53 protein-coding genes, 2 tRNA genes and 1 pseudogene (1 of these 56 running past the window's edge) are annotated in these 57,671 nt (G+C 49.5%); 48 read left to right on the forward strand and 8 right to left on the reverse strand.

Annotated features, from left to right (window positions below):
- Positions 1-334 precede the first annotated feature (334 nt).
- From NTX59_01170 to NTX59_01260, 19 genes are all read left to right on the forward strand, one after another.
- On the forward strand, positions 335-1,900 hold the full coding sequence (locus NTX59_01170) for a polysaccharide biosynthesis protein (protein ID MCX5784280.1): 1,566 nt from the start codon (positions 335-337) through the stop codon (positions 1,898-1,900).
- Positions 1,900-4,176: a hypothetical protein gene (locus tag NTX59_01175; GenBank protein ID MCX5784281.1), complete on the forward strand. Its 2,277-nt coding sequence runs from the start codon at positions 1,900-1,902 to the stop codon at positions 4,174-4,176. Before NTX59_01170 ends, NTX59_01175 begins: the two co-directional genes overlap by 1 nt.
- 88 nt (positions 4,177-4,264) lie before the next feature.
- On the forward strand, positions 4,265-5,302 hold the full coding sequence (locus NTX59_01180; protein ID MCX5784282.1) for a class I SAM-dependent methyltransferase: 1,038 nt from the start codon (positions 4,265-4,267) through the stop codon (positions 5,300-5,302).
- Between the two features lie 347 nt (positions 5,303-5,649).
- Positions 5,650-6,720 (forward strand): glycoside hydrolase family 99-like domain-containing protein, encoded by a 1,071-nt coding sequence (locus tag NTX59_01185; GenBank protein MCX5784283.1) that lies wholly within the window; start codon positions 5,650-5,652, stop codon positions 6,718-6,720.
- Between the two features lie 17 nt (positions 6,721-6,737).
- On the forward strand, positions 6,738-7,472 hold the full coding sequence (locus NTX59_01190; GenBank protein MCX5784284.1) for a class I SAM-dependent methyltransferase: 735 nt from the start codon (positions 6,738-6,740) through the stop codon (positions 7,470-7,472).
- Between the two features lie 9 nt (positions 7,473-7,481).
- The gene (locus tag NTX59_01195) at positions 7,482-8,516 is read left to right on the forward strand and encodes a glycosyltransferase (GenBank protein ID MCX5784285.1); all 1,035 of its coding nucleotides are present in this window, start codon (positions 7,482-7,484) and stop codon (positions 8,514-8,516) included.
- 99 nt (positions 8,517-8,615) lie between these two features.
- Complete coding sequence (locus NTX59_01200; GenBank protein MCX5784286.1) at positions 8,616-10,094, forward strand: hypothetical protein; 1,479 nt, start codon at positions 8,616-8,618, stop codon at positions 10,092-10,094.
- Positions 10,095-10,229: 135 nt separating this feature from the next.
- On the forward strand, positions 10,230-11,318 hold the full coding sequence (locus tag NTX59_01205; protein MCX5784287.1) for a glycosyltransferase family 4 protein: 1,089 nt from the start codon (positions 10,230-10,232) through the stop codon (positions 11,316-11,318).
- A complete protein-coding gene (locus NTX59_01210) occupies positions 11,315-12,070 on the forward strand; it encodes a ChbG/HpnK family deacetylase (protein MCX5784288.1) in 756 nt (251 codons plus the stop codon). Before NTX59_01205 ends, NTX59_01210 begins: the two co-directional genes overlap by 4 nt.
- Positions 12,067-13,785: a glycosyltransferase family 2 protein gene (locus NTX59_01215; protein MCX5784289.1), complete on the forward strand. Its 1,719-nt coding sequence runs from the start codon at positions 12,067-12,069 to the stop codon at positions 13,783-13,785. The genes NTX59_01210 and NTX59_01215 overlap by 4 nt, the downstream gene beginning before the upstream one ends.
- 173 nt (positions 13,786-13,958) lie before the next feature.
- Positions 13,959-15,095, forward strand: a complete 1,137-nt coding sequence (locus tag NTX59_01220; GenBank protein ID MCX5784290.1) for a glycosyltransferase — start codon at positions 13,959-13,961, stop codon at positions 15,093-15,095.
- The gene (locus NTX59_01225; GenBank protein MCX5784291.1) at positions 15,092-15,856 is read left to right on the forward strand and encodes a glycosyltransferase family 2 protein; all 765 of its coding nucleotides are present in this window, start codon (positions 15,092-15,094) and stop codon (positions 15,854-15,856) included. Before NTX59_01220 ends, NTX59_01225 begins: the two co-directional genes overlap by 4 nt.
- Positions 15,847-16,815, forward strand: coding sequence for an NAD-dependent epimerase/dehydratase family protein (locus NTX59_01230; protein MCX5784292.1), 969 nt, complete (start codon positions 15,847-15,849; stop codon positions 16,813-16,815). Before NTX59_01225 ends, NTX59_01230 begins: the two co-directional genes overlap by 10 nt.
- A gap of 50 nt (positions 16,816-16,865) precedes the next feature.
- Positions 16,866-17,426: a sugar transferase gene (locus NTX59_01235; GenBank protein ID MCX5784293.1), complete on the forward strand. Its 561-nt coding sequence runs from the start codon at positions 16,866-16,868 to the stop codon at positions 17,424-17,426.
- 240 nt (positions 17,427-17,666) lie between these two features.
- Entirely contained in the window at positions 17,667-18,629 is a 963-nt protein-coding gene (locus NTX59_01240; protein MCX5784294.1) for a GDP-mannose 4,6-dehydratase, read from the forward strand.
- A 366-nt stretch (positions 18,630-18,995) separates the two neighbouring features.
- The gene (locus tag NTX59_01245) at positions 18,996-20,894 is read left to right on the forward strand and encodes a nucleoside-diphosphate sugar epimerase/dehydratase (GenBank protein ID MCX5784295.1); all 1,899 of its coding nucleotides are present in this window, start codon (positions 18,996-18,998) and stop codon (positions 20,892-20,894) included.
- Between the two features lie 97 nt (positions 20,895-20,991).
- Positions 20,992-22,299 carry a hypothetical protein gene (locus NTX59_01250; protein MCX5784296.1) on the forward strand — a complete coding sequence of 436 codons (1,308 nt, stop codon included), beginning with the start codon at positions 20,992-20,994 and terminating at the stop codon, positions 22,297-22,299.
- A 56-nt stretch (positions 22,300-22,355) separates the two neighbouring features.
- A complete protein-coding gene (locus NTX59_01255; protein ID MCX5784297.1) occupies positions 22,356-23,045 on the forward strand; it encodes a response regulator transcription factor in 690 nt (229 codons plus the stop codon).
- A gap of 176 nt (positions 23,046-23,221) precedes the next feature.
- A complete protein-coding gene (locus NTX59_01260; GenBank protein ID MCX5784298.1) occupies positions 23,222-24,136 on the forward strand; it encodes a hypothetical protein in 915 nt (304 codons plus the stop codon).
- Here NTX59_01260 and NTX59_01265 read toward each other — a convergent pair.
- Positions 24,133-24,501: a response regulator gene (locus NTX59_01265; protein ID MCX5784299.1), complete on the reverse strand. Its 369-nt coding sequence runs from the start codon at positions 24,499-24,501 to the stop codon at positions 24,133-24,135. The genes NTX59_01260 and NTX59_01265 overlap by 4 nt on opposite strands.
- 2 nt (positions 24,502-24,503) lie before the next feature.
- A complete protein-coding gene (locus NTX59_01270) occupies positions 24,504-26,057 on the reverse strand; it encodes a response regulator (protein ID MCX5784300.1) in 1,554 nt (517 codons plus the stop codon).
- Between the two features lie 201 nt (positions 26,058-26,258).
- Here NTX59_01270 and NTX59_01275 point away from each other — a divergent pair.
- Positions 26,259-26,332, forward strand: a tRNA-Ile gene (locus NTX59_01275).
- 58 nt (positions 26,333-26,390) lie between these two features.
- On the opposite strand, the gene NTX59_01280 is transcribed toward NTX59_01275, so the two are convergent.
- A complete protein-coding gene (locus tag NTX59_01280) occupies positions 26,391-27,452 on the reverse strand; it encodes a hypothetical protein (GenBank protein ID MCX5784301.1) in 1,062 nt (353 codons plus the stop codon).
- Positions 27,453-27,571: 119 nt separating this feature from the next.
- Between NTX59_01280 and NTX59_01285 the strand changes: the two genes are divergently transcribed.
- From NTX59_01285 to NTX59_01300, 4 genes are all read left to right on the forward strand, one after another.
- Positions 27,572-27,643 (forward strand) — tRNA-Cys (locus tag NTX59_01285).
- A 71-nt stretch (positions 27,644-27,714) separates the two neighbouring features.
- Entirely contained in the window at positions 27,715-28,875 is a 1,161-nt protein-coding gene (locus NTX59_01290; protein ID MCX5784302.1) for a pyridoxal phosphate-dependent aminotransferase, read from the forward strand.
- A 97-nt stretch (positions 28,876-28,972) separates the two neighbouring features.
- On the forward strand, positions 28,973-30,547 hold the full coding sequence (gene pckA, locus NTX59_01295) for a phosphoenolpyruvate carboxykinase (ATP) (GenBank protein MCX5784303.1): 1,575 nt from the start codon (positions 28,973-28,975) through the stop codon (positions 30,545-30,547).
- A gap of 91 nt (positions 30,548-30,638) precedes the next feature.
- Entirely contained in the window at positions 30,639-30,899 is a 261-nt protein-coding gene (locus tag NTX59_01300) for an SWIB/MDM2 domain-containing protein (protein MCX5784304.1), read from the forward strand.
- Between the two features lie 164 nt (positions 30,900-31,063).
- Here NTX59_01300 and NTX59_01305 read toward each other — a convergent pair whose 3' ends face one another.
- Positions 31,064-32,788 (reverse strand): response regulator, encoded by a 1,725-nt coding sequence (locus tag NTX59_01305; GenBank protein MCX5784305.1) that lies wholly within the window; start codon positions 32,786-32,788, stop codon positions 31,064-31,066.
- 435 nt (positions 32,789-33,223) lie between these two features.
- Between NTX59_01305 and NTX59_01310 the strand changes: the two genes are divergently transcribed.
- The 12 genes from NTX59_01310 (at position 33,224) to NTX59_01365 (ending at position 42,512) form a co-directional block, all read left to right on the forward strand.
- Positions 33,224-33,430 carry an AtpZ/AtpI family protein gene (locus tag NTX59_01310; GenBank protein ID MCX5784306.1) on the forward strand — a complete coding sequence of 69 codons (207 nt, stop codon included), beginning with the start codon at positions 33,224-33,226 and terminating at the stop codon, positions 33,428-33,430.
- Positions 33,430-33,717, forward strand: coding sequence for a hypothetical protein (locus NTX59_01315; GenBank protein ID MCX5784307.1), 288 nt, complete (start codon positions 33,430-33,432; stop codon positions 33,715-33,717). Before NTX59_01310 ends, NTX59_01315 begins: the two co-directional genes overlap by 1 nt.
- Positions 33,695-34,456, forward strand: a complete 762-nt coding sequence (atpB, locus tag NTX59_01320; protein MCX5784308.1) for a F0F1 ATP synthase subunit A — start codon at positions 33,695-33,697, stop codon at positions 34,454-34,456. The genes NTX59_01315 and atpB overlap by 23 nt, the downstream gene beginning before the upstream one ends.
- 99 nt (positions 34,457-34,555) lie before the next feature.
- Positions 34,556-34,840 carry an ATP synthase F0 subunit C gene (gene atpE / locus NTX59_01325; protein MCX5784309.1) on the forward strand — a complete coding sequence of 95 codons (285 nt, stop codon included), beginning with the start codon at positions 34,556-34,558 and terminating at the stop codon, positions 34,838-34,840.
- Positions 34,841-34,969: 129 nt separating this feature from the next.
- Entirely contained in the window at positions 34,970-35,491 is a 522-nt protein-coding gene (gene atpF, locus NTX59_01330) for a F0F1 ATP synthase subunit B (GenBank protein ID MCX5784310.1), read from the forward strand.
- 2 nt (positions 35,492-35,493) lie between these two features.
- Positions 35,494-36,051: an ATP synthase F1 subunit delta gene (gene atpH, locus NTX59_01335; GenBank protein MCX5784311.1), complete on the forward strand. Its 558-nt coding sequence runs from the start codon at positions 35,494-35,496 to the stop codon at positions 36,049-36,051.
- A 106-nt stretch (positions 36,052-36,157) separates the two neighbouring features.
- The gene (atpA, locus tag NTX59_01340) at positions 36,158-37,672 is read left to right on the forward strand and encodes a F0F1 ATP synthase subunit alpha (protein ID MCX5784312.1); all 1,515 of its coding nucleotides are present in this window, start codon (positions 36,158-36,160) and stop codon (positions 37,670-37,672) included.
- Between the two features lie 12 nt (positions 37,673-37,684).
- Positions 37,685-38,608: an ADP-glyceromanno-heptose 6-epimerase gene (gene rfaD / locus NTX59_01345; protein MCX5784313.1), complete on the forward strand. Its 924-nt coding sequence runs from the start codon at positions 37,685-37,687 to the stop codon at positions 38,606-38,608.
- Between the two features lie 96 nt (positions 38,609-38,704).
- Positions 38,705-39,601 (forward strand): ATP synthase F1 subunit gamma, encoded by an 897-nt coding sequence (atpG, locus tag NTX59_01350; protein MCX5784314.1) that lies wholly within the window; start codon positions 38,705-38,707, stop codon positions 39,599-39,601.
- A 150-nt stretch (positions 39,602-39,751) separates the two neighbouring features.
- Entirely contained in the window at positions 39,752-41,176 is a 1,425-nt protein-coding gene (atpD, locus tag NTX59_01355; protein ID MCX5784315.1) for a F0F1 ATP synthase subunit beta, read from the forward strand.
- A gap of 41 nt (positions 41,177-41,217) precedes the next feature.
- A complete protein-coding gene (locus tag NTX59_01360) occupies positions 41,218-41,637 on the forward strand; it encodes a F0F1 ATP synthase subunit epsilon (protein MCX5784316.1) in 420 nt (139 codons plus the stop codon).
- A 218-nt stretch (positions 41,638-41,855) separates the two neighbouring features.
- Positions 41,856-42,512 (forward strand): hypothetical protein, encoded by a 657-nt coding sequence (locus NTX59_01365; GenBank protein ID MCX5784317.1) that lies wholly within the window; start codon positions 41,856-41,858, stop codon positions 42,510-42,512.
- Between the two features lie 6 nt (positions 42,513-42,518).
- Here the strand turns inward: NTX59_01365 and NTX59_01370 are convergent, their stop codons facing one another.
- The gene (locus NTX59_01370) at positions 42,519-43,241 is read right to left on the reverse strand and encodes a ubiquinone/menaquinone biosynthesis methyltransferase (GenBank protein ID MCX5784318.1); all 723 of its coding nucleotides are present in this window, start codon (positions 43,239-43,241) and stop codon (positions 42,519-42,521) included.
- A gap of 20 nt (positions 43,242-43,261) precedes the next feature.
- The gene (locus NTX59_01375; GenBank protein MCX5784319.1) at positions 43,262-43,435 is read right to left on the reverse strand and encodes a hypothetical protein; all 174 of its coding nucleotides are present in this window, start codon (positions 43,433-43,435) and stop codon (positions 43,262-43,264) included.
- 360 nt (positions 43,436-43,795) lie between these two features.
- Here NTX59_01375 and NTX59_01380 point away from each other — a divergent pair, with 360 nt between their 5' ends.
- Positions 43,796-44,293, forward strand: a complete 498-nt coding sequence (locus NTX59_01380; GenBank protein ID MCX5784320.1) for a hypothetical protein — start codon at positions 43,796-43,798, stop codon at positions 44,291-44,293.
- Position 44,294: 1 nt separating this feature from the next.
- On the opposite strand, the gene NTX59_01385 is transcribed toward NTX59_01380, so the two are convergent.
- Complete coding sequence (locus NTX59_01385) at positions 44,295-45,368, reverse strand: ATP-binding protein (GenBank protein MCX5784321.1); 1,074 nt, start codon at positions 45,366-45,368, stop codon at positions 44,295-44,297.
- A 215-nt stretch (positions 45,369-45,583) separates the two neighbouring features.
- Here NTX59_01385 and pilM point away from each other — a divergent pair, with 215 nt between their 5' ends.
- From pilM to NTX59_01440, 11 genes are all read left to right on the forward strand, one after another.
- Complete coding sequence (gene pilM / locus NTX59_01390) at positions 45,584-46,693, forward strand: type IV pilus assembly protein PilM (protein MCX5784322.1); 1,110 nt, start codon at positions 45,584-45,586, stop codon at positions 46,691-46,693.
- Entirely contained in the window at positions 46,690-47,241 is a 552-nt protein-coding gene (locus tag NTX59_01395; protein MCX5784323.1) for a hypothetical protein, read from the forward strand. The genes pilM and NTX59_01395 overlap by 4 nt, the downstream gene beginning before the upstream one ends.
- A gap of 4 nt (positions 47,242-47,245) precedes the next feature.
- A complete protein-coding gene (gene pilO, locus NTX59_01400) occupies positions 47,246-47,797 on the forward strand; it encodes a type 4a pilus biogenesis protein PilO (protein ID MCX5784324.1) in 552 nt (183 codons plus the stop codon).
- Between the two features lie 43 nt (positions 47,798-47,840).
- Positions 47,841-48,386 (forward strand): hypothetical protein, encoded by a 546-nt coding sequence (locus tag NTX59_01405; protein MCX5784325.1) that lies wholly within the window; start codon positions 47,841-47,843, stop codon positions 48,384-48,386.
- A 2-nt stretch (positions 48,387-48,388) separates the two neighbouring features.
- A complete protein-coding gene (locus NTX59_01410; GenBank protein MCX5784326.1) occupies positions 48,389-50,155 on the forward strand; it encodes an AMIN domain-containing protein in 1,767 nt (588 codons plus the stop codon).
- A 555-nt stretch (positions 50,156-50,710) separates the two neighbouring features.
- Positions 50,711-51,646 carry an O-antigen ligase family protein gene (locus NTX59_01415; protein ID MCX5784327.1) on the forward strand — a complete coding sequence of 312 codons (936 nt, stop codon included), beginning with the start codon at positions 50,711-50,713 and terminating at the stop codon, positions 51,644-51,646.
- Positions 51,647-51,653: 7 nt separating this feature from the next.
- The gene (locus tag NTX59_01420) at positions 51,654-51,971 is read left to right on the forward strand and encodes a hypothetical protein (protein ID MCX5784328.1); all 318 of its coding nucleotides are present in this window, start codon (positions 51,654-51,656) and stop codon (positions 51,969-51,971) included.
- Positions 51,968-53,866 carry an O-antigen ligase family protein gene (locus NTX59_01425; GenBank protein ID MCX5784329.1) on the forward strand — a complete coding sequence of 633 codons (1,899 nt, stop codon included), beginning with the start codon at positions 51,968-51,970 and terminating at the stop codon, positions 53,864-53,866. Before NTX59_01420 ends, NTX59_01425 begins: the two co-directional genes overlap by 4 nt.
- A complete protein-coding gene (locus NTX59_01430) occupies positions 53,812-55,092 on the forward strand; it encodes a phospholipase D-like domain-containing protein (protein MCX5784330.1) in 1,281 nt (426 codons plus the stop codon). Before NTX59_01425 ends, NTX59_01430 begins: the two co-directional genes overlap by 55 nt.
- Positions 55,093-55,196: 104 nt before the next feature.
- Complete coding sequence (locus NTX59_01435; GenBank protein ID MCX5784331.1) at positions 55,197-56,654, forward strand: hypothetical protein; 1,458 nt, start codon at positions 55,197-55,199, stop codon at positions 56,652-56,654.
- A gap of 25 nt (positions 56,655-56,679) precedes the next feature.
- Positions 56,680-57,420 carry an SAM-dependent methyltransferase gene (locus NTX59_01440; GenBank protein ID MCX5784332.1) on the forward strand — a complete coding sequence of 247 codons (741 nt, stop codon included), beginning with the start codon at positions 56,680-56,682 and terminating at the stop codon, positions 57,418-57,420.
- A gap of 45 nt (positions 57,421-57,465) precedes the next feature.
- On the opposite strand, the pseudogene NTX59_01445 reads toward NTX59_01440, so the two are convergent.
- Positions 57,466-57,671, reverse strand: a pseudogene (locus NTX59_01445) (hypothetical protein); it runs 391 nt beyond the window's last position.

Consider the following 57,671-nt stretch of genomic DNA (forward strand, 5'->3'; position numbering starts at 1 on the left):
GTCTATAACAGAAAGCGGCGCCATTCGTCTTTGGGTTATATCAGCCCGGATAGTTTTGAAGAAAAAGGCGGGTCAAAATGAGACCGGTCAAGCCCTACACAAAAATGGGCTTAAACTGTCTCGCAAACGGGGCGCAGTCCAGATTGTGTTACCCCGTTCTACGCGGGATTCCGCTACTAAGGGGGGAACACAGTATTGTTGCATCAAAGATTATCGATTAAAATGGGTCTGTATAGACATAAAGTTGGCATACCCTGGACGTTCCCCTTGTATAACGGTTACAACAAGAAAATTGAAATAAAACTGGTGTAATATAAAAACATAAATGGGGAATATGTATACGTCAAAATATTTGAAAATATATTTCTGGCAGGGGGCGGCCTTTCTGCTGCGGTTCCTTTCACTGTTCATTGTAACACCATACCTGACGAAAGACCCCTCAACCTACGGTATTTATGCTGTTTGTTTGTCGGTAACATTTTTTTTTAGTTATGCCGATTTGGGCTTTTTAAGGGCGGGGCAAAAGTATGCGGCGGAATGTTATGCGAAAGGAGAACGAGCCGAGGAGATGCGGTATATCGGTTTTGGAATATTCGTGCTGCTCGGGTTCACGTTGCTTTGCTCCTCTGCGATCTGTTACCTGGGCTATCACCCCCAGGTATTGATTAAAGGATTATCTGCTCCCGGAAAGATTTCCACGGCATCAAATCTTTTGCTTATACTTGCTGGGTTCGCTCCCGTTACCGTTCTTCAGCGCATGGCGGCTATGATTTTTGATATACGTTTGGAGAGTTATATAAACCAGCGCATATCTCTTTTCGCGAGTATTATCACTATAAGTTCGGTCTTTTATTTCTTTGGAGGCGGGGATTACCGGATTGTCCCTTATTTTTTCTTTTCTCAATCCCTTAATCTTATTGCGGTCGGTGTATGTTTATGGCTGGCTAAACGAAAATATGGTTATGATTTAAAACAATTGTTCAAATCTATTGCTTTTAACGCAGATATCTATAAGAAAGCCAATGGTCTCGCCTATTCAGGGCTGTATGTGATGGTTGTATGGATTCTTTTTTATGAACTTGATCAAATGGCCATTGGTAAGTTTTTAGGTATTGAGAAAGTTGCCATTTATTCCATTGCCTTTGCTTTTGCTACTTTGTTCCGGTCTGTTTACGGCATCCTTTTCTCCCCATTTGTGGTCAGGGCCAACCACTTTGTGGGGAATGGTGATGAGGAAGGTCTTAAAAGGTTCTCTCTTCAGTTAGTTTCGCTTTCAGCGCCTCTTGTTGTTCTCCCGACGATAGCTCTTGCTCTTGTTGCCAGGCCCTTTATTCTGTCGTGGGTGGGGACAAACTACAGCAACAGTGTCGCCTTAGCAAGATTGTTTTCACTTATCGCGACTTTATCCTTTATCTCGTACACAGCAAGTATGATCCTTACCGCAAAAGTACGGCTTAAAGAGGTGTATATAACTTCCACAATTCAACCCATAATATACTGGCTGGGAATACTGACTACTTATTCATTCTGGGGGTTATTGTCTTTTGCGGCATTTAAGTTGATTGCAACCGTAATTCCAACTATATACTTTTTTTGTATTTTAATAAGGTTTTTTAATATGTCCGCGAAAGAATTGCTTCAAAAAACAGTGTATCCGCTTGTGTGGCCTTTGATGTTTTTGGTTACAGCGCTTCTAATTGCCAATAGATATCTGCCTTGTGAAAAATCAAAAGTTAATTTGCTGATAGTCCTGGGAACAACGGGTATATGTATCGCCACAAGCATGGGAATACAATATTTAACCTCTTCGGATATACGAAAAGCCGCCAAAAACATCATTGGAAATATTTTCCCTGAAAAACCAATAACAAAAGTTTGGCCGGGAGCGGGCATCGCATAATGGAACTTTTATATTTTACAGATATTTCACAATTGCAATATGTTTTGGATAAGAAACCGCTATTGCTTGAACAAATGCAGCCGATTACGGGAGATGTCGTTGTAGCATGCGAACTGGAAAGGCGGAATATCAGCTTTGTCGATGAATGGGACTTTTTGGGGCCAACTGATATTGAAAGGAATTCTGGAATAGCAAATGATCTTTCAGGGACCTGGTGGCATGAAAACCTTGCAAGTACAGAATATGAAGGATTTTCTTTATTGGATGCAGCCAGACAAGATATGGTTTATCCTTTGGAGGCCTGCCTGAATGCAAGGACTGTTTATGAAAAAATATTTCAAAAGAATCATATTAATAGAATATCGGGATACTTTTTGCCAGAAATCGGAGTTATTCGTTGTGGACCTTTCCCAACACATCGGGCCGTAAGATCTGTTTCCCAGGCAATATTATTTTGGTTGGCAGATAAATATGGCATTCAAATTGACAAACTGGAATCAAAATATCCGCTTTCCGAGGGTGTTATAAGAAAGGGTCGCCGTTTTTTTGGTTCAGTAAAAATAATTGCCTCTAACAAAATGGATGTTAAAGCAGCAAAAGTCGCGCTTGTTGTAAGTGGCGGTATGGATGAAGCTGAATATAAGACTCTTAAGAACATTATAAATGATTTGCTGGGATGGCAGTCCCTTGCAATTAGTCAAAGCGATTTTTTGTGTAACCCATTAATCAAAGATGAAAAAAATAAAAACCTTGAACTCCAATCATCCTGGATCGGTTTTTGTGAGTCTGTTGAACAATACCAGGGCCATTATCCTGAAATTTTTGCAAACCCCCACCTCAAGTTTCAGTTTCAACGCATATGGGATGAAATAGGACTTGCGGTTAAGTGTGGGAATGTTTTTTCAACATTTCTTGATGTCCTTCAGCCCTCCTTAATAATATTCGGACATGAGGCGTTTACTATAGAACGCGTTCTTGTGCGATTGGCAAAGAAAAAAGGTATTCATACTGTGGGGCTTGTGCATGAAGGACTAGGGCATAAAATTGGCTTTAGAGGCGGGGTGGGAGATGCCGATTCGCTTTTGGTGTGGTCTGACATCGGTTTTAATGCTCTAAAATCGTACGGCATTAATGAGGCCAGGCTACAAAAAATAGGTTCGATTAGATATGAGCCAAAATTAAATAAATATCTTCAGAAAACGCGTTCCAACGAAAGTGAGTTTAAAAATAGGGCAAAGAAACGCATAGGGATACCGGTAAATAAATCCACAATTTTGATATTAACAACTGCGATAAATACGGGCTTCTACACTCCGATAGCAAACCCCCGGAAACACCGTGAAACAATTAATGAGCTTATTACATTAATTAAATCACGGCAGGATTTACAGTTTATCATCAAACCCCATCGGAGTTATGATTATTATGAGCTTTACAGAAAACTAACTGAACTAAACCTTGCAAATCTCAAGCTTTTGGAATCAGCGACTTTGGACGAAGCTCTTGAAGCAAGCGATATCTGCCTGATGATAAACTATTTCACAACGGCTGGTCTAGAGGCCATGTTAAGCCGGGTGCCTGTAATATATTTGAATACGGCCGTTTACGATCTTCCTGAGTGGAATGATATTTTGCCGGGTTTTGTTTTAAATCGGATACGATCAGTTTCGGAACTTGAAAATCATATTGACAGTTTGCTTAATGATCCGGCTTTTAAAGAGGGCTCTTTTATTGAGGCTGAAAAACTAATCAAACAGGTCCTTGATGTCAAAGAAAAATCAGCAATAGCGCGATTGCTTGATTTTATTCAAAGCATAAGTGCGAATTCTTGGATAAAACAATCAGATGTTAAATCGGTTATTCAGACAATATGCGCGGAGCCACATGCTAAAAATATTAATGAGGAATTGGCCGGTGAATTTATAAAACAACACATAGTGAATCAATCATTTAAAAATGTTTTATATGTCTTTTCGTTTTTGGCCGGCACTTACAACCTTGGCGTTTCAAATATTTATAAAATTTTCAATGTGATTCAAAGTCATTTTGCTCAAGAGAACAAATTATCCTGGAGTGAGTCAAATTGGGCAATGTTTCTGGCATATATCTCTGGGTATAATCTGAAAGTGCCCGGTAGTGATATTCCCTCTGCATTTAAATTGGGCTTGTTTGTTTTGCTACATCCAAAAAAGTTTATTTTTTCAAATGGCACAATCAAAGGGGGTTTGATGCGGTATTTAACTCAGGCAATGACTGGAAAAATTATTGCTCGATAATTATAAAACAATCCTAAGATGGGGCAAGGAGATTTTACACAGCTGCCCCGTACTTATTTTATGACACATCATATCTAAAAAATAAATTATGAACCCATCAGAAAACCATACAAATTGTCATTTATGTTTAGAATCAGCAACATTAAAATATAAAAACTATCCAGGGTATCAAATTCCGTCTTTTTTTGATATTTATTATTGTTCTTCTTGTGACACTTCCTTTTCCATGCCTCGCGTTGAAGGGAATGAGATTTATGATTTAATCTATAAAAATGGTCCAGCGGTCAGATGGTATAATCGTTATTGGGGATATTCTACGGCTGTTAAAACTAAAAAAAAACCGTTAGATTATTTGGCTGAATCAGAAGATGTTTATTGGGGGGTTAAAGAATCTTTAAAGCAAATTACCAAAAACGCTTTAATTCCAGCCAAAATCTTGGAAATTGGTTGTGGTTTGGGGTATTTGACTTACTCTTTAAATAAGTCGGGTTATAATTCACAAGGCTTAGATATTTCTCAAGAAGCTGTAAATAGAGCGATAAAAGATTATGGAAATTATTACATATGTGAAGATTTGTTTAAATATGCTGTCAACCATGAAAATGAATATGATGTGATAATATTTACTGAATTGATAGAGCATCTAAACGATATTTATGGCTTTATGGAAAATTTAAGAAAACTTTTAAAATCTGATGGAAAAATTGTTTTGACAACACCTAACAAATCTTTTTATCCATCAGACGTGCTTTGGGCTACAGATCTGCCGCCAGTTCATTGTTGGTGGTTAAGCGAAAAATCTATTACGCATCTTGCTGAAAAATTGAATATGAATGTGTCTTTTTTAGATTTCAAGAAATATTATTCCAGGCATACAACATGGGTGGATTTAAGAAAAATTGCAATCCCAATTACCCCACCAGTATTTGATAGGGATGGAACAGTGATTGACAAAACCACAACAGTATTTAATAGAGAGTGCGGAATTAAAAAGATATTAAAAAAAGCAGAATTTGTTAAATTAATATTTGCAAAAATGCGGTATTTTTGGGTTAGAAATAATCGGGATTTATTAATCCCCAAAAATAGAGGCCCTGTGCTATGTGCAATTTTACAGAAGAAATAAACATGAGATAAAACACATTAAAGTTCTTTGCTCGAAAAAGCATTAAGCGTATGTTTAACTCTTTCGGGTTTGTTGTGCGTAAACAAAGTGGTTTTTATGGGATACACCGGTTAAAAACCTGTCCCATGGGGTGGTTGCAGGGCTCTGTCGGTTCGCAGAGTCTGCCGGGAGGTCGGTACACATCTGGCCCCCAATCGCCTATAACTGCAAGTCCAAGGCGGTTTACGAGATGGCCTTGTTTAATCATGCGACTTTTCATCTTTTTGCTGATATGAAATATCTTAAGTTCGCGTGCATAGCAAAAAGCAATTAGTCTATAACTGCTAAAATTATAAGAGCACCCGATAATGGAAAACAAAGCGAGAGTTATTGCGGCCTATCTTCCACAGTATTATCCTATTCCGGAAAACGATATTTGGTGGGGGAAGGGTTTTACGGAATGGACTAACGTCGGAAAAGCCAAACCTTTATTTAAAGGTCACTATCAACCGCGTGTCCCGGCTGATTTGGGTTATTATGATTTGCGTGTGCCCGAAACCAGGCAAGCACAGGCTGATATGGCGCGGGAATGCGGGATAGAGGGCTTTTGTTATTGGCATTATTGGTTTGGAAATGGCAAAAGACTTTTAGATAGGCCTTTCAAGGAAGTGCTAAAGAGTGGGGAACCGGATTATCCATTTTGTTTGGCGTGGGCTAATAGCTCCTGGCAAGGAATTGACTATGGGGTAAAAGGGCAAAAACTTTTAATTAAGCAGGAATATCCCGGATTGAAGGACCACGAGCAACATTTTTATGAAATTCTGCCGGCTTTATCGGATCATCGGTATATTAGAGTTGAAAATAAACCATTATTCTTGATTTTTAACCCACGCCATCTTCCTAATCCAAAAGAATTTATTGATTGTTGGCAAAATCTTGCGGTTAAAAATGGATTGGAGGGTGTTTATTTTGTCGCCCAAACATCCGATTTGCCTGCGATTGATCCATTAATAAATGAAGGATATGACTCGGTAAATATTATTAGAATTTCACATCCGCCTAGATATGGGATATCAACAATTCAGAAGATAAAGCGAAAAGTCTTTAGAGAACTGGTAAGGTATAACTATAAGGATGCTATTAAATTCTTTTCCGGACCTGAAGATTATTCTGAAAAAGTTATTCCGTCAATTTTTCCCAATTGGGACCATACCCCCAGAAGTGGAAAGAAAGGGTATGTTTTACATGGTTCTACTCCTGAGCTTTTTAAAAAACACGTTGAGATAGTTCTTAAAGCAGTTGCGAATAAACCGACACAAAAGAAAATCATATATCTTAAATCCTGGAATGAATGGGCAGAAGGCAATTATATGGAGCCGGATTTAATGTTCGGGCATGGCTATTTACAGGCCCTTAAAGAGTGTTTAATCGGATCATAATCATATTTGAGATCGTTATGGAACAATTTGAATATCGAAAAAAAATATATCCTAAATACACCAGTCACATGACAGGGTACGCCAATCTATCCGAGGATGATTATGTCCGCTGGGGGGAGGCCGCCGCTTCGTATTTGAATGGCTGGTTGCCGCAGAATAAGCAAGCACAGTGCCTGGATGTGGCATGCGGGGCGGGACATCTGCTGCATATGCTTAAAACAAAGGGGTATTCTAATTTAACCGGAATTGATATCAGCCCCGAACAAGTGGCGACAGCTAAAAGAATCTGGGGCAATGTCTTTGAGGCAAATGTTCTTGATTTCCTTCAGCAACATCCGGAATCTTTTGACCTTATTACAGGGTTTGATGTTATTGAACATTTCACAAAAAACGAAGTTTTTGAATTCTTAGGGGGGGCCTGTCGCGCACTGCGCCCTGGAGGGATACTTATTCTTCAAACTATAAATGCCGAAAGTCCTTTTGGGCTTAAGGTTCGATATGGTGATTTTACGCATGAGCTGGCTTTTGATGTCAATGGTCTTGAACGTCTTTTATCAATCACAGGATTCGTAAATATTAAGGCGCGAGAATGCGGGCCGTATGTGCATGGATTAAAAAGTTTAATCCGCAAAATTTTATGGAATTTAATCCGCCAGGGAATCAAGGTTTGGAATCTTGCCGAGACTGGGTCGCCGGGAAGCTGTGTGTTCACGAGGGTCTTTGATATAAAGGCGGAAAACCCAAAACATTAGGAAGTGGCGATGAAAATTGTATTCGTTGGGCCTTTATGGGAAGGGAGTACGAGTTTGCAGCGCATGCGCGTCCTTCAGGGGATGGGGCACAAAGCCTTTCCTGTTGACACTTTGCCGGCACGGATTCATAAACGCCAAAATGGTTTGGCGTTGAGGCTTTTGAATAAAATAGTAAAAGGCCTGGATTGGGTCGGAGCAAACACTGCGATAAGAGATCTGTTTCTCTCTGGTCCTGGTGACATCTTATGGCTTGACAAAGCTTTAACCATACTTCCTCAAACACTTCAGTATGTGAAAAATCTGAGGCCTAAAACAATTATTGTCGGCTACTCGCCGGATGATATGGCTGGCCCGCATAATCAGACGGATCGCTTTCTTAAATCATTGAAATATTACGATATTTATTTTACAACAAAGACTTACGGCGTTCCCGAGCTTAAAGCGCTGGGTTGCCCGGATGTAAGATTTGTAACTAATGGATATGATCCGGAAACACACAAACCTTACCGGCTAACAAATCATGAGAAGCAAATATTCGGTGGGCCTGTTGGTTTTATCGGGGACTATGAACAGGAGCGTGCCGATTCAATTCGGTTTTTGGCGGACCATGGTGTCAAGGTTAGAATATGGGGCCCGAACTGGAATAAAATGAAGCCGCATCACAATATCGTTATTGAAGGGAAACCATTGTGGGGAGAGGACTATGCAAAGGCTGTCTGTGCTTTTGACATCAATCTCGGTTTTTTACGGAAGATCAATCGGGACAGGCAGACACAAAGAAGCGTGGAAATCCCGGCAACAAGAAGTTTTATGTTAGCTGAGCGCACGGATGAACATCTGGCTCTATTTGAGGAGGGGAAAGAGGCGGAATACTTCAGTTCAGACCAGGAGCTTTTAAAGAAGGTTAATTATTACCTTGAGAACCCGGAAGAGCGGGAAAAAATTGCCGCCGCTGGATTTGAGCGCTGTGTTTCCTCTAAATATTCCTATCATGAAGTCATAAAGCTCATGCTGGGACATATTTCTTTAATAAAAAAATATTAACATGCTAAGTTTTGCGTAAAGACGTGTATCGTGACAACTATCCCTTGTAAATCGTTTGATAAGCCTCCGTTGACCTTGAGTATTCCTCTTGGCTGGATAATGGCGCCCATAATTAGTGTTTTTATGGCCGCCATGTTAATATGTTTAGCGGCCAGGGAAATGGATATCGGATTATCGTTGGTGTTCTCGTTGGCGACCACGGGGATCGCGGCAACTTGTTGGTTCACTGCGAAGTATTATTTAAAAAAGATTCCATATGCATTGGTTTCCCCACCGGTAGTTCTCCCGCTGTTTTGGTCACTTTTTGCGGTTTTTATGCCCCTTTGTTATTTATTCGGAGGCTCTTCTTCTCCATTGGGGTTACAAGCATTGGGGTTAAATGAAATTTATGTTAAAGCTCAATTTTGGGTTTTTATCGGCACGTTAATGCTATGTTTTGGCCTTTCTGTTTTCAGTAAACATTGCTGCAGACTATCTAAACCCGACCTTTCGACAAAGGGGATAAAAAGTCTCCATATAGCGTGGTGGGTTCTATTGGGGCTGTCCAGTCTTCAATGGATCCGGACATACCAAATGGGGTTGTTTAGTCGTGCGGCTATCTATGCGCCTGACCCGACCCCTTTTCTTTGGATTACCGATCAAGCCAGCGAGTACGCATTTTATGCGCTATTAATGATTTCTGTTTTTATTCTGTCCAGTAATTCGGCCGGAATTGACAAAAAACATTTTCTGAAATGGTACCGAATTGCGGCATGTTTCATGGTGCTCTACTTGTTTCTGAAAGCACAATATAGATGGTTTGCTATTGTTGTGTTTCTCGTTTTTGCGGGATATTACGCTTATAATCCCGCCAAAATTAAACGTTATCTTGTCGTTTTCGCTGGCCTGGCTCTTCTTCTTTTCCCCCTTATGAATACTATGCGAAGCGCGGCGTTCATAGTGGGGGGAATGGGAAATGAGCAAATAAAAAGCATGTTAGTGGATAACCTAAAAGAAGGTTTGTATAGCACATATTTTCACCCGCAGGATATTCAACGCGAAAACATCTGGGACAGGGCTGGCATTACATTTGAATTTACTGCCGCCACTATTTATGAAATCCCCGGTAGAGAAAAATATTTTTCAGGCACGTTATTCTTGCAGGACATGAAGCTGATGATTCCGTATATGCTTTGGCCGGAAAAATACGCTGATGGCCTCATCATGGACTCAAAGAATCTAATAAACCTTAGGGCTCGAGGGACCGCTGGCGATACCGGAATGAGCCCGATCATTTATTTATGGGCAGCGGGGGGGCCTTCCGCTGTTTTAATCGGCATGTTCCTTTTTGGTTTAATTTATGGATACATATATTGGAAATGTATTTCAAATATGGAAGGCGGCCTGGGAATTTTATTGTATTCTTTGTTTCCTTTGGCATTAACGCAATTGGAACAGCATTGGGTTATGAATCTGCTGATCCCCTTGCGTCTTTGTGTCGTTGCCGTGGTTGTTTGGTGGATAATTAAGGTGTTCGCGCGAATTCCCAAAGGTGTCCATAAGTGGGTAGCTATAAATTCCTCGCAGATAACTCAATAGCGGAATGGAACCAAAACTGTGCCAATTGGGCATAAAGCGCTTATATACAACCGGGTAGCGCTTCTTAGGGACGCTGTTTCGGGAGAGGGCGCGCTTGACCGGAGCAGAGTAAAATAGACGAGCGATTTTATCCATATGAAATCTGACAAACTGCTGCTACTCGTTACGGAACTGGAAGATCCGGATTTCAAGGGTGGAATACAAGTTTTTAACCAATCTTTTGTGAAAGCGTTGGCGGAGTTGCATGTTTCTTTCTCCATATTGGCATTGAATGATTGGCAAAAAAGAAATGTGGGATTCTTCGGTAAATTGTTCCGGCAAGTTTTATTCGGCTGTAAAACGTTTGTTGCGGTCTATCGGCATAAGCCGGATTTGATTATTTGCGGGCATGTGGGATTTTCATCGTTATGCTTCTTTCTGCAAAAGTTACAGGGGATTCCATTTATTACTATTACATATGGCGTAGATGTGTGGAGTTTGACCCGGATCAAGAAAATGGCGCTTGCCGCTTCAAAAAATATCCTTTCCATTAGCAATTATACTCGCAATCGTATTTGTTCCCAGCTGCCGAACTATCCGCAAAAACAAATCTTGTTGTTCCCTACGACATTTGATGCCGCGCGCTTTGCTCCGGGTCTGAAATCCGGGGGAATAATGAAAAAGCTCGGAATTCGCGAAACTGATGCGATTGTCCTTTCGGTTTCCAGATTAAGCAAATCGGAGGGGGATAAGGGTTGTGAGAAGATAATTTCCAGTGTAAAAGAATTGGTTTTAAAGTTTCCCGATCTTAAATATGTTGCCGGCGGCAGCGGTGATGATTTACCCCGCCTTCGCAGACTTGTTCGGGATCATGGACTTGGCGATAAAATATTATTTCCGGGGTTTATTCCGGATTCTGAACTTCCTGATTACTATAATTTGTGCGATTTGTTTATTCTCCCCAGCAAGAAAGAGGGGTTTGGCATAGTCTTTCTGGAAGCGCTTGGATGCGGAAAACCGGTTATTGCCGGCAACCGCGATGGCTCTGTAGACGCTGTTTTGGGCGGAGAGCTTGGATTATTGATCGACCCGGATAGTATTGCCGAAATTAAGGATGCTATTGTCAGAGTTTTAACAAAGAATATCCCCAAAAACATGCTTGATAAAGATTATTTACGGTCGCGTGTGGTGCAAGCGTATGGTTTTGATAGTTTTAAAAATCGTTTGGAGGCAATACTTTCATGAAGCTGCGTTTTATGGCTGATGATTACGGGGTGGGCGCGAAAACCAATGTGGCCACCGCTTCTTTAGCTTCCGGCGGAATTCTCAGCGGTGTTTCGGTTTTGGCTTCCAATGATTCAGTCTACCCTGTTGCCAATGAGCGCCCGAAGGATCCCATATATGGCGCGCATTTGTATTTAACTGAATTTCCGCCTTTAACTCCGAAACTGGCGAGCATGGGGCGCGGGAGGGGATTATCCAAGAAGGCTCTGGCCGTGCATATATTCGCGGGCAGGATTTCACGGGAAGATATCATTTCGGAATTTACCGCACAAATTGAGAAACTTGCAGTTAACGGTTTTGACGTGCGGTTTCTTGACTCACATATGAATATCCATTGGCTGCCTGTGGTTTTTCCCGCGGTTATGGAGGTCGCAAAAAAGCGCGGTCTTTTCGGAGATATTCGCCCCTTTGCGCAGTTGGATTTTTCGTTGCGGGGCAATGCCCGCACATATCTTTCCCTGTTCAGGGCGAAGAGTCTGGGGTTTAAGGCCGATTCCAGGGTTTTAGTTAACTGCCCCGGATATAAACAGGATAGAATTGATTTAAATCCGGCTTTGGAATTGTGGGACAATTTCCTGGTGGCGGTTAAATCAAAACGCTATGAAGAAATAGTGGTGCCCTGCCATCCCGGCTTAAGTCCGGCGGAAGTACGGATTTATTCTTCGCCGGAGTTCAGGCAACTGCTGGAAAAACACTCCCTGACTACAAAATGACCACGCAAACCGTCAAGCTTTCCGTCTCGGTCCTTATAATGACGCAGAATGAAGAGGTGAACATCCGCTATGCGGTTGAAAGCGTCTTACCGTATTTTAACCAGGTTATAGTTGCCGATTCTTTCAGCACGGACAATACATTGGCGATATTGAAAGAATATCCCGAAGTTGAAGTTTATCAGCATGTTTTTGAGAGCTGGGCTGAGCAACGCAACTGGATGCTGGCTAACTGCGCCATACGCAATGAGACAGTGTTCTTTTTGGATGCCGATGAATATATTGACGGCAGGCTTGTTAAAGAGTTGGGCGGCGTTTTGCAAAGCGGCGCTGAATTTTCGGCAATTTATCTGGATAGAGAATATGTTTTTCTGGGCGGCACGCTTAAGTATGCGCATGGCCATCCGTTGACTTTCCGGGTTTTTAAAAAAGAAGGGCTTTCTTTTGTGGGGGAAGGCGCAAGGGAGTATGCCAAGGTTAATGGGCCTGCTATAACCTTTAAGAGCCCTTATATCCACCATGACCGCAATCCGGTATCTGTGTGGATACGCAAGCATAATAATAATTCCGACCGGGAAGCCGAGCTTTTTATTTCACGGGAAAAGCGGAAGGATGTGCTGCCTGTAGCGAGGCTTTCAGGCGCGCAGCGTTCCAAGTTGTGGGTCCGCGCCAATTTATGGAATAAGTTCCCGCTGCTTTCAAGACCGTTTCTCTACTTTCCAGCCCGCTATATTCTAACGCTGGGTTTTTTAGAGGGTGTTCCCGCTTTTATTTATATTTACTTGAACGCATTTTTTTATCAAAGCCTGATTGATGCAAAGGTGTTATATCGGAAGGCTTGTGCAACGGACGAAGGGCCTGTCGGTGCGTCCTCTGTTCCAGATACCGATAAACTTCCCGTGACAGTTTTGATAATGGCGCAGAATGAGCAAGAGAATATCCGTTATGCCGTGGAAAGCGTATTGCCATACTTTAACCAAATAATAGTTGCCGATTCCTTCAGCACGGATAGGACCACTGAAATACTGAAGGAATATCCTGGGGTTGAGGTTTACCAGAACACTTTTGAAAGTTGGGCTGACCAACGCAACTGGATGCTGGCTAACTGCGCTATCCGCAATGAAAAAGTCTTGTTCTTGGACGCGGATGAGTATATAACTCCTGAATTCGCACAGGAGTTTCGCCAAATCCTTGATTCCGGGGTCAACTTTGCCAGTATAATCATAAAGCCTTGTTTTATTTTTATGGGACGACAGTTACGCTACGCGTATGGGCATCCCAAGATAAAAAGAATATTCTCGCGGGCAGTGCGGTTTTTTGGGGTCGGCGCCAGGGAATATGCGGTTCTGAGCGGGGCTTGTTTGGAAATAATTTCTCCTATTATGCATCGTGATCATAAGCCTCTGTTCGCCTGGGTGGCAAAACATAACAACAACTCTGACCGGGAAGCTGCCGCATATTTTGAGCGGAAGATCTTCCCGGGGGAGGCTGACGGCGGTTTGGCGGGTGGAATTAAAGCCAAGCTCTGGGTCAGGGGGAATATCTGGGACAAACTGCCTTTGCTGGCCAGGCCCTTTTTCTATTTTATATACCGCTATTTCTTTAAATTGGGGTTTATGGACGGCAAGCCGGGATTCATTTACTGTTTCCTGCATTCATTCTTGTATCAAAGCATGATTGATGTTAAAATTATTGAAACCCGCAAAAAGAAAGTGTGAATATAATTTGGGCTTAAAGGAACTTGCAGAAAGATTGCCGATCAATTTGTCCGCGCGGGAAAGTATTGGTTTGTTGGGCAGCGGGCGTAATAAGTTTCGGGCTATGTAGTCATGTGCGGGCGTGCGCCAGATAAAATTGGAAGTTAAATTTCCCCGGCGCCGGAATTTTTAAAGTGAAAACAAAATATCTGTTTGTAAACACCCATTATCTTCCGGATTCTCATTTTGGAGGTGTCGTTGAGAGCGGCAGTAAAATGCTTAAGTTTTTACGGCGGGGAGCGGAATTCCGCCTTTCCACTGTAAGCCGTACACCGCAAGCCAGTGCCCCTTACCTGGCCCCAGGGGACCAGTGCTATCGTTCGCTGTTCTTTCATGGGTTTGCTGTCTCGTTGGAGGCTATAGCCGGGCTCTGGCGCGATGTTCGTTCTTGTGACGTTTTGCTGATAAACGGAATTTTTACTTTTCCGGTCACATTGGCAGCCTTGTATGCAGTTATCCTGAACAAGCCTTTTATGGTAGCTGTAAGGGGGGGCCTTAAACCATGGGCAATGGCGCACAAAAAATGGAAGAAATATTTTTATATCAGGTTAATCACTTTGCCGCTTATGAGGAGGGCGCGGTATGTGCAGGTTACCTCCCTGGAAGAAGAGAAGAATATAAGAAATCTCGGTTTTAAGAATGTAATCAATATCTCAAATGGTATTGATGCCGAAGAATTTGCCAACCTTCCCGGCAGAGACAAAGCCGGGGCACGATTTGGCCGCCGTTTAGTGTTTTTGTTTCTTTCGCGGACCAATAAAGAAAAAGGGCTGGATATCTTACTGTCGGCGTATAGGAAGTTTTGTGCCGATTTCTCTGCGGAAGGGCATGTGCTTTGCATAGTAGGACCTGATCACCAGGGGTATTTGAAAGGCATGGGTTTGAATTATGCCAAAGAGAATATAGAGCGCCTGGAGGGAGTTTACGGAGAAGATAAACTGGCGCTCCTTAGGCGTGCTGATGTGCTTGTGCTGCCCTCCTACAGCGAAAACTTCAGCAATGTGGTGGCTGAGGCGCTTGCCTGCGAAACCCCGGTTATAACCACCACCGGCACACCATGGACGGAGCTGGAAAAAGTAGGATGCGGGCTTTATATTGAGCCGACGGCTGATAAGCTTTTTGAAGCCATGAAGCTTATGTATGGCAAAACCCAAATTGAACGCCAGGAGATGGGCCGCAGGGGCAGGCAATATATTCTTGAAAACTTTAATTGGGAAAATAAGGCAAAACAGCTTTTTGTATATCTGGAAAAAATCGCTGTTCAAAAATGAAAATTTCTGTTATTACTGCGGCTTATAAGTCCGGCGGCACTATTGCTGACGCCATAAAATCGCTGTTAGCCCAGACCTACAAGGATGTGGAGCATATAATCATTGACGGCGGGTCTGTGGACGGCACTCGCGACATTGTGGCGTCTTTCGGGGATAAAATATCACGCTTTGTAAGCGAACCGGATAATGGTATTTATGACGCCATGAATAAGGGGATAAAACTGGCAACCGGTGATATTGTAGGCGTTTTAAATTCGGACGATATGTATGCGGACAAAAATGCCCTTGCCCGGGTGGCTGCGGCGTTTGAGAACCCGGAGGTGGATGTCTGCTACGGAGATTTGGTATATGTGTCCCCGGTCAATATTGATAAACCCGTGCGGGTTTGGAAGTCTTCCCCTTACGCGCCCGGCTGTTTTCTGTCAGGGTGGGTGCCCCCTCATCCCACTTTTTTTGCGCGCAGGCCGGTATATACGAAGCACGGCGGGTTTGACCTGTCTTTTCCGCTGGCGGCTGATTTTGAACTGATGCTGCGCTTCCTGCATTGCTATAAACTTAAATCCGTTTATATACCGGCAACCATAATGAAGATGCGTTTAGGCGGGGCCACTAACAAAAACGCGGGGAATGTTTTACGTCAGAATATAGAGATTTTTAAGGCCGGGCGCAAGAACGGCGTGCCCCTGCGCTGGCGGTTTTTTATAGGTAAGCTGTATGACAGACTTTTGCAATATATAAGGGCGGACAACATATGCGGATAGTTGTAACCGGCGCGGGGGGGTTTATTGGCAGGCATCTTTGCCGTGCGCTTAAAAAAAGTGGTTTTCAGGTATTGGGATGCGTTATGGAGCCGGAGCAAAAGGCTGCCATCCGAGAAGAGGTGGAAGTGTTCGTTTCAGGGAAGATTGACGGCAGTACGGCTTGGCATAATGCCTTAAAAAAGGATGATATTGTTGTGCATTTGGCCGCACGCGTACATGTTATGCGTGAAACAGCCTCCGATCCGCTGGAAGCATTTCGCAGGGTAAATGTCACAGGTACGGAAAATCTGGCCAGGCAGGCGGCGGCGGCTGGGGCAACGCGTATTGTTTTTATGAGCACTGTGGGCGTGAATGGCAACAATTCTGGAGAGCGGGCTTACATTGAAAGCGATCCCCCACAACCGCATAATTACTATTCCGTCTCAAAACATGAGGCGGAAGAAAAATTGTCCCGGATTTCTGCTGAAACCGGCTTGGAAGCTGTTATGCTACGCGCGCCGCTTGTTTACGGGCCAGAAGCTCCTGGCAACTTTTTCGCGCTTATTAAAGTTGTCAGCAAAGGCTTGCCGCTTCCTCTGGCGTCAATACGCAACCGAAAAAGTTTTGTGTATATTGGGAACCTTGTTAACGCTATAATTCTTTGTTGTACGCATACCGCAGCCGCGGGTAACACATATCTTGTAAGCGATGGAGAGGATATATCTACACCGGAACTGATACGCAGGTTGGCAAACGCTTTGGGCCGTCCGCCGCGCCTTTTTCCGTTCCCGCCCGCTTTGATGCGGCTTGCGGGGAAGCTGACCGGCAAAACGACAGCTGTTGACCGGCTTCTGGGTTCTCTTGTGGTGGATAGCGGCAGGATCCGGCGCGAATTAGGCTGGAAGCCGCCATTTACTGTGACAGAGGGGTTAAGAGAGACGGCGGAGTGGTATATAACAACTGGGCGACTAAGTAACTAGGCGGCTTTGGAAACTAGAGACAGACACCGGTTTTTTTAAATATTAATGTTATGAAACGATTTTTTGACATTGCAACGGCTATATTACTGCTTATTGCCTTGAGCCTTCCCATGCTTTTACTTGTGCTGTTGGTAAAATTAACCTCGCGAGGATCGGCTTTATACTGGTCTGACCGCATAGGGCGTAATAATGATATTTTTAAGATGCCCAAGTTCCGCACCATGCGCGTTGATACTCCGCCTATGGCTACCCACCTTATGATTGAACCTGAACGGTTTTTAACGCCGCTGGGTGGCTTTCTGCGCAAAACCAGCCTGGACGAACTGCCGCAATTGTTCAGTATTTTATGGGGAGATATGAGTTTTGTCGGACCCAGGCCCGCCTTGTTTAACCAGGATGACCTTATAACTCTGCGTACCGTCAAAGGGATTTATCGCATAACTCCGGGGCTTACCGGTTGGGCCCAGGTAAACGGCCGGGATGATTTAGCTATTCCTGTTAAGGTTGAATATGATGAGTATTACCTGAAACATCGCTCCTTTGCCTTTGATATTAAAATTCTCTTTATGACCGCGTTGCAGGCGATTACTGGAAAAGGGGTGAGGCACTAGGAGGAAACGACGAAGGTTTGAGGGTCGGATATTTGGGGGATGACCATGGGAGGCAGGGCGGCTTCTATCCTGTCTGTCCGGGCCGAACAAGCGGGCGCTTCATGAGAAGCCCGATGGGACAGAAAATTGTTGGTTGTTGCAAATTCTTGTCTTTGTCTGTTGTAATATCCAAATGTTGTTTGACTTCGCCTGTTGTAACAAGCATAATTGTATTTACTAACGCTGAAATGCGAAAAACACATGAAAAAAGCTCTCATAATAGGAGTAAGCGGTCAAGACGGAACTTATCTTTCCAAATCCCTGCTTGCGTCAGGATGGGAGGTTATTGGGACTTCGCGTGAGCTGAAAAACAACTCTTTCATAAATCATAAAAAAGAAGGGATTTATGGGGCAGTTAAACTTGTGAACCTGAATCCCACCAATTATTCAGAAGTTCTGTCCCTCATGAAGTTTCTGGACCCGGACGAAGTTTATAACCTTTCCGGGCAGAGTTCGGTGATCCTCTCTTTTCAGCGTACGGAGGAAACGGTTGACAGTGTGATAAAGCCCACCCTTAATGTTCTTGAGGTTATAAGACGCTTCGGACTTAAATCCAGGTTCTTTAACGCTGCATCCAGCGAGTGCTTTGGCGGGGGCGATGCTCCGGCGAATGAATCCACGCCGTTTAATCCTAAGAGCCCGTATGGCATAGCCAAGACAGCGGCTTTAATGCTTACGAGGAATTACCGTGAGGCATACGGCCTTTATGCCTGTTCGGGGATACTGTTTAACCATGAGTCGCCTTTGAGGGGGGGGGATTTCGTGACCGGAAAAATAATAAACGTTGCCGCGCGTATAGCGGAAGGGAGAGGGGAGAAGCTACATCTCGGCAACATCAATATAACGCGCGACTGGGGCTGGGCTCCGGAATATGTAGAGGCTATGCGCCTTATGCTCTCAAAAGATAAACCGGAGGATTTTGTTGTGTCAACGGGCGAAAGCCACAGTCTGGCGGAATTCCTGGCGGCTGTTTTTGGGGAGTTCGGCCTTGATTGGAAGGCCCATACAGAGACCGATAATTCACTCCTAAGGCCGCTGGATTTAGTTTGTGTAAAAGGGACCCCCTCAAGGATAAAGGCCGCATTAGGTTGGCAGGCTGGGTTGAAAATGAAAGACTTGATAAAGAAATGGATAGATTCTCTAGATAAGGCCAAATCTGGGTAAGAATGTGAGTCCGCTGAAAAAAACCTCCAGTTAGACCGTAATTTTTTTAAATCCGCCTTCAGTTTGAAATCGTAAAAAATGGGCTTTGGTCTCTATTTTTTTCCCGGACTGTCATCCCAGGCGGGAAATGGGCAAGGAACCGGCTTTTAGCCCGATCCCGCAAGGGATTGTTCCGCTCTTAAACTCCTGGTTGGCCTGACCGGGTTGGGATGGAAGAATGTAATATTTAAAATATTCAAATCCCGCACCATGCGTGTTGACATCCCGCCTAAAGAATTGTTGGCTGCTGGTTGTTGGAGGGGGGAGAGGGGTTGTGACTTTAGTCACATTTGATTCTTGTCGGTAAAATTGTAGAATTAAGGTATTATGAAAATCGTGAGCACCAAAAATAGCAAGTGGCTGGTTCTTGCCATGGATACCGTTGCGGTGCTGGTTTCCTGGTGGCTGGCTTTCCAGCTTAGATTTGATTTTATAGTGCCTACGGAAGAATGGCCGCATTTCTTTGGCGCCATAGTGGTTATTTTATCGGCAAGAATAATTGCTTTCAGTTACTTCGGGCTTTACCGCGGAATCTGGCGTTATGCCAGCCTTAGCGATCTTACCTCCATAATGAAGGCTGTCGGCTACAGCCAGGTATGCATAGTCGCTTTGATACTTTTTGTTCAGGGCACCCAGTTTCCGCGCGCGGTCCTTATTATAGACCCGGTCCTGACGCTTTTTATGATCGGTTTCATCCGTTTTTCAATACGGGCTACACGGGAGTGGAGAGCCTCCGACTGGAAAAAAGACGCAAAGCTTTCGCGCGTGATGATATACGGAGCCGGCGACTTGGGGGAATCGGTTCTTCGTGATCTCACCAGCGTGCGGCACGCCGCTTATAATATAGTCGGGTTTTTTGACGATAATCCCCATAAGTGGAAACAACAGATACACGGGTTTACGATTTTAGGGGGAAGGAAAGTGTTCGCTAAAGTTCTTGCCGAGCACAATATAGACCAGGTTATTGTGGCGGTCAACCATTCCCGCGGCCAGCTTATAAAAGATCTTATGGAACTTTGTTCCAAAGGGAAATGCGGCATGGTGCAGTTTAAGACCGTGCCGACCATTGAGGAACAGTTAAGCCATAAAGCGAGCGGAATTTCCGTGAGGAAAATAGAGCTTTCCGACCTTCTGCCGCGGAAAAAAATCATGCTGGATATGAACGCCATGGAAGGGATAATTTCCGGAAAGACCGTGCTTGTTACCGGCGCCGGCGGCACTATAGGCGCTGAATTGTGCAGGCAGGTTTTGAGATATAATCCAAAGTGTCTTTTGATGCTTGAAAACCATAACACCGCCCTTTTTTACATTGAAAAAGAAGTAATGGAGATCGGTTATCCCACGCGGATCGTTCCTGTTGCGGGGGATATTAAAGACGAAGTCCTGCTGAAAAATATTTTTGAAACCTATTCCCCGAATATTGTTTTTCACGCGGCCGCGCATAAGCATGTTCCGCTGATGGAATCCAATCCGCAGGAAGCGATTAAGAACAACACTCTGGGCACTTACGCTTTGGCGGAAGCCGCGGTAAAGTATAAGGCTGAAAGGTTCCTGTTTATTTCAACGGACAAGGCCGTAAGGCCTTCAAGCGTGATGGGCGCCTCAAAGAGGCTTGGCGAAATGGTGGTAAGGGCTTTTGCCGAGGTTAACGGCACCAAATGCATGTCGGTGAGGTTCGGCAATGTTCTCGGCAGTTCGGGGAGCGTTGTTAAAATATTTCAGGAACAGATAATAAACGGCGGGCCGCTGACCGTTACCCATCCGGAGACCACAAGATTTTTTATGACGGTTGAGGAATCCATACAGCTTATTCTTCAGGCCTGCTCCATGGGCAAGGGCGGCGAGATCTTTGTTTTAAATATGGGAACCCCTGTTAAAGTGGTTGAGCTTGCCAAAAACCTGATAGTTTTAAACGGGCTTGAGCCCGGCAAAGATATTGAGATAAAGTACACCGGTCTAAGGCCGGGGGAAAAGCTTTTTGAGGAGCTTTTCAGGCCGCAGGACGTGCGCAAAGACACCGGCCATGACGATATTTTCATGGCGGTTCCCGAAGAATCCGATATGGCTGTTTTGAAAGAGCAGATGAGCGAGCTGAGTCTTCTTTCCGAGCTTCCCGACCCTGCCCCGATTATCAATAAGATCCGGCAGCTGGTTCCCGCCTACACCGGCAATCCCAGTGCAATCAAAAAACTTAAAAACCAGGGACAGACACCGGTTTCACATTAAATCTGCTGGGCAGCTGGACTGCTTGACGGCTAGGCGGCCGGGCAACTTGGCGGCTTACAGCAAAGTGTGAGACAATTGATCGTTAAGTCGGTACTCTATGAGCTTTAAAAATTTAAAATCCCGGCTTGCGGTTTTTGGGCTGGTTGTTCTATTTCCGGCCGCGGGCCGCGGCGAAAGCGTTGTGAACACGGCCATTACCTCAAAAGCGATATACTCAAGCGCGGAAAACGCTTTCTTGCCCGGCCAGGAGGGCCTAAAGCTTAAGCAGGGCCTGAACCTGCTGGAGTTTGAAAGCGCGCGGGTGAATATCTCTTCAGGAACAGGCGCTTACCTTGAACTGAAACAGAGTCTGGAAGATAACTTCACGCGCGCCGAGATCTTTAAGCTTTATTTCAGCGTCAGGTTCGCCGGCTTGTCGGTTCTGCTTGGTAAAGACAGTTTTAATATAGGCCCGGCTGAAAACGGCCTGCTGCTTTCAAAGAATGCGGCGCCGTTCCCCATGCTGCGGATAGCCAATGAAAAACCGCTGCGGCTTTTGGGCGACTGGCATTTTCTGGCGTTAAACGGCTGGCTTTATGATAATGATTCCGGCTCCGAACCTCCGCAGCTGCTTGCGGTGCGGGCGCAGTATTCACCGTGGCCCGCGCTTGCTTTGGGCCTGACCAGGACATCTTATTACGGCGGGCCCGGCAGGCCCGTGTATAAACTTTGGGAATATCCAAAACTTTTGCTTGGCGCAAACGAGAATGTTCCCGGGAACCGTTACGATACCGACGGTTATCTGGGTTGCGACATAACCTTTGACCTGCCGGAAAAATTCCTGCCGGGTTCCGTTAAAAAAGCGAAGCTTTATTATGAGGACGCTGGTACCGATGTGAATGCTGTCTGGCAAAGCAATCACAAAGGTGAAAAGTATATTTTCCCTTTCGGCTTCAGGCTGATGCTGAATTCCTATACCGGCGGCCTGGTCGCCGAAACCGACCGCGACCGTTTCCTCCTTGAATTCCAAAGCGTCAGCGGCCAGTTTTATACGCATCACTGGTACCCGGTGGAGGATCACCAGGGGCTTTCATTCGGCAGCCCGTACGGGCGCAACCTGCAGCAGCTCTTTTTCAGACACGAGAGGAAAACCGGTGAAAAGGCAGGTTTTAAATACGAGCTTGGCTATGTCAGGCAGCCCGCTTTTTCCAAGTGGGACAGTCTGAAGCCGGGGACCGAACGTTATTACGCGTCTTTCGCGCTTTCGAGGGGCTGGGGCAATGTGGTGCTTGAGCCGTTTACGCGGCTGGATTTTACAAAGAACCGGAACACTGATATCGCCCCTGTCGCTCCGGGGAAATTCAACACCGTTAAGGGGACCAGGCTTTTTGTTATACTCGGCCTTTCCGCCACCCTGGGGTTTTAATAGATCAGGGCAGCTGCCGGATTTTAATAAAAAAGTATAATACTTCTGGTTTTTCTATGCTTAATAAAATATTGCTGGTGGACGACGATAGGGTGGTGCTGGACTCTACCCGGCGTTATCTGGAAAGTCATGGTTTTCAGGTGGCGCATACCGATAACGGTTCCGAAGCCGTAATGCTGGCCAGGGAATACAGCCCTGACTTTGTAATAACCGACGCCGAGATGAGAGGCCTGGACGGTTTTGCTTTGTGCAAGGTGATCAAAGAGACGCCGGAATTGGCCGGTGTGCCCGTAATAATAATTTCCGGCAGAAAAATAGCCGAGGAGGATATACTTGCCGGCTATAACAAGGGCGCCGATGACTATATTTTAAAGCCCGTTTCTTTTCCGGTGCTGCTGGCCAAAATGAAAGCCGTGATGAAAAGATACGAAGCTTTCCGTTCGGATACCGGCAGGATTTCCAGGCTGGGTATGGTAATTGACCCCGCTGCCCGTTCCGTCACCAAAAAGAACGAGGTGATACGGCTCACCCGCAAGGAATTTGATCTGCTCACCGCCCTGATAACCGGCGAGGGCCGTGTGCTGGACGTGCCTTACCTGCTTAACGCCGTATGGGGCTATGACCCGGCCAGCTACAATGACCCGCATACCGTCGGAGTGCATGTATCCTCGCTCAGAAAGAAGCTGGGCGCTGAAATAGGCGCCCATATTGTGAGCGTTACCGGCCACGGATATAAATTCGAATAACTATAGAGAATAGAGGTTGGCGGATAGAGGTTAGGGAAGGAATTCCTTACACCGTCGCCATCCTCTAGTCCCTGGCCACTAACCCCTTCTTCCCGCGATTTGATTAAAATTTGACAATTATCTGTTCTTTTTCATAATTCCCTCTGTTATAGTATGTTTGCGGGTATGGAGGGGTTATGAACGGAAAAAACTCTGCGGCAGCGAAAATCTTTCTAACCTCCATCCTCGCGCTCTTCCAGGGAGCCTTTTTTGCCTCCGCTTCCGAGGATGTTTATAAGACAATGGCGAATGACTTCGCCAGATATTCCGCCGACAAAAAAGTAAAAACCATAGCCGTAATAGGCTTTTCGCGCAAGGCCCAGACTTCGCGCGAGGAGAGCGAATATGTTTCCGAAAAACTGCTTGCCGGCCTTTCGCAATCCGGCAAAGTTAATTTATTGGAACGCGGCCAGCTGGATAGGGTGCTGGGGGAACGCAAACTGGAACTGGCCGGCGTTACCCGCAAAACGCCCGGCGGCAGGGAGGAGGGGGTAAACACCAGCGACGCCGTAATAACGGGCACGGTGTTCGGCACCGCGGAGCATCTTACGATAATAGCCAAGCTGATAGACCCGCGCACGGGCGCGGTTCTGCACACTGTCGAGGGCCAGGCTGAGCGGCAGCCGGAAATGGTGCCGCCGGAGTGGTCCGACGACTTTGATCTGCCGGAACTGGGAACCATGTCGCCCATATCTTTGGGCAAAGATTTTAATCTTTCATTCAGGGATTTACGCGACGCTCCAACCGGCTGGGACGTTCAAACCTGTGGCGCCAGGAGCGCGCGGCTGGCCGCCCGCCAAAGTGCCGCGCTTGAGGCCAAGGCCAAATACTGGGCGCTTAAAATGAAGGAGCCGGGTTTTAACAGCGCCGGTCTTAAAAGGAATCCGGGCGGAGAAATAACGGACAGCCGGAACAGGAAAAAATTTTATGAACTACTCAGGCGGTTCTACCGCTCGGAAACAGTTCCTCAGTTATCAGAGGATGAAAAAAACACAGTCGATTCAATAATGGAGGAGGAGGGTAAAGTATCCGACGAATGCGGGATACATTAATCACCCGCCCCGATCACCTTCGCCGCCAAATCCCGTATCTCGTTTATGCCGAAGGGCTTTATAAGAAAGCCTTCCACCGCCACTCTTTGCGTTACGGGATTTGAAATGTCGGAGACGGAACCGGTGATCAGGATAACTTTAGTCCGCGGCCGCAGTATTTTAAGCTCTCTTATCACCTCTTCGCCCCGCATATCCGGCATTTTAAGGTCGCAAATCACAAGGTCAAATTCTTCTTTTTTTGCCAGCGCAAGCGCCGAGGCGCCGTCAGAGGCCGTTCCCACGGAGTAGCCGCGGCTGGAAAGTGCGCGCGTCACATAATTACGGATAATTTCTTCGTCGTCCGCAACGAGGATTTTTTTGATCATTTTTATACCGGCAGGTAAATTTTAAATACGGAGCCGCCGTTCACGGGGCTTTGTGCCTCAATCCTGCCGTTATGCCTGTTAATTATGCCAAGGCATACTGACAGGCCAAGCCCCGTGCCCTTGCCTACGGGCTTGGTGGTGAAAAACGGGTCAAAGACGCGGTTTATTACTTCGCCGGGGATGCCGGGTCCGGTATCGGAAAAGGCGATCTCCACTTCCGTTCTTGCGCCGGCTGACTTGGTAAGCCGCGTACTTATGGTAAGGACGCCGCCGTCCGCCATGGCGTCCCAGGCGTTGGTCAGCATATTTAAAAACACCTGCATAAGCTGCTGAAAATCCGCGGTTACCTGCGGCAGTTCCGGAGCGAAATCCCGGATTATTTTGATGCCTTTCAATTCCAGCTGCCGGGCGCACAGCACCAGGGTTTCTTCTATCGCCTCACTTATATTTACCGGCTCCATGCGCGGTTTTTCCTGTCGGGCAAAGGACAGCAAAGACGAGATTATCTTCTTGCAGCGGAACACGGCCTTTTCTATTTCCTTCAGGTCCTGGTAATTCTGTGTTTTTTGGTCGGAGTTTTCCAGCACAAGCTGGGTAAGGCCCAGAATACCCGAGAGAGGATTGTTGATTTCGTGCGCCAGACCCCCGGCGAGCTGTCCCAGGGCCGACATTTTCTCCGCCTGCACCAGTTGCGACTGAGTTTCCTGCAATTGTTTATACAGATTTGAGTTTCTGAGCGCCAGGTTTACCAGTGAGCCGAAGATCTTGGCCCGCTGCATGTCATTTTCCGTGAAGTGCTCTCCTGACTGCCTGCGGCTGATATTTATTATTCCCGTAAAAGTGTTTTCCTCCATTATAGGCAGCAGCATGGTGAATTTAATTTCGCCTATGCCGGTTATGGCGCCTATCTCGGCATCGCTTAAGGGTTCTTCTATCAGCATCATGGGGTTTATGCCGTCCTTGGCGAAGCGGGTCATGGCGCGCGTGCACAGTTCAAGTCGTGACAATTTGCGCGCTTCATCCTCAAGCCCTTCCGACACCGCTATGTAAGGCCGTCTGCCCTTGTCCCAAAGGACCAGCGCGGCTTCGTCGGCTTTCAGCGTGCGCGTTACGGAGTCAATGATTATTCTCAGCAGTTCTTCCGATTTGATGGTGGAGAAAATGGCTTTAGTGAGGTCGTTGAATCTGCGTTTTTCCAGGGCCTTTTCAACCACGGCCAGCAGCTCTTTTATCTCGAAAGGCTTGCGAAGGTAATCAAAGGCGCCCTTGCGCAGGCTTTGAATAGCCGTGCTCATTGTGCCGTGGCCGGTGGCCATTATAACTTCTATTTCAGGGTCTATCTTTTTAATTTCTCCGAGTGCTGTTATGCCGTCCATGCCCGGCATCATGATGTCCATCACGGCTAGGTCAAACTTTTCGGCGCTTACTTTTGCCACGCTTTCGTTGCCGTCAGAGGCGCAGGTTACGCTGTAGCCCTCGATGGTAAGCGCCGCCATCATGAAATCAAGTATGGCGTACTCGTCGTCAACTAAAAGTATTTTTGTTTTATGGTTCATTGATCAGCCTTTCCCCGTACCGCAGCCGGACAAAACTCATTGTATAAAAAAACCGGGGCCCCCGGTTTTAGGTTCTGTTTGGAAATACCCGGGAAAAGTGATAAAATAATGTCTGCTCGCAAAGTCTTTCGCAGACGCGTGATTACACGGATTAAAAAAACGATTACAGCGATTGCGTTGGGGTTTAATAACGGATTTAATGGGCCCGTAGCTCAGTTGGTTAGAGCAAGCGACTCATAATCGCTGGGTCGTAGGTTCAAGTCCTACCGGGCCCAGTAATTTAAAAAGGCCGTCCCAGTAAAGGGGCGGCCTTTTTTTGCGTCATAGAACTGTTTATTTTTTTACCGCTTTGTCTTCCTGGTAGCCGTATTCGGCCTTCAGCGCGCCCCCGGGTTCGTAAACCCGCAGGATTTTCACCTCATCTTTTTCAAAAACAAATTCTTTTTCCAGCTTGCCGTCTTTTGAATACACCTGAACGGTCCCGTCCGGCGCTTTGCCGTCTTTGCCCACGATGTTGAATTCCTTGTCCAGGTGTATACGGGCGATATATTTATTGTTGAGGTAAAAGGAAAAGCGTTCGCCGCGCGCCAGGCTCTGCGCTTTTGCCGTTACCATTGACTCATTCCCCGGCTCTTTTAGGGATTCCTTTTGCCGGGGTTCCGGTTTTGGCCCGGCCCGGTCCGGGTTTTCGGCCGCGCGGCCGTCGGTGTAGAGAGTAGCGGATTTTACATTGCCCTGGGCGTCGTACTGCCTGAACCAGCCGTCCGGCACGCCGTTTTTGAAACTCTGCTCAAACTGCAATATCCCGGTCTCGCCGCGTATTGTGACCGGGCCGTCAAGGACTCCGTTGGAGTATTGCGCTTCAGTCTGAAGCGCTCCGTTCGGAAAAAAGGCCTTAAGCGTCCCGGTGACTTTTCCGTTTGCCATGGTTTTTACTGTTTTCGGGGCGTCGGTGTCGTAATATTCCGTATAGGCGGCGTCCTTGACGGCCCCTTCGAGGCCAAGCGGGGCGCCGGCGGCCGAAAAAGTTTCAGTGGCTATAACAACCGAACCCTCGTAATAAAACATCTGCACGGTGGAGGTGTCGGGCTTTACGGTTATAAAAGTGAATTTTGCCCGCGCCGGCGCGGGGCTTGCGACAGGGGTTTCTCCCGTGGCAGCCGCCGCGGCCTGGGCGATAACGGCGCTTGATACGGCGACAGCGTCCGGGGCCTGTTTAAGTATGTCTTTTTTATTTATGGTAAGAGAGCCGTATTCTGTTTTTACAAGCGCCATGCCGTCCATTTCGCCGGTAATCTCACCGTTTATTTTTGTGCCGTCTTTAAGGGTTATGATCTCGCCGCGTGCGACCGCGCCAAACCCGATTAATGCTGTTGTCAAAATTAGTTTTCTCATAAAATTCTCCATCGCCGTAATCGTTGTGGATTATCGCTGTAATCTCTTCCCTAATTTTAGCAAATGAGGCGGGCGGCAGTTTTTTCTTTATGCCAAGTTTTGTAATATGTAACAATAACGGCGCGGTGGCCAAGTGGTAAGGCGGCAGTCTGCAAAACTGCTATTCGCGGGTTCGATTCCCGCCCGCGCCTTAGATTTTCAGTAGATAGTCGGCGGTTAAGCGCTCTTCACTATTTATTAATCGCTATTCGCTCCCCTATATATGAACCTCAGCAAACTCGCGATGTCTATCGGCCAATCGGCTACCTTAAAGCTCAATGAGCTGGCAGGGAACCTGAAAGCCGAGGGAAAGCCGGTTATACACCTGGGAGGGGGAGAGCCGGAAGAAAAAATCCCTTCAGGAGCGCGCGACGAAGCTGAAAAAACCCTTTCCGCCGGTTTTGTCCGATATACCCCGACCGCCGGCACGGCGGAACTTAAAAAAGAACTCTGTCTTTACACCGAAAAACATTACGGCCTTAAGCCCGCGCCAAAAAATATTGTCGTCTCTTCCGGCGCCAAGCAGGCCATTTACAATTTTTTGATGGCGGTCATTAATCCCGGCGACCAGGTGGTTTTTCCGGCCCCCTACTGGGTAAGCTATCCTGAAATGGTCAAAATGGTTTACGGCACTCCCGTGGCGGTGCCGCCGCGTCCGGGCGGGCTTGTGCCGACGGTGGCCGACATTGAGGCCCATATAACCTTAAATACCAGAGCGGTGCTTTTAAACAGTCCCAATAACCCCTCGGGGCAGCTTTATGATGCGGAGTTTATACGGGAGATGGTGGAAATCTGCGAAGACCGCAATATCTACCTTCTTATGGATGATATTTACAACCGCCTGATGTTTGACGGAGTCCGGGCGCCGTCCGCATTTTCATTTTCAAAACGCGGCCTTGAAGATTCGGTAATTGTTTCCGTAAACGGCGTTTCCAAAACTTATTCCATGACGGGTTTCAGGATAGGCTGGAGTGTGGGACCCGAAGCCATTACCAAAGCCATGGCGAAGGTCCAGGCGCAGATCACCTCCTGCCCTTCCGCTTTAAGCCAGAAAGCGGCCCTTGGCGCGCTTCGCGGCACTGACGATTTTGTGGAAAACCTGCGCTCCGGCCTTGAAAAAAAGCGCGATGTCATGCTGGCGGAACTTGCCAAGCTGAAAAAGGTTAAGCTGCATAAGCCGCAGGGCACTTTCTACTGTTTTCCCGATTTCAGCGCTTACGACAGCGATTCAGCCAGACTTTCCGCCATGCTGCTTGAGAAAGCTATGGTTGTTGCCGTGCCCGGCATAGAATTCGGGCTTGAGGGGCATCTGCGCTTAAGTTACTGCGGGGCTGAAAAAGACATCGTTGAGGGCGTGGAGCGAATCAGGAAAATATTGGATTGAGTAATACAGAATACAGTAGACAGTAGTCAGTAGTCGGGAGGCGGTATTCTGAATTCTGTCTACTATATTCTGACTTCTGACTCCTGATGAGGACTCTATGGAAACCAAAACATCAACCGTATTGCCTGACGTAAAAACCTCAAAAACAATATTCCGCAGCCTTTCCGCACCGGAGCTTTACGAGCACGCTGTCTCAAAGAAAGAGGGGCAGATAGCCGCGGGAGGCGCGCTTGCCGTTAAAACCGGCTTCCACACCGCACGGGCCGCTCAGGACAAATTTGTGGTAAAAGAAGAAACCAGCCGGAAACATATCTGGTGGGGGGATTACAATGTCCCCTTTGAAGAAACTAAATTCGACGCCCTCGCGGGAAAAATTACGACCTATCTTTCGGACAAGGATATATATGTCCGCGATTGTTTCGCGGGTTCCGACCCCAAAAACCGCCTGGGTGTGCGGATCATAACCGAGTACGCCTGGCACAGCCTTTTTGCCAAAAATATGTTTATAGAGCCGTCCGCGGGCGAGGCGGTAAAACCGGAGTTTACTGTTATTGCCGCCCCTGGTTTCAAAGCCGACCCCGGAGTTGACGGAACCCGTTCCGGCACGTTCATTCTGGTCAACTTCAGGCAAAAGCTCGTGATTATCGGCGGCACCGGCTATGCCGGCGAGATAAAGAAGTCCGTTTTTACCATAATGAATTACCTGCTTCCTCTAAAAGGCGTAATGCCCATGCATTGCTCGGCCAATCTGGGCCCCAAAGGCGACACGGCCATATTTTTCGGACTTTCAGGCACCGGCAAAACCACGCTTTCCTCCGATCCGGAGCGGCGGCTGATAGGCGATGATGAACATGCCTGGTCGGATGACGGGATCTTCAACTTTGAGGGCGGCTGTTATGCCAAGGTTATAAACCTTTCTCCGGTGGCCGAACCGCAGATCTACGCGACCACGGGGCGTTTCGGCACGGTGCTTGAAAATGTGGTTTACAACCCTGTAACGCGCGAGCTTGACCTTAATGACGGCTCGCTTACCGAAAACACCCGCGCCGGGTATCCGCTTGAGTTCATAAACAACGCGATCAGGGGAGAGGTGTTCGGCCATCCAAAGAACATAGTGATGCTTACCTACGACGCTTTCGGCGTTCTGCCACCTATCGCGAAACTTTCCTATGAACAGGCGATGTATCACTTTATTTCAGGCTATACGGCGAAGGTGGCCAATACCGAGATAGGCGTTAAAGAGCCGAGGGCCACGTTCAGCGCCTGCTTCGGCGCGCCTTTCATGAGCCACCATCCTTCCGTTTACGCCGAACTGCTTGAAAAGAAAATGCGCGCGAACAGCGCGCACTGCTGGCTTATAAACACGGGGCTTGCGGGCGGGCCGTACGGCGTGGGCAAACGCATAAGCATTCAAAACACAAGGGCGCTTTTAAACGCCGCTCTTGACGGTTCTCTCTCCGGCGCTAAATTCCGCAGGGACCCTGTTTTCGGCTTTGAGCTGCCGCTTGAGTGCCCCGGAGTGCCGTCGGATATACTCAACCCGGAAAATGTATGGCCCGACAAGGCCGCCTACAAGGCTAAATATCTGGAATTGGCCGGCCTTTTTACCAAAAATTTCGCCAAATTCGGTGTTACCAATGGGGCTATTGTAAAGGCCGGGCCCCGGATTTAAAAGAGCCGGTTTATTTTTTCTATTGACAAAACAGTGGAAAAATAGATTAATATGCATTGGAAAGCAGTAATCTCAAGGAGGAAGTACACAAATGGCAACAGCTAAGACGAACTCTAAGTTCATGGCCCCCATGACACCCGACACGATTCTCTCGGACATCATCGGCAACAAGCCGGTACCCCGCACCGAAATCGTGAAGAAACTCTGGGTCTACATAAAGAAGTACAACCTGCAGGACAAGAAGAACAAAAGGAACATCAACGCTGACGAGAAGCTTCTAAAGTTTTTCGGCGGTAAAAAACAGGTGACCATGTTCGAACTGGCGAAGTTCATCGGCAAACACGCGAAATAAGCCGGTCCATAAATTAAACGCCGTCCGCTGTAAAAGCGGACGGCGTTTTGTTTGGGCACGCCCGGCAGGCCCCAATAGTTGTTGTGGAACGGGGAATTGTCCGGGTGTCTGTAACATCCGGCGGAAGCCAAAAAACCTTGATCTGGAATCCGCGATTTTAAATCTTAGTCCCTGCGGCGGTCAATCACATAGTGGCTTTTTTCGGCGGCTTTGGCCGCTTTTTTTAATTCCGCGCCTATGTTGCTGACCTGCGCGAAGGAGTGGATCGGCCGCAGACGGTTGTGGATTATGCCTATTGAGATAGAGAGGAAGGAAAATTTTTTAATATTACCCTGACGGTCGGTGGAAACTATGGTCCCGCGTTCCCTGTCTTCTTTTGAGTAGAAGGACGGCGCTATTTCGTCAAAAGCCGCTGTAATGCGCCTGGCCAGGTCCTCCGCTTTTTCAAAACTGGTTACAATTATAAAATCGTCGCCGCCTATGTGGCCTATAAATTCTTCGGAATTATCATTCCTGATGGTAAGTTTCACCAAGAGGTTCGCGGTGGCCTTGATAACGCGGTCTCCGGCCTCAAAACCGTAAGTGTCGTTATAGGCCTTGAAATTATTCAGGTCCAGATAAAGCACGGCAAAGGGAAGGTTTTTCTGTATTTCGCGCTCCACCCGCGCCTGTATCGAGGGGTTTCCGGGCAGTTTGGACAGCGGGTTGGTGTCCAGCACCAGTTTGTTGCGTTTGAGTATCATGCGGATGCGGGCTATCAGCTCGTCGGTATCCACGGGTTTTATAAGGTAATCGTCTATGCCCATGCTGAGGCCTTTCAGCTTTGCGCTTTTCTCGCCGAAGGCGGTGCAGATCATTATGGGGATATGGGCGAACAGCGGGTTGTCCTTCAGGCTTTGGGCCACGCTAAGGCCGTTTTTAATAGGCATGTTATAGTCCAGCACCACTATATCCGGGCTGGTTTCGAAAATTACCTGAAGCGCTTCCTGGCCGTCCGAGGCAGTGAACACCTCAAAGCCAGCGCTTTCCACCGCTTCCTTTATCAGCATTAAGAGTTCCGTCTGGTCGTCGGCTATCAGCACGCGCGGCTTCGCGGCGATACGCGGCTCGCTTTGTCCGGCCGGCGCGGAACGGTCGTTCTGCGTCTGTTCTTTTATCAGCTTTAAAAGCAATTCTTTCGGCATTTCCCTGGTCACTATTTCGGGGAGCCCCGTAATTACGCCGCACTCCTGAAAATTTTCAAGGCGCAGGCCGCTTAAAACTATAATCGGTATTTTCGCCGTTTCCGTTTCTTCCTGCATTTCCTCCATTATTTTGAAGCCGTCCATGCCGGGCATCATCAGGTCAAGCAGCAGAACCCGCGGCCGGGTTTCTTTAAGCATCTGCATCACTTTCAGCGGGTCGTTCGCGATCACCGGCTTGCAGTTATTAGCCTCAAGGAACATTTTTACCAGGTCGGAAAATTCTTCGTCGTCATCGGCTATCATGATCGCGGGGTGTTCCCGTGTGTCCACTCCGCTGAGCGCTTTGGCCAGGGTCGCCTTAAGTTCTTCAAAGTCGATCGGTTTTGTGAGGTAGCCTGTCACCCTGGGGGCGGGGCCGGTCACTATTTCGGTTTTCGGGGTTTTGGAAAAAATTATTATTTTCTGTTTTTCCGTGAACGGGTTTTTTCTTATGTCGCCTATGAAACCGAGCGGATTGAAGGCCTGGATCAGAATGTTTAAAATTACCAGGTCGGGTTTCCAGTCCTGGATGGTCGTCATGGACTGCTGGTAATCCGCGGTGTGCCGGACGCTGTAATCATTCTCCTCAAGAAAAGTTTTAAGTTCTCCGGCCGGGACGGCCTCCGTATCCACGATAAGTATTTTTTTCCTGAATTCCTGGTCCATGAAATTGATTCTAACATTTTAGCGGAGTTTTGTAACTGCTCAGGTTCGCGGCATCAGGGTTCGCTGTTTTTGGTTCAGGGTTCAGCGGTTCACGGTTCCGGGTTATCTTTTATGTCTTAGCCTGAATCCTGCAGTCCAACCGGGTTTCCATTGAGAAATCAGGTGAACAGAAGTATTGCAGGATTCCCCGCAGTAGCGGGTCGGAAACCAAGCGCAATGCGCGCCAGGTTTCCGAAGGTGTATGCCGCGCGAAGCGCACCTGAGCTCCGCGAAGGGAAAGTTTCAACTGAAACTTTCAGGTTAGCCGTCTGAGGCCGCAGGAAAGAGTTCACCGATACTGCGCCAAAAATGTCCTGGAATTCAACCGCTGAACCTGATAATCTCAGTCTTGTGTCTTTTCAGCGGGCACATTTTGAAAATGATAGAATTTTATAAATGAAAAACGCGGAGGATAATTACTGGAAATACGCGCAGATAGGCCTGGAATTGGCCGTAAGCGTGCTGCTTGGTTTTTGGGCCGGCTATCGGCTGGACAAGAAAATAGGGACTTCTCCCTGGCTCATGCTCGGCGGCTCGGCCGGCGGTATGGCGGCGGGGTTTTATCTGGTCATCAGGGAACTTTTCAAAAAAGAAGGGGAGTAATGGATTCAGTCTGGATGGCTGTCTTTGCGGGGCTTGCCGCCGGGGCCTTCAACGGGGCGCTGGCCCGCTGGACGCTTAAAAAAACGCTTAACTCGCCGGCCCCTGTTTTTTATTCCGTATTTGTGGGCGGGCTGCTGTACCGTCTTGTCTTTCTGGCCGGGGCGGTTTGGTTATTGCGCCGCGAAAAATATATAATTATAGTTCCGTTCGCGATTTCTCTTATACTTGTTCAGCTGATTTTTGAAGTCATTCCGCTTAAAAAACATGGGATTAAAAGAGATACTTGAACATCACGTTGTTGACCATGTGTGGGCCTGGGCCTCGCTTGGGCCGCTGAAGTTTCCGGTCTCAAAACACCTGCTTATGATGGGCATCGCGGCTTTCATACTGCTTGTGGTCTTCCCTCTCATAATACGCAGCCGCTCCCTGGCGCTTGCTCCGTTCCGGGCAATGATCGAGATAGTGGTGCTTTTCCTGCGTGATGAGGTGGTCTTGCCTAATCTTGGCCGCAAAGGCGCGGCCTATGTGGGTTATTTTTGCACCCTGTTTTTCTTCATCCTTACAATGAACCTGCTGGGTATCGTCCCGTTCGGGGCCACCGCCACCGGCAACCTGGCCGTCACGGCGGGGCTGGCGCTTACCACTTTCGCGCTCGTTAACTTCGCCGGAATAAAGGAACAGGGGCTTTTTTCTTACCTCGCGCACATCGTCCCGAAGGGCGTGCCGCTCTGGCTTTACCCGCTGCTTTTCCCCATCGAGATAATAGGCCTGGTCACAAAAACTTTCGCCCTGTGCATCCGTCTTTTCGCCAACATGATAGCCGGCCACATAGTAATACTGGCTTTCATAAGTTTTATTTTCATCTTCGGGTCGTTCGGCCTGGCTATCGGGTTCGGCGTGGCGCCGATATCGGTGGCCCTGGTGCTTTTTATCCTGTTGCTGGAATTATTCGTGGCGTTCTTGCAGGCTTATGTGTTCACTTTCCTGACCGCTATTTTCACGGGCGCGGCAATGCACCCGCACTAACAGCAGGGGATAGGGGCTGGCGTATAGGGGATGGGGAAGGTGAGCAGGAAATTTTTGGTTTGATATTAAAATTATGGAGGTAGCTGAAATATGAACGACTTGACATTCCTTGGACTTGGCTATATAGGAGCCGGGCTTGGCGCCGGCCTCACCCTTGTGGGCGCCGGTCTCGGCATAGGCAAGCTGGCCTCAAGCGCCCTTGAAGGCACGGCCCGCCAGCCGGAAGCGGGCCCTGCGCTGCGCACCACCATGATCATAGCGGCGGCGCTGGTGGAAGGCCTCGCGTTTTTCGCGCTGGTCATCTGCCTGCTCGCGGTTATGAATTTCGGCATGCCCCAGGCTCCGGCGGCGTCCGAAGCCGCGCAGACCGAAGCGCACAAATAAGCAGTTGAGAGTTAATAGTGGATAGTGTAGAGACATAGAAGATTCGATATTTAAGATCACAGATTCACGTTTTGGGTTTTTGGCTTTCTCTCTACACTATCTACTCTATACTCTACACTGGAGTTATTTATGGAAGCCTTAATTAAACCGGAATTCGGCCTGACCTTCTGGACAATAACCTGCTTTGTCCTGCTGGTCCTCGTGCTTTCAAAGACCGCCTGGAAGCCGCTTTTAAAAGCGGTGGAGGACAGGGAAAGCGCGCTGAAGCGCGACCTCGAGGCGGCTGAGAGCGCCAGGGCCGAAGCTGAAAAAATAAAAAAAGAACTGGAAATTAAATTCGCCGAGATTAAAACCGAGATTTCCCGCCATCTCGATTCGGCAATAGCCGAAGGCGAAAAAGAAAAAGAAAGGATAATTGAAGAGGCGCACAGAAGCGCGGCTTTAATAGTGGCGGCGGCGAGAAAAGAAACGGATTCGCAGAAAAACGCGGTAGTGCGCGAGCTTAGGGAAAAGGTCGTAGGGCTTGCTCTGGCGGTTTCTGAAAAACTGATCGAAAAACATCTTGACCCGAAAACCAATTCCCAGCTCATAGCCAAGTCAATCGACGAACTTGAAAAAGCGAATAAATCTTTTAATCTTTCGGAGAATTGAAAATGAAATCGGCCGACAAGACGCTTGCCAATCGCTATGCCAGGGCTTACATGGGCCTTGACGGCCGGGGTTTTGATCACGCTCTTGAGAGCGCCGCTAAAGCCAAGATTACGGCGCTGAAGAAGGTCTTTTTCGCCGTTGGCCCTTACATGAAAATGCTGGCTCACCCGGTCATTAACGGAGCCGTAAAAGAAGAAATAATAGAAAAAATCATGGGGTCCTCTGCGGCTTACGGTTCCGCGCGCGGTTTTCTGGAATTCCTCGTAAAGGAAAACAGGTTTTTCCTCTTTGAAGCGACAGTGCAGGAAGCTTCGAGGCTTTTTGACGCCTGGTGCGATGTAATGAAAGCTGAAGTCTATTCCCGCTACGCCCTGACCGAAGCGGAGATCAAGCGGCTTGAAAGATTTCTGGTTAAATCCTCCGGCAAAAAAGTTCACCTGGTGCAGGCGGCGCCCGGATGTGTGCTTGGCGGTTTTGAAATAAGAATGGGCGATCGGTTGATAGGCGACTCGCTGAAAGGGCGCCTTGCGCGCCTTAAAAAAGAATTATTCGCGGTTTAGACCGGCGCTGAAGCTCTGAAGAGCTGAAGCGCTGAAGGTTGTTCCCTCTTTTACTTCAGAGCTTCAGAGCTTCAGCTCTTCAGCTCCATTAAAGGCGGTATTTGAAATGATACGACCCGAAGAGATAACCGAGATCATCAGAACCAGAATAGAAAAATTTGTGCCCGAAGCCCAATTGAACGAGACGGGGCAGGTGTTGCAGATGGGCGACGGCATTGCCCGTGTTTACGGGCTTGAGCGCGCTGTGGTGGGGGAACTGGTGGATTTTGAAGGCGGCGTGCGCGGCATGGTTTTAAACATTGAAAGGGAGAATGTGGGCGTGGTGGTAATGGGCGCCGACTCCAACATCAAGGAAGGCGACAGAGTAAAACGCACCGGCCGCGTGATGGACGTGCCGGTGGGGCGGGAACTTGTGGGAAGGGTGCTGGACGCGCTGGGCAATCCCATTGACGGCAAAGGGCCGATAAAAACGGACAGGCGCCGCCCCGTTGAAATAATAGCCCCCGGTGTGGTGGAACGCCAGCCGGTAAAAGAGCCGCTGCAGACCGGACTCAAAGCCATAGACGCCATGATCCCCATAGGCCGCGGCCAGCGCGAGCTTATAATAGGCGACAGGCAGACCGGCAAAACGGCCATAGCCATAGACGCCATTATAAACCAGAAAAACGAGCCGCCGGAAACAAGGCCTATATGCATTTATGTGGCCATAGGCCAGAAGGAATCCACAGTGGCCCGCGTGGCGACGATCCTTGAAGAAAACGGCGCCATGGAATACTCCATAATAGTTTCCGCTTCAGCCGCCCAGCCGGCCGCGCTTCTGTATCTCGCGCCCTATTCCGGCTGCGCCATGGGCGAGGAATTCCTGTGGCAGGGCAGGCACGTACTTATAATCTATGACGACCTTTCAAAGCACGCCCAGGCTTACAGGCAGATGTCGCTTCTTTTGCGGCGTCCTCCGGGCCGCGAAGCCTACCCGGGCGACGTGTTTTACCTGCACTCAAGGCTTTTGGAGCGCGCCTGCAAGCTTAACGACAAGAACGGCGGCGGTTCTTTGACGGCGCTGCCCATAATCGAAACTCAGGCGGGCGACGTGTCGGCTTATATTCCCACCAACGTTATTTCGATCACCGACGGCCAGATCTACCTTGAATCCGCCCTGTTCCACTCGGGGCAGCGCCCGGCTGTCAATGTGGGTATTTCCGTGTCGCGCGTCGGGGGCTCCGCGCAGGTAAAGGCCATGCGGCAGGTAGCCGGCAAGCTGCGGCTGGATCTCGCCCAGTACAACGAGCTGGCCGCTTTCGCCCAGTTCGGCTCGGACCTGGACAAAACCAGCCTTGATCAGCTGCGCAGGGGAGAGCGTATGGTGGAACTGCTCAAGCAGGACCAGTATTGCCCCCTCACTTTAGCCGAGCAGGTGGTAACGCTTTTCGCGGGTTCAAGAGGATATTGGGACGACGTCGGTCTGGATAAGGTAAGGAAGTATGAAGATGGCCTGCTGCGGTTTATGAAGGAAAACTACTCTAACCTGTTCGCCGATATTTCTGAAAAGAAAGAAATCGGCAAAGAACTGGAAGAACGGCTGGCCAGCGCTTTGGAGCGATACAAGAAAGAGTTCGCATAGGAGACGCCTAAAATGAAATACCTGGTGACCGGCGGAGCGGGTTTTGTGGGCTCGAACATAGCCTTCGCGCTGGCGCGCGAACGCAAAGCCGTGGTGACGGTTCTGGATGATTTTTCCTCGGGGAATTTTAAGAATTTGCTTGGTTTTGAAGGCGATGTTATCGGCGAAGACATTTTAAGCCCCGGCTGGTTCGCCAAAGTCGGTAAAGTTGACGCCGTGTTCCACGAAGCCGCCGTCACGGATACCACGGTGATGGACCAGAAAAAAATGATGCAGGTGAACGTGGAGGGCTTCAAGGCGGTGCTTGCCTTTGCCGCGCAGTACGGAGTGAGGACCGTGGTTTACGCCTCCTCCGCCGGGGTATACGGCAACGGCGGATGCCCCATGAAAGAGGACTCTGTGCCGGCGCCGGAGAACGTTTATGGCTTCTCCAAAGCTATAATGGACAACGTCGCGCGTGATTTTGCCGCCGTCCACCCGGATATGGCCTTAACAGGGCTCAGGTATTTTAATGTGTACGGCCCTGGCGAAGCCTATAAGGGCAAAGTGGCAAGCATGATGTATCAGCTTTATCTGCAGATGAAAGCGGGCAAGCGCCCGCGTATTTTCAAATTCGGAGAGCAGATGAGGGATTTTGTATACATTAAAGACGTGGTGCGCGCCAACTTTAACGCCCTTGACGCGACTGGCTTCGGCGTTTGCAATGTGGCTTCGGGCAAACCCGAAAATTTCAACAAGGTCGTTGATTGTTTAAACAAGGGGCTTGGTTTGAACCTGGACCCTGAGTATATAGAAAATCCGTACGCCTTTTATCAGAATAAGACTCACGCGGACCTGCGCCGGACCAAGGCGCGCCTTAATTACAGGCCCGAATGGAACCTGGAAAACGGCATAGCGGATTATGTGAAAGAGCTGGAAAAGCGGGGAAAAGTCTGAGAGTCTGGGCGTCAGGAGTCTGAGCGTCGCGGATACTGAAATTCTCCGGCTCCAAGACCCTTAGACCCCGAGACTCTAAGACTCTAGACTGACATTATGGCTTCTATACGCGACATCAGAAAACACATAGGCTCGGTTAAAAGCATCAAGCAGATAACCTATGCCATGAAAATGGTGGCCGCGGCGCGCATAAAGCGCGCCCAAGGAAGTATTTTGTCCGCGAGGCCCTTCTCCGATAAGATGGACAGCCTTATCGGGGACCTTTATTGCGACCTGGGAGAGGAAGATTTTAAGGCTTCCCCCGCTTATAAATTGTTCGAGGAAAAACCTGATACGGGAGCCGTCTGCCTGGTGCTCGTAACCGCCGACAGGGGGCTTTGCGGGTCTTTCAACACCAATCTGTTTAAAGCGGCGCTCTCCTGGCTGAAGGAATACCGCGGCAAGAAAATCTATGTGATCGCGGTGGGAAGGAAGGGCAGGGATTTCCTGAAGCGCCTGAAAGGCCTTAATCTTGAGTTATATTTTGAAATGGTGAATATTTTTCCCAAAGCTGATTACGCCAAGGCAGAAATACTGGGCGGAAAGGTGCTTGAGCTTTTTCTCGGGCGCGATATTGAGCGTGTAGCGCTCATTTACAATGAATTCAAGTCCATGCTCGCCCAGCGCATAGTTACCGACGATCTGCTGCCGCTTAAAAGCCGCGTGCTCTCAAGCGGCATTGAGCTTAAATGCGGGGATTTCAATTTTGAGCCGTCCAAGGCCCGTCTGCTTGAGGCGCTTTTGCCGCGCCAGCTTAAAGCCCAGCTTTACCGGGTGCTGCTGGAATCGCAGGCGGCGGAGCTGGCCGCCCGCATGAACGCCATGGAGTCGGCCTCAAAAAATGCCGCGGAGCTTATAGAGGGGCTCACTCTTATTATGAATAAAACCCGGCAGTCTATAATTACCACCGAGTTGAACGAAATAGTGGGCGGCGCCGAAGCCCTGGGCGGATAGCGGGGAAAGTTACACAGACGCATAGATGCGTAGAGGCATAGCAGGGTGGAAGATTAAATTTAAATAATTCCGGTTTCTGAACGACTATGCCTATGATTACTAAATTGCTACACATCTAGATTGCTATGCATCTGAAAGGAGTTTATTTACATGAACATCGGAAAAATCGTGCAGATAATAGGGCCTGTTCTGGATATAGAATTCGCTCCCGGCAAACTGCCCGGCATTTATAACGCCCTGCGGATAAAATACAAGGAAAACGGGAGCGAGGCTATGCTGGTGGCCGAAGTGGCGCAGCATCTGGGAGACAATACCGTGCGCGCCATAACACTCGGTTCCACTACGGGCCTTGGCAAGGGGCTTCCCGCCGAGGACACCGGCGCCCCGCTTAAAGTGCCGGTGGGCGAGGCCTGTCTCGGGCGCCTTATAGATGTTCTTGGCGAACCCAAAGATTACCGCGGCCCTATAGACACCAAGGAATTCCTGCCGATACACAGGGAGCCGCCGCTGATGACCGAGCTTAAAACATCCCCGGAAATTTTTGAAACAGGCATAAAGGTGATAGATCTGCTGGCGCCGTTCATGAAAGGCGGAAAAGTAGGGCTGTTCGGCGGAGCCGGAGTGGGAAAAACCGTCGTCATCATGGAGCTGATAAACAATGTGGCGCGCGAGCACCACGGCTACTCCGTATTCGGCGGCGTCGGAGAGCGTTCCCGCGAGGGCAACGACCTGTGGCTGGATATGCAGAACTCCATGCTCTCCGACGGCAGCACAGTGCTTTCAAAGACGGCTCTGGTTTACGGCCAGATGAACGAGCCTCCCGGCGCCAGGGCCCGCGTGGCGCTTACCGCGCTTACCCAAGCGGAGTATTTCAGGGATTCAAAGGGCCAGGATGTGCTGCTGTTCCTGGATAATGTTTTCCGCTATGTGCTCGCTAACGCCGAGGTGTCGGCGCTTTTGGGCCGCATGCCTTCCGCCGTGGGCTACCAGCCCACGCTGACCACCGAGATAGGCTGGCTTGAAGAACGCATCGCCTCGACCAAAAAAGGCTCCATAACGTCCATACAGGCGGTTTATGTGCCGGCCGACGACCTGACCGACCCGGGCGTGGCCAATGTGTTCACGCACCTTGACGCCACCATAGTGCTTTCGCGCGCTATTTCAGAGCTCGGCATTTATCCGGCGGTGGATCCGCTGGATTCCACTTCAAGGATACTCGACCCCAAAGTGCTGGGGGGCGAGCATTACGAAACCGCGCGCGGAGTGCAGAAAATACTTCAGCGCTACAAGGAATTGCAGGATATCATAGCGATCTTGGGCATTGACGAGCTTTCCGACGAGGATAAGCGCACCGTCAACCGGGCCAGGAAAATGCAGAAATTCCTTTCACAGCCGTTCTTCGTTGCGGAAAAGTTTACCGGCAGGGCGGGCAAGTACGTGCCGCTCAAAGACACCATCCGCAGTTTCCGCGAAATACTGAGCGGCAAGCTTGATGACATTCCGGAGCAGGCGTTTTACATGGCCGGCTCCATTGACGAGGTGCTTGAAAGGGCGAAAGCAACCAGTAACCAGTAATCGGTAACCGGTTACAGGGGAACACTTGAAGGGGAATTCGGATGAAGAATAAATTATCGCTTTCCATAATTACGCCGGAGAAAGCCGCGCTCACGAACAAGGAAGTTTCTTTCGTCTCTCTCCCGGCGTTTGAAGGCGAGCTCGGCGTTTTCCCGGGCCATATTTCCACGGTGGTGCAGCTTAAAGAGGGATTGCTCCGCTACAAAGCCGGCCATGAACACGGCGATTTTTCCGTGCTGGGGGGATTCGCAGAGATAAACAAGGACAAGGTTCTGGTGCTCGCTGAAGCCGCCGAGCTTGCCAAAGAAATAGACGAAGAGCGCGCCCGGCAGGCCTACCGCAAGGCCAAGGACGCGCTGAGCGTGAAAGGGGACGACCTGGACCTGGATTCCGCTCAGGCGGCTCTCAGGCGCGCCGCCGTGCGCCTGAAAATAGCCGAGTATCGCCGCAAGCACAGATAAGTCACAAGTTACAGGTAACAATCCTCGGTCGCGGACAGCGCCAGAGGCCGCAACAGGCCGGTGTCACTGGAGGTGCCGTCTCAAATGGCCTCTGGCCCACAAACGGCCAGGCCACAAGCAACAGATACAGGTTACAGACAAATTACAATTGAAAAAACAGCCGAAATAAGTCAGAATTCACTTGGGACTTGCGGAATTTCTCGGGGTCAGGGGGAGAGATGAACAAAATTTACCTGCTTGTATTGGCCATGGCCGCGCTTTCAGCCGCGGTCTTTTTTATTTTAAAGCGGCACAAGGCAAAGCGCAGAAAAGCCCTGGTTAAAATTGCGGAAGGGCTTGCTGTTGATTTTGAGGAATATGGCCCGGAACTGCAGCTTCTTGAAAACACCGGGCTGCCGCTGTTTATAGAGGGAGGCAGGGGTTTCGGGAAAAATTTACTGCGGTTTCCGCATGAAGACGGTTTTGAAGCGTACTTTTTTGATTATATATGCTTAACCGGGGACGCGAAAAAACAGATAAATAGGCAGGGCACGGTGGCGCTGTTCGGTTTTAAAAAAACGCAATTCCCCGTTTTTTACCTGGCGGCGGACGACGCCGCGCACAAACCGGACCTTAGCGGCTTTGAGCCTGTGGACACTTCCTCTTTTGCCCGTTTTCCCGCCGGACTTGAACTTTACGGGAGCGATGTCGTCGCTTTGCACGCGGTCTTTAACCGTGAAACCGCGACTCTTTTTACTAAGGAGTCGGGGTGGAGCGCGCAGGGCGCAGGGCGCTATCTGCTGCTTTATAAAGGCTGTGGATTGGTAAGCCCGCATGATTATCCAGGTTTCATAGAAGAGGCTAAAACTCTGGCTTTCCGCCTGGAACCGACTTAAAGTCCGTTACTTTGCCGCGGTGTGGACGGCTACCGCGCCGGGGAATAATATTTTATATGAGGGGGATTTAAATCCGGCTTCAAGGAGCAGGGCGGAAAATTCGTCCGCTCCGTAGAAGTCAAGAACGGTGTTTCTAAGGAAAGTATAGGAAGTCCTGCTCGCCGGCGAGACCAGGTTTAACAACCCTATAACCGTTTTTACATAGGCCCTGAAAATTAAATTAACCAGCGGATTCTCCGGCCTGGTGGTTTCAAGGTTGAGGAAAACCCCGCCGTCTTTCAGTACCCTCCCGAATTCCCGCAGGGCCCGGGTCATAAGCTGCCGGTCAATATTTAGGTTGCGCGCGGCGAAGGAAACCGTCACCAGGTCGAAGGCATTATCCGGAAAGGGCAGCGCCTTTGCCTCGGCCTCCACAAATTCTATTTTATCTGTTTTTGAGCGAGCCTTTGACAGCATGGCGCGGCTCAGGTCCGCGCCGGTAACTTTAAGCGCGCCGCCGTAGGTTTTATAAAGGACAATTGAAAAATCGCCGGTGCCCGCGCAGGCGTCAAGCGCTGTGGAAGCGTCCGGGGAAAGGGTTTTAAGGGTGTTTGCCGCGCGGACCCGCCACCAGCGGTCGAGGCCGAGCGTCAAAAAGGAGTTCGCGGACTCGTAAAAACGAAAAATGCCGTCATAAAACCCGGCGACGGCCAATTCTCTTGCTGACCGTGTCACGGTTTCATGCGGCATTTAACAACGCGGAGAAAAAATTATTTTTTCTCTTCTTTGGGTTCGTTTTCGGCCACGAATTTTTTTATGTCTTCTATGGCTTCAATTACGAGCCGGGCCTTAGACAGGCCGAAAGAAAACGGATATTTATCGTTTTCGTTCCTTTTAAGCACCAATACCGGCTGGCCTTTGAATTCGGTTCTTTCTACGATCATAAAACGTCCTCCACGCGCCGGCGGATTTGCCGTGCGCCCTAGTGGTCTTATCATAACACAAATAAGCTGAACATTTCAATATAATTTTAATAACGCCCGGCTGATTTTTAATTAACTGTTGCCAGGCGCCGGCTTTTTTAGTTATATTTCTATAACCCGAATCCTGCAAGTAAAGCCGATTTTCATCGGAAAATAGGCGGATAAAAAATCTATGATTCCCCGCAGGAGCGGGTCGTGAATTTCCAGCGCTATGCGCGTAAATTCACGAGGATGTATCCACCGCGCAGCGGTCCACGAGCACTGCGAGGGGGAATTCTTCAACTGAAGAATTCGGATAGTGGAACAGGCAAAAAGGGGTCTATGAATAAACAAGAATCGCTCAAAGCCTTGCTGGTAAAAGCCGTAAAGGTGCTGGTGGTGCTGTTGGCGCTTTTTTTGATTTCCTGGTTTATCGATATACTTCCGTTTGCCAAGTCCCTGCCTTTTTTTACGGATAAGCTGCCGGTGTCGGTTTTTCTGAATACCGTTATTTCTCTGCTGGCTTTAATGGCTTTCGTGGGTTTCGGTTCCGAAGCAAAGGAGCCCCTTGACAGCCTGCTTGAGCGCCTGGGCGGCGCCGGCGAGCTTTTTTCTCATATGGTCAAAATTCTGGCCCTGCTATTCGCCTACTACGCCTTTCAGGATGCGGTGTTTCCGTTTATCAGGAATTTTGAATGGATTTATCAGTCTTTGTTCCTGGCGGCTACAATGTTTTTTCTCGTCAAGGCGGGCCTGCTGGTTTATCGCGTAAGCGAAGAAATAAGCAGACTTCTGCTTTCTCTTTTTGAACCGTACAAAAAAGGCGATTCGGGAAAATGACTTAGGAAATTGACCCGCCCGCGGGCGCCGGAGCCGCGTCCAATAAAAAAGAAAATTTAACTGATTTCCCCTGCTCGGAAACAACATTGAGGCGGCTGCCGTGGGCCAGGAGTATTTCCTGGGAAATTTTAAGTCCCAGCCCGAAACCCTCAGCCGAGGCTTTTCCGTTTTCAGTCCTGTAAAAGGTGTCGAAAACTCTGGCAAGCTCTTCCCTGTTCAGGCCGCTTCCCGTATTCTCAACGGAAAAAAACGCTTTCCCTCCGCTTCCCGTTTCATGGCCCACGCTTAAGGTTATTTTACCGCCGGCCGGAGTGTATTTGATGGCGTTTCCTATAAGGTTGCTTACTACGAGCATCATAAGCTCCCTGTCCGCTTTGACCGGCAGCGGTTCCGGCGGCAATAATTTTTCTAAAATTATGTTTTTTTGCGTTATCTGGACTTCAAGGTTTTCAAGGCACTCCTGTATCAGCTCCCTGAGGGGGAAGAAGGAAAACTCAATTCTCAGCTTTCCCGCCTCTATGCGCGCCGAGTTCAAAATATTTTTCACAAACATTTTAAGCGCTCTCTGCGTGCCTTCGGCCGTTTCATAAAGCTTCATCCTCAGCGGCTCGCCCGCCGCCGCGTCCGTCTCCCGCAAAAGGAATGAACTGCCTATGAGGCTTGTGAGAGCGTTATTAAATTCATGGCTCACCATATGGAGGAGCTTCGATTTCATTTCGGAGGTTTCGCGCTCTTTTTTGAGAGCGCCGGAAATAAGCGTAAGCAGGCGTGAAACTAAAACAAAAAAAACCGTCACGATCAGCGCGTTCCAGTACGGCACCAGGGGGTGTGAATAGTAGCGTTCTATAAGACCGTAATCCAGCAGGAACCAGGCGAGGCCGGAGGCTATGGCAAATATCATTCCCCAGGCGGAACCGGCGCGCCAGGTGGCAAATCCTATGGGGATAAGGTAAAAGACCGAGATTGAAATTTCGTAGCCGGTCCCGTAATCAAGCAGGCCTATAAAGATCAACAGCAGCGTGCACAGGAGCAGGGCCGATTTTTTTGAAGCGAAGAGTTCGGGGGTTTTTATCATAAAGGCGCCGTCGCCGCCGGATAATTTTCACATTTAGCGGCCTTTACTGTCAATACCTGTTCCCCCGCGCGGGCCGTTGCCGCTGAAAACGCAGAAATAACTTGACAATATACTGGCACGCTTGTAATAATTATATAACATTGACTTATTAAGATATTGGCGCCGTCAGAAGAGAAGTTGCGCTTAAAAATTGTTTTTTACAGTTAAAAGACTGAATGATTCCAAATCTGGTAAAACTGCTGTTCCCCGTAAAAGACATAGTGGGTGTTGACATAGGCAGCTATTCCATAAAAATAGTGTGTTTCACGCAGGACAAAAAACACCTTAAGCTCAAGGCTTGGGGTTATATTCCGCTGGCCATAAAATCGGACGTACCGCCTGAAGAGAAAAAAACCATCATTGCGCAGGAAATCAAAGACTATCTGAAAAAAAAGAGCATACAGGCCAGGTATGCGGCGGCTTCCGTCTCCGGTAACGCCGTTATAGTGCGCTATGTCAGGCTGCCAAAGCTTTCCCCGAAGGAGCTCGCGCTGACCATAAATGTGGAGGCCGAACCGTTTATTCCCTTTGACATAAAAGACGTCAACCTCACCTATCATATCCTCGACGACATCATCGAAGAGGGCCAGTCGAAGATGGAAACGATGCTGGTGGCGGCAAAAAGAGACTCCGTAAACGATAAAATAAACATACTTTTGGCGGCCGGGCTTGAGCCGTTGATAATAGACGTGGACTCTTTCGCCCTTGAAACGCTTTACGATAAACTTTATCCGGCTCCGGAGGGCAACGCCGCGCTTATCCTCAATATCGGCCATATGGTGACCAACCTTTCCATCGTGGCGCAGGGCGTTACCCGCGTGGTGCGCGACATTTTCATTGCCGGCGCCACTTTTGACAAGGCCATCGCAAAAGCTCTTAAGGTGGACGTGCAGACCGCCGCCGCGGCAAAGAAGAAAAAATGTCTGCTGGTGTCCGACGAGGATAAAGAGGCGGCCATAGGCGATTTTAACAAGGAAGGTGTTGCCGTTTCCAGGGCCGCCGCGGGTGTGTTGAAGGATCTGTACACCGAGGTGTCCCGCTCCATAGATTTTTATCTCTCGCAGGGCGCGGAGCATTCCATATCAAAGATATATCTCTCCGGCGGCATCGCCAACCTTGCCAACATAGAAAAATTTCTGTCGGTCGGATTCAAGGTGCCGGTGGAAGTGATAAATCCTTTCGCTTTTCTGGGCGAGCAGGTCAGGAATGTTCCGGCCGATGTGCTGCCCGCGCTCGCTGTGGCAACGGGACTTGCGCTGCGCAGGCTTCAGGACTGGGAAAAATGATAAGAATAAATCTCATTCCGCCCGGGTATATAGCCAACATTAACCGCAGGGTTATTATTGCCAAGATCGTTCTGGGAGCTGTGCTGGCGTTTGCTGTGGTGACCCTGCTTTCGCTTTGGCAGATCACGAGGGCGGGGGCTCTTAAATCAACCCTGGCCAAGCGCGAGACGGAACTTCAATCGCTGCAGGGCGATGTTCAAAAGGTAAATGCCATAGAAGCGAATATAGCCGAGGTTCAGCGCTACCTTGACGCCATAAACCACATAACCAACGGGCGCTTTATTTACACCAAATTCCTGCAGGAAACCGCGCGCGATCTGCCGGCCACTATCTGGTTTACCTCCATAAATACCTCGCTGGCCGGCGATATGATGGGGGTCACCTTCGCGGTTCAATCCCGGTCCGCCTACGATCTGGCTGACTGGCTCAACGCGCTTGAAACAAAAGCGGGGTATTCCAGCGTTAATCTGAGCGGGATAACGATCGCGAAAAACGACCTGGGAAAGATTTTCAGCACCCAGGTTACGCTGAAGTGCGCCACCAAGTAAACTTATGGACAAGATAAAGCTTACGAAGGAACAGATAACGCAAATAGCGGCGGGCGTGTTTTTTGGCGGACTTTTTATTTTCGCTTACCTGAATTATTTCTGGCTGCCGCTTTCAAAGACTATAACTGAGAATATCAGTAAGGTCGCTTCACTGGAGAGCGAAATAAACAAAGCCAAAATGCTGAAGGCGAAGTATAAAGACCTGGAAGCCAAGCTTGAGTCGCTGAAGTCCCAAAAGGAAGCGGCGCAGAAGAAACTGCCGCATGACAGGAAATTGCCGGACCTGCTGCGCACTATTATCAATTTAAGTAAAGTGTACAAGGTGAACATTCAGTCCATCAGTTCGCCGGCAAGCGGCAAAGAGGCGTATTTTATCAAGGCTTCATACCAGATAAGCGTACTCTGCGACTATCATGCTTTAGGCCGGTTCATGACAGCCCTGGGGCTTGAGGAGAGGATCATGACCACGGAAAACCTGACTATATCGGCCACGCCGGGCTCCGACACCTCGATTTCAGCCTCTTTCACGCTGGTGGTGTTCCAGTATAACGGCTAGGCCGTCCGACAAGGCACAGCCATAGGCTAGACAAGGAAATTTTATGCTCCGCTTTTTTTTGTTTTTCATGGTTTTGTCCGCTCCGGCCGGGGCCCGGCCAGCCGTACCAATTCCGTTGGGCATGGGGACCAAGGGAGCCGTATCGACTCCGGCGGCCGCGGCGGCCCAGGTAGCCGTATCGACTCCGGCGGCCGCAGCGGCCCAGGTGGCCGTGTCAACTCCGGGAGCCACGGTGGCCCAGCTGTATCCCGGCCTTGGCCGCGATCCGCTGGTTCCTTCCACCGTGTTCGGCGGCCAGGCCGGATTGGACCAGGCGCAGAGCAGCCCTGTGACGGTAAGCTCTTTCAGCATTAATAATTTGAGCCTTACCGGCATTATGGAAGATTCCGGCGGCAAACAAGCCCTGCTTGCCGATATCGTCAACGGCAAGGTTTATACCCTGAAGGCTGGCAGGCTGCTTGACTCTAAAAAAAAGCCGGTTCCCGGAGTGTCCGGGGTTATCAAGGGTAAGCAGATCATACTTTTAACCAACGATAAAAAGATCCGTCAAATCGATCTTCGCGAGAAAAAACAGACACTGGAGAACTGAAAATGAAAAAACCCCTCTCTTTGCTGGTTATGGCGGTATTTTTAACGCAGAATTTGCCGGTGCTTTACGCTGTTGAAAACGCCACTGTTAAATCGGTCCGCGTATCCGCGGAGAGCGTTTATATCGCCACCGACAAGCCTGTGAAATACAGGGCTTTTATCATGGGCACGCCGCCAAAACTTGTGGTTGAATTAATGGGTGCGCGCCTGAAAACGCTCGAAGATATACCGGTAAACGGCTCGCTCCTTAAAAGGGTGCGTACCGGCCAGTTTCAGACAAGCCCTGTCAGTATTTCCCGTGTGGTCCTTGAACTCTCTCAAAAAGCGGCTTATGAAATAACCCGCGAGGGAGAGGAACTGGTGGTAATGCTTGGCGGCAGGCCGGCGCAGGCAAAGCCCGCGGTGAAAGACACTCAGGGCGGAGCGGCTCCTGCCGGAGTGACGGTCATCACGCCCTCCGACAGCGCGGCCCCGGCCAAGCCGGTGGAATTGAAAATGGAGCCGGCGCGGGTTTTGCCTGAAGATCTTTCAAGAGAAAGCGTGCCGGTCATCACGCCCAAAAAAACACAGCCGGCGCATTCGCCTTCCCGCAGCATCATGGAAAGTCTTTCCCGCGAGCCGATCAGTTTCGATTATAACGAAGCCAGCGTGCGCGAGGTGATAGGCATGATGGCGGCTAAGGCCGGAGTAAATGTAATTTACTCCGACGATGTTTCCGGCTCAATAACGATAAACCTTAACAGGGTGCCTTTTGACGAGGCGTTTAAAACCATACTGGACGGGAAAGGCCTTACCGCGCAGCAGGTGGGGGACAATATTTTAAGGATAGCCACCCCGCAGACTTTTATGGCCGAGCAGAAAAAAGCCATGCTCCAGACCAGGATATTTTTTCTCAACTACTCCAAAGCCGCCGAAGTGAAAGTTCAGGTGGAAGCCGTTACCGCAGCCGAAAACCGCACAGCCCACTGTGTGGTGGACCTGGCCAATAACGCGCTTATCATCACCGACACTCCCATGGGTCTTGAAGGAACGGCCCGCCTGCTTAAGAACCTGGATCGCGTACCCAAACAGGTGATGATAGAGGTGAAACTGGTGGAGGTAACGCTTGACAACTCTTTCGAACTGGGAGTGGACTGGAATTTTGCAAACAAGACTAACGGCACTTCCGGCGAGGTTTATATGGCCGGACCGACGCCCGGAGCCGGAACGATGGCCGGCTCTTTCACACTGGGAAAGGTCCTCGCTAATTCCTCGTTCAACGCGGTCATATCCGCCGCCGTTAAGAAGAACAAAGCCAAGATCCTTTCAGACCCGAAAGTGGCCACTTTGAACAATAAAGAGGCCAGTATAGATATCACGGATCAGACTTCCTATGACCAGCAGACAGTTACCAACGTCAGCGGCGTGAACACCATTACCCATGCATTCTCTAACGTTGTCACCGGCATAACTCTTAAGGTGACGCCTACAATAAATTCGGACGGCCGTATTACCATGCATATCGTCCCTTCAGTAAGCCAGCCCAGCGCCGGACTTCCCGGTGCGCCTCCCAATGTCGCCACCAGGGGCACCGATACCAACGTGGTAGTGCGCGATGGAGAGACCATAGTCATTGGCGGGCTGATACATGATAACCAGGCGGATGTGGTTTATAAAATACCCATTTTGGGCGATATCCCGCTGCTTGGCTATGTCTTCAGGAAAAAGAGCGTTACCAGAACCAGAGTGGAACTGCTTATTTTTGTGACTCCGACAGTTATAGCGGATTAGCCCTAAAATCGCGGTTGACGGGGAACCCGCCAGGCATCGGGACAGCTGGACGGCTAGGCAGCTAAAATGCGGAATACCTAAAAAGCCGTCCAGCCGGCAGTCAAGCTGCCCCGCATTAACCCGAGGGACGGTCGTTTGCGGGCCAGTGGTGCTGTCCGCGACTGAGGCCTTTGGCCGTCCGCCATAGGTCTTGATACGGCACCTCCAGAGGATTGAAGGATGAGGCAAAGAACACATCAAAGGCAAAAATTGTTTTTTCATTCCTTCTCCCTTATCACTCATCCCTCCGGATCCCGACCGGGGAATTTGGGCTAGATGCTTGTCTTTCCGTTCTTTTCTGTCCTGGCTTTTGCCCCGCTTCTACAGGGCCTCTTTGATTTTCCTCTCCAAACCGCCTTCCAGGCGATAATATTTTTTTCCTGCCTTTTATGGTTTTTGTCCGCGCTAAAGCACGCTCAATTGCCGTCTGATTTGTTGTCAAGGCGCCAGTTGGCTTGCGCTCCTGTGCTCCTGTGCTCCTGTGTTCTTGCCGTTCTGGCGCTTTCCTTTTTTTCCATGTTCGCAAGCCCGGTGCGGGCGCTGGTGTGGCCCGAGTGGGGCAATTTAGCGGCCGGGCTCCTGATTTTTATTTTTTCCGGCTTTCTTCGCCCTGAAGAGCGTAACAGAACAGACCGCGCTCTGCGGATCGCGGCCTGGGGAACGGCGGCCCTTGCCGGCGTTCAAGCCCTCGTTTTAAAAAGTCCGCAGGTCTCCGCTTCTCTCACAAACCCGAATGCCCTCGCGCTTTTCGTGGTAATGCTTTTGCCTTTGGCGGCGTCCTGGAAAGACTGGTGGCTTGCCGGAGCTTTACTGGTGCTTTTGATCTGGACGCAATCCGCGGGCGCGGCTATCGCGCTGATCTCCGCCGCCGGCTTTTACATGCATCAGTCGTTCGGGCGCGCTGAGTTGAAAAAAAATCTGCCGATTTTTGTCCTGCTCGCCATAGCGCTTGTCCTGGTGATTTCCCAGGTTCCGACGCAGTCATTCATCCACCGCCTTCTTTGGTGGAAAAGCGCCGTGCTGATGTTTCTCTCTAATCCATTTTTGGGTTTCGGCCATGCCGCTTTTACGTTCGTCTATCCCGCTTACAGGGGGGCGATACCCGGCGACATCGGTTCAATTTACGCCCACAGTTATTATCTTGAATTTCTGGCTGAAAACGGGCTTTTTTGCGCCGCGCTCTGGTTCGGGCTTTTGGTTTATGCGGTTAAAAAAAAGACGGGACTGGCGAAATATTCGCTTATTGCCGCCCTGGCCCACGGTGTAATTGACTTCGGGCTTTCAGTGCCGGCTAATTTTTGGATTTTCTGCTACCTCGCGGCGCCGGACAACCGGGAGCACAGGAGCACAGGAGCACAGGAGCACAAGCGCACAAGTAAGAGGCGGGCTGGCCTTTTCAGCAGCCGCGACCGTGCTCGCCGCGGCCTGGCTGAATTTGTGTTTTACGCATAATCGGGCTTTGCGCGCGCAGGCGGCCGCCGTTTCATTTTACGCCGGGCGGGATTTTACGGCCGCTGAAAATAAATTTAAAAAAGCCCTTGAAATTGAAAACGGCCCGGCGCCGCTTGAGGCGCTTGGAGAAATAGAATTCCGGCTCGCTTCCGAAAGAAAAGACAAGGGGGCGCTTTTTTCCGCCGCCGTGTTTTTTGAGCGCGCGCTTATTCTAAACCCCTACAGCGCGTCAGCGTACAGGAATCTGGCCGCTGTTTACCGCGCGGCAGGGGAAGATAAACTGCTAAAGGGCCTTGAGGAAAGAAAAAAGAGGATATTCAGATGAGCGCCGCGAAGACGCTGTTGAAAGAAAAGGTCCGGGGCTGCGCTCCGGCTTTCTTTCTGCTGTTTGCCTGCTCCCTTTCAGGCCTCAGGGGCGCCATGAGCTGGGAGGTGTTCGCGCTGGCGGTTTTTTGCCTGGCTGTTTTTTTCAGAGAGGAAGGCTTCGCGCTCCCGGGCGGACTCTGGCCGTGGTTCTTCGGCTGGCTCGGTATCGCTTCGGTTTTTTCACTTGAGCCGCTTAATTCGCTGTCCCAGTTCTCAAAATATCTGGTTTTCGCGTTTTTTCTCTCTTTAACTTCCCAGTGCGGCAAAACCTCAGTCTCTGACAGTGTCATGGGCGCAGAAACGGGGAGGGCCCCGCACTTTGGCCCTTTCGGAAAAAGTGCGGGGGGGCCCTGGCTGCTAGCGCTTTTTGGCGCCGCGCTGATCTGCGCTTTTGTCGTTTTTTATCAGCGGCTCTCGGGTGCCGGAGTTTACGGTGTTTCCGGCTTCAACCCTAACTATTGCGCGGCTTTCATGGCCGGGGCTTTTGCAGCCGCGTGGGTATTTATGTTTTCAGCCGCGGACGGCGCCATAGGCCCGCGGCAGACCCCGCACTTTGGCCCTTTCGGAAAAAGTGCGGGGCAGGCCAGTGTCCCGGAAAAAGAAATCAGGCATAAAATGTTTTATGGTCTGCTTTCCGCGGTTTTCATTTCAGGAATAATCGCCGCCAATTCCCGCGGGGCGCTTATGGCTTCAATAGTCGCCGCCGCGGCCTGGCTTATAACAAGTAAAAAATGGCGGGTTCTGCTTTATCTGGCCGCCGCGCTCTCTTTGACAGCGGCGCTTTTCCCCGAGGAATGGCTTTCTTTTTTGTTTAAAGCTGAAGATCCCCGGGCCTACGCGCGCGTTTGGATATGGGGCAGCGCCCTTGAAGCCGCGCTCGCCCGGCCCTTCTTCGGCTTTGGCCCCGGGCTGTTCGAACGGGCCTTTGAACTTTTTAAGTTTCCTTATTTCAACGGTATTTCATACTACGGTCATTCCACCATTCACGCCCATAGCGAGGTTTTGAATCTGGCGGCCGAGGCCGGCCTCCCCGCCGCCGTTCTTTTTCTTGGGGCGGTGTTTTATTCCGTTAAAGAAAAAAGCCGCGATGCCTTTGCGGCGGCTATGAAATTCTGCGCGCTCGCGCTTCTGGTCCAGGGGACTTTTGATATAGTGTTATATTCAGGGGCGGTGTCGCTTTTATTCTTTGGTTCCCTCGGCTTTGCCGCCGGCGGGCCCCGGCACGAAGGCGCTTGCGGAAAATCGACCGGGCGATCGCGGCCCATATTGCTTATCTTCGGCGTTTTATGTGTTTTGAGCCTTGCTTCGCGGGTTATTTTTGAGCGGGATTTCTCCCTGGCCCTGCGGCCCGGAGCGGACCCGGCGCAAAGCGCGGCGGCGCTTCGGCGGGCCCTGGTTTTTGCCCCTTATGATAAAGACCTGCTTCTTCGGGCCGCGCGGGCGCGGCTGCTGTCATCCGGCAATTACGCTTACGCGGCGGCCTTTGTTGAAAACGCTGCCGTCTTTTGCCCGAAAGATCCGAGGTTCCCGTATCTTGCGGCCGAGGCCTTCATTTACGGCGCTAACGCTCCGGCGGCTTATAGCAGGCTTGATAAGGCTCTTGTTCTTGAGCCGGAGTTCCTGGCGGCGAGGGTTGCTTTGGCCCGCCTGCTTTATTCCGACGGCAAATTAAAGGCCGCGGCCGCGCAGGCCGCTATCGCAGAAAAAACAGCCTCGCAAAGCCGGCGGCAGTACTCCGTTTACGACATGCTGCTTATAAACTTTGATCTGGAAGCCTTTAAGGACTTAAAAAAAGAAATATGGAAGAAAAGAGCGGTTGGGAAAAATATTGTTTCAGGCAGACCGGCTCGATAAGCGGCAACAGTGTCCGGCTGCTTAAAAACGGCGAAGAGGCCTTTGGCGAAATGATCGAAGCCGTAAAAGCCGCCAAAGAGTATCTCTTGCTGGAATTTTACGCTTTCGCCGATGACGCCGCCGGGCGGCTTTTTGCCGCGCTGCTTAAAGAAAAAATGCGCCAGGGGGTGCGGGTTTACCTTATCCGCGACGGGGTGGGTTCCATACTTACCGACCAGGACTTCTTTTCCGGCCTTGCCGCCGAGGGGGCAGGAGTCGCGGAATTCCGTCCTTGGGTGCATTGGAAGCCCTACTGGAACTGGATAAAGCGCGACCACAGAAAAATTCTTTGCATGGACGGGGCAGCGGCCTTCGTGGGCGGTTTTAATATTACCGAAGCCGACCTGCCGCGCTCGCTCGGCGGACGCGGCTGGAAAGACGCGCAGGTGCGTGTGGAAGGGCCGGCGGTCGCGGAGATAGAGAAGCTTTTTTGGGAATCCTGGTCCTCAAGCCGGCAGACCGCCGCTCTTTCGGGCGAACCTGAAAGAAGCGGGGGGGCTGCGACGGAGCCGGGCGGCAAGGAGGGCGTCTGCCCGCCGCCTGTCTGGCGGCACTCAAAAGAGCATCTGGCCGGCAACCCCGCCGCCTGCCTGCGGACCGGAGCTGTGTCCGGCGATACGCAAACGGGCAGCCGGGGGAATGTTCCGGTTTCCATAGTTTCCGCTTCCGGTATAAGGAACTTCATGTCTATCAGGCGCAGTTACAGGTATGCCATAGACATGGCCGAAGATTATATTTATATCACCAACGCCTACTTTCTGCCGGACCGCCTTATTTACCGCCGTCTGATCAGGGCGGTGCGCCGCGGGGTGGATGTGCGCATCATAGCGCCCCTTAAAACGGACCATCCTTATGTGCGCTGGGCTTCCTGGGCAATGTACGCCCACATGCTGAAAAACGGCATAAGGCTGTACGAATGGCAGGGTGAAATTTTACATTCCAAGATCGCCGTTATTGACGGGCTGTGGTCTTCGGTAGGCAGCCATAACCTGGACCACAGGAGCCTGCATTACAACCTGGAACTGAATGTTAATGTTTTTAACAGAAAATTCGGCTCGGAAGTGAGGCGGCTTTTTATGGAGGATATTAAAGGCTCAAAGGAATTGACGCTCTCCATAGTGCGTTCGCGGCCCCTGCTTTCAAAGGCGGCAAGCAAACTGCTTTATCTCTTCAGGTCATTCGGCTGAATTTTTCGGCAAGGCTGAAGGCATAAGGCTGAGGGTTGAAGGGTTACAAGGAAATTTCCTCAACTTCAGCCTTAAGCCTTATATCAATGGAAGCTGAAATATCAATGGATATAAAAAGACGGAAACTAAACATCTTGTCGTTGCTTTCTGTTCCTTTAATCGTTTTTTTGTTTTTTTGCTTCGCTTTTCCCGCCCCGGCTTTCAGCCTGGAACAGGATATAAAGCCGGCAAATGTCAACGAAGCCGAATACTCGGCGTTGAAAGACAGGTTGAGCGTAAGCCTGTTCTTCCGGGGGGAACTGGCGGATAAGATCATGGACGCCGGTCTGCAAAACCGTCTCTTGAAACTGGACGGAGGGGAAACCCGCGCCCAGATAAGGGAAGCGCTGTTAAACTGGATTAAAAAAAACCCGGACAAAGCCGCAAACCTTTATTTTTATCTGAGCCGCGGCGGGTCCCCCGGCGCAATGCCCGCTGAAATAAAATATTCCATATCTTCCTGGAAAATACACCCGCGCTTTTTGGGGCTGATAAACGCGCTTATAACGGCGGCCGGGGACAAGAAGGTGTCGGACGAAACTTTAAACTTGGCGGCTGACCGGCTTTTTGGAGGACCTCAGGTTTCCCCGGAGGCGGGAGGGGTTGAACCAGGCCCCGCCCGGACGGAAGAAACCGCTTTCTTTTCCGGCTATGCCGATTACAAGCTTAACCGCGCGGGGCTTGAAAGAGAGCTTAAGAACCTGCGGACATGGACCGACTCCCTGCGGGACGGCTTTGAACCGGCTGAGGCGTCCAAGCCGCTTGCGCAGTTTTTTGAAGAAACCTTTTCCGCCTACGGGTCTTTTGCCGCGTCAGCCTCGGCCTTGAAGCCGCGAAGCGCCCTTACCGCCGAAGAATCCGCAGGCCTTGAAAAAGAGAGACGTTTTTTAAGGGGCAAATTAGCCGCGCTCACTCTGCGTGAACTGGCCGCGGGGGTTAACAGGGCCGTCAGGGGGCTCGGCGTGGAAGACGCGGAACTTTTCCGGGAAGCAAAGGCCTTATCCGTAAATCTTGAGAAAGCGGCGGGGGATTTTGAAGCGGGCCGCGGCGCCCCGGGCAACATGAGCAGTGTTCTGCCTGCGGTCGGCCGTGACTGCGCGGTTTTTTGTGCGAGAGCCGGGGCCGCGAAATCCCTGGCAGTTCTGCGCGTCCGCCGTAGGCGGACGGCCGGGTTTTCCTGCCTATACGATTATTTATCCTGGCTGTGCTTTGAACGGTTTTACCCGGCCGGAGAGTATGTTCGGGCCCGATGCGCGCTTCAGGGCGGCGAAGCCCTGCTTCGGCGCGCGCGGGCGCGGCTTGACCAAGGCGATATTGAGGACGGGAGCGGCGACCTGTCGGCCGAGCTGGCGGAGTTCATCGGTTCGCTTGAGACCGTTGAAAAAATTTCCGCCTTCAATAAGCGCGCGCAGTTTTTTTTATGGGGGCTGGTTTTCAGGCCGGCTGAAATTGAGGCTTCAGTTTCGGCCGGAAAATTAAGCTTTAAACCCGCGTTCACTTTTTTCAGGCTTGCGGGCGGATAGGGAATAGCGAATGGCGAATAGTAACATGAAAAAAGAAAAGAAAAGAAAAACGCTTTATATATTTTCCTACGGCATCAGGCCCTCGCAGATAACGCTTGAAACGCTGTCCGCTCTTAAAAAATGCGATCTGGTGTTTTCCCACAGCCTTGAAGGCGGGGCGGGGGATTTTATATCAGGAGCATGTAAAGAATTCCGCATGCTCAGGGAATTAGATCAGCGGCAAACAGTCAATTCGGTGAAAAAGGCGTTCCTGACGCGCGGGACCGTCGGTTTTCTCACTTACGGGAATCCGTTTTTCCTTAATGCCACCACGGCGCTTATCAATATGGAAATGAAGAGAGCCGGTATTTGTGTGCGGGTAATGCCAGCGGTTTCTTCTTTTGACGCTATAATTAACCTCATGGATTTAAATAAATATTCCGCCTCCGGTCTGCGCCTGGTTGAATTGGCGACCGTAATGGAGGATGTCCCTCTGACGCCGGAAATGGACACACTGTTTTTTGTGGTCGGGGAGCTTAATCTCAAGGAAAATGACCGGCACAGGGAAAGATTCTTTGAAAAGTTAAAAAAAACCTATCCCGGCGCCCAAGCCGCCGTTCTTATAAATTGCGCGTGCATTGGCGACGAGTCCGGCAGGTTAATTAAGACCAGCGTGGCCCGGCTTAAAAAAGCTTTTGGCAGGGCCGATAAAGTTACGACCTTGTTTATTCCAGCAGTAACTAACAACGCCATAGGCCATAGGCAAAAAGGCTGCCATAAGCTTTAGGCAGTAGGCCATACGCTTTTTAGAAATTTCCTTATAACTTATGGCCTCTCTGGCCCAGGCCTCTGTCTGCGCGGCATCGTTTATCTGTGCCAGGCCCAGTTCGCCCAGCAGAGTCCCGGGGTCTTTGCCGGTTTCCCAAGACTTGGCAAAAAGGGTTTTGGCGGCTGAAGCCGAAGCCGCCCCCACTGTCACCAACCCCGCCAGCGCAACCACGCTGGCCGGTAAAATGGTTTTTGAAAGATAGTCTTCCG

This window comes from Elusimicrobiota bacterium, assembly GCA_026388155.1.
Taxonomy (GTDB): Bacteria; Elusimicrobiota; Elusimicrobia; order Elusimicrobiales; family UBA9959; genus UBA9634.

Bases quoted from the DNA above. Each gene is read 5' to 3' on its own strand.
- NTX59_01170 (MCX5784280.1), top strand. From the start codon at position 335: ATGTATACGTCAAAATATTTGAAAATATATTTCTGGCAGGGGGCGGCC.
- NTX59_01175 (MCX5784281.1), top strand. From the start codon at position 1,900: ATGGAACTTTTATATTTTACAGATATTTCACAATTGCAATATGTTTTG.
- NTX59_01180 (MCX5784282.1), top strand. From the start codon at position 4,265: ATGAACCCATCAGAAAACCATACAAATTGTCATTTATGTTTAGAATCA.
- NTX59_01185 (MCX5784283.1), top strand. From the start codon at position 5,650: ATGGAAAACAAAGCGAGAGTTATTGCGGCCTATCTTCCACAGTATTAT.
- NTX59_01190 (MCX5784284.1), top strand. From the start codon at position 6,738: ATGGAACAATTTGAATATCGAAAAAAAATATATCCTAAATACACCAGT.
- NTX59_01195 (MCX5784285.1), top strand. From the start codon at position 7,482: ATGAAAATTGTATTCGTTGGGCCTTTATGGGAAGGGAGTACGAGTTTG.
- NTX59_01200 (MCX5784286.1), top strand. From the start codon at position 8,616: ATGGCGCCCATAATTAGTGTTTTTATGGCCGCCATGTTAATATGTTTA.
- NTX59_01205 (MCX5784287.1), top strand. From the start codon at position 10,230: ATGAAATCTGACAAACTGCTGCTACTCGTTACGGAACTGGAAGATCCG.
- NTX59_01210 (MCX5784288.1), top strand. From the start codon at position 11,315: ATGAAGCTGCGTTTTATGGCTGATGATTACGGGGTGGGCGCGAAAACC.
- NTX59_01215 (MCX5784289.1), top strand. From the start codon at position 12,067: ATGACCACGCAAACCGTCAAGCTTTCCGTCTCGGTCCTTATAATGACG.
- NTX59_01225 (MCX5784291.1), top strand. From the start codon at position 15,092: ATGAAAATTTCTGTTATTACTGCGGCTTATAAGTCCGGCGGCACTATT.
- NTX59_01230 (MCX5784292.1), top strand. From the start codon at position 15,847: ATGCGGATAGTTGTAACCGGCGCGGGGGGGTTTATTGGCAGGCATCTT.
- NTX59_01235 (MCX5784293.1), top strand. From the start codon at position 16,866: ATGAAACGATTTTTTGACATTGCAACGGCTATATTACTGCTTATTGCC.
- NTX59_01240 (MCX5784294.1), top strand. From the start codon at position 17,667: ATGAAAAAAGCTCTCATAATAGGAGTAAGCGGTCAAGACGGAACTTAT.
- NTX59_01245 (MCX5784295.1), top strand. From the start codon at position 18,996: ATGAAAATCGTGAGCACCAAAAATAGCAAGTGGCTGGTTCTTGCCATG.
- NTX59_01250 (MCX5784296.1), top strand. From the start codon at position 20,992: ATGAGCTTTAAAAATTTAAAATCCCGGCTTGCGGTTTTTGGGCTGGTT.
- NTX59_01255 (MCX5784297.1), top strand. From the start codon at position 22,356: ATGCTTAATAAAATATTGCTGGTGGACGACGATAGGGTGGTGCTGGAC.
- NTX59_01260 (MCX5784298.1), top strand. From the start codon at position 23,222: ATGAACGGAAAAAACTCTGCGGCAGCGAAAATCTTTCTAACCTCCATC.
- NTX59_01265 (MCX5784299.1), bottom strand. From the start codon at position 24,501: ATGATCAAAAAAATCCTCGTTGCGGACGACGAAGAAATTATCCGTAAT.
- NTX59_01270 (MCX5784300.1), bottom strand. From the start codon at position 26,057: ATGAACCATAAAACAAAAATACTTTTAGTTGACGACGAGTACGCCATA.
- NTX59_01280 (MCX5784301.1), bottom strand. From the start codon at position 27,452: ATGAGAAAACTAATTTTGACAACAGCATTAATCGGGTTTGGCGCGGTC.
- NTX59_01290 (MCX5784302.1), top strand. From the start codon at position 27,715: ATGAACCTCAGCAAACTCGCGATGTCTATCGGCCAATCGGCTACCTTA.
- pckA (MCX5784303.1), top strand. From the start codon at position 28,973: ATGGAAACCAAAACATCAACCGTATTGCCTGACGTAAAAACCTCAAAA.
- NTX59_01300 (MCX5784304.1), top strand. From the start codon at position 30,639: ATGGCAACAGCTAAGACGAACTCTAAGTTCATGGCCCCCATGACACCC.
- NTX59_01305 (MCX5784305.1), bottom strand. From the start codon at position 32,788: ATGGACCAGGAATTCAGGAAAAAAATACTTATCGTGGATACGGAGGCC.
- NTX59_01310 (MCX5784306.1), top strand. From the start codon at position 33,224: ATGAAAAACGCGGAGGATAATTACTGGAAATACGCGCAGATAGGCCTG.
- NTX59_01315 (MCX5784307.1), top strand. From the start codon at position 33,430: ATGGATTCAGTCTGGATGGCTGTCTTTGCGGGGCTTGCCGCCGGGGCC.
- atpB (MCX5784308.1), top strand. From the start codon at position 33,695: ATGGGATTAAAAGAGATACTTGAACATCACGTTGTTGACCATGTGTGG.
- atpF (MCX5784310.1), top strand. From the start codon at position 34,970: ATGGAAGCCTTAATTAAACCGGAATTCGGCCTGACCTTCTGGACAATA.
- atpH (MCX5784311.1), top strand. From the start codon at position 35,494: ATGAAATCGGCCGACAAGACGCTTGCCAATCGCTATGCCAGGGCTTAC.
- atpA (MCX5784312.1), top strand. From the start codon at position 36,158: ATGATACGACCCGAAGAGATAACCGAGATCATCAGAACCAGAATAGAA.
- rfaD (MCX5784313.1), top strand. From the start codon at position 37,685: ATGAAATACCTGGTGACCGGCGGAGCGGGTTTTGTGGGCTCGAACATA.
- atpG (MCX5784314.1), top strand. From the start codon at position 38,705: ATGGCTTCTATACGCGACATCAGAAAACACATAGGCTCGGTTAAAAGC.
- atpD (MCX5784315.1), top strand. From the start codon at position 39,752: ATGAACATCGGAAAAATCGTGCAGATAATAGGGCCTGTTCTGGATATA.
- NTX59_01360 (MCX5784316.1), top strand. From the start codon at position 41,218: ATGAAGAATAAATTATCGCTTTCCATAATTACGCCGGAGAAAGCCGCG.
- NTX59_01365 (MCX5784317.1), top strand. From the start codon at position 41,856: ATGAACAAAATTTACCTGCTTGTATTGGCCATGGCCGCGCTTTCAGCC.
- NTX59_01370 (MCX5784318.1), bottom strand. From the start codon at position 43,241: ATGCCGCATGAAACCGTGACACGGTCAGCAAGAGAATTGGCCGTCGCC.
- NTX59_01375 (MCX5784319.1), bottom strand. From the start codon at position 43,435: ATGATCGTAGAAAGAACCGAATTCAAAGGCCAGCCGGTATTGGTGCTT.
- NTX59_01380 (MCX5784320.1), top strand. From the start codon at position 43,796: ATGAATAAACAAGAATCGCTCAAAGCCTTGCTGGTAAAAGCCGTAAAG.
- NTX59_01385 (MCX5784321.1), bottom strand. From the start codon at position 45,368: ATGATAAAAACCCCCGAACTCTTCGCTTCAAAAAAATCGGCCCTGCTC.
- pilM (MCX5784322.1), top strand. From the start codon at position 45,584: ATGATTCCAAATCTGGTAAAACTGCTGTTCCCCGTAAAAGACATAGTG.
- NTX59_01395 (MCX5784323.1), top strand. From the start codon at position 46,690: ATGATAAGAATAAATCTCATTCCGCCCGGGTATATAGCCAACATTAAC.
- pilO (MCX5784324.1), top strand. From the start codon at position 47,246: ATGGACAAGATAAAGCTTACGAAGGAACAGATAACGCAAATAGCGGCG.
- NTX59_01405 (MCX5784325.1), top strand. From the start codon at position 47,841: ATGCTCCGCTTTTTTTTGTTTTTCATGGTTTTGTCCGCTCCGGCCGGG.
- NTX59_01410 (MCX5784326.1), top strand. From the start codon at position 48,389: ATGAAAAAACCCCTCTCTTTGCTGGTTATGGCGGTATTTTTAACGCAG.
- NTX59_01415 (MCX5784327.1), top strand. From the start codon at position 50,711: ATGTTCGCAAGCCCGGTGCGGGCGCTGGTGTGGCCCGAGTGGGGCAAT.
- NTX59_01425 (MCX5784329.1), top strand. From the start codon at position 51,968: ATGAGCGCCGCGAAGACGCTGTTGAAAGAAAAGGTCCGGGGCTGCGCT.
- NTX59_01430 (MCX5784330.1), top strand. From the start codon at position 53,812: ATGGAAGAAAAGAGCGGTTGGGAAAAATATTGTTTCAGGCAGACCGGC.
- NTX59_01435 (MCX5784331.1), top strand. From the start codon at position 55,197: ATGGATATAAAAAGACGGAAACTAAACATCTTGTCGTTGCTTTCTGTT.
- NTX59_01440 (MCX5784332.1), top strand. From the start codon at position 56,680: ATGAAAAAAGAAAAGAAAAGAAAAACGCTTTATATATTTTCCTACGGC.